We start from the raw sequence: 48,597 nt of genomic DNA on the forward strand, positions 1-48,597 counted from the left end.
TTGGACCCCATCATTTCACCTGAGCACCACCGGGGGGTCCCCGGCTGGGTTCGGTGGCACTGGGGGGGGGGGGGGGGGGGGTTTACCCCACCGGCAACCCCCCCCGCCGTGTTTCGTGGACCGGGCGACAACCGTTCTGAGCTGGGCGCCGATGGTCGGCGCCGAATCATCCGCACGAACGACCGGATCCTCCTCAGGTGGGAAAGAACCGACGACCCGGATACCGGCCCTTGACGCGGCCCCGGCCAGCCAGGCACCCTGACACCAGCAAGACACCGCGCTTGCGACGGCCACGATGTGGGTAATGACAGCGACGGCACCATCGGTCGCGGTCACCCGAGCGGCCCTGTGGGGAGTTGCGTTCTGAGCGGCCCGGCAGACCCCGGTGAACGGGGGCCGAGGAGCGTTCCGCAAACGACCTGCGGGGTGGGCTGGACAGCGGTTAGCCTCTCGGCTACACTGCTAGTTTGCGCTGCCTTCCGACTTGACCCCTGCTCGGAAATGTCCGTTTACGGATAATTCTGGTGGGGTCATTGGAGTGCACGCGTACCAGCCGTTCTGCAGCACCGGTCCTCGGAAGGACGCATCTTGGCAGCTTCCCGCCCTGCGAAGACCAGTCGTACGTCGAGCGCATTCGCTCCCCGCCGAGTTTCATTCGGCAGGATCACCGAACACCTCGAGGTCCCCAACCTCCTTGCCATCCAGAACGAGTCCTTCGACTGGCTCGTCGGCAACGAGGCTTGGCAGGGCCGGTCGGCGGACGACCCGCACGCACGCTCGGGTCTCGCGGAGATCCTTGAAGAGATCAGTCCCATTGAGGACTTCTCCGGCACCATGTCGCTCTCCTTCTCGGCGCCGCGCTTCGACGAGGTCAAGGCCTCGATCGAGGAGTGCAAGGAGAAGGACCTGACCTACTGCGCTCCGCTCTTCGTGACCGCGGAGTTCACCAACAACACCACCGGCGAGATCAAGAGCCAGACGGTGTTCATGGGTGACTTCCCGATGATGACGCCCAAGGGCACCTTCGTCATCAACGGCACCGAGCGCGTCGTGGTCAGCCAGCTCGTCCGGTCCCCGGGCGTGTACTTCGACAAGCAGCCGGACAAGACCTCCGACCGCGACCTCTCCAGCGTCAAGGTCATCCCGAGTCGGGGTGCCTGGCTGGAGTTCGACATTGACAAGCGCGACACGGTCGGCGTACGTATCGACCGTAAGCGCCGGCAGGCCGTCACGGTCCTGCTCAAGGCCATCGGATGGTCGGCCGAGCGGATCCGTGAGAAGTTCGGCTGGTCCGAGCTGATGATGACCACGCTCGAGAAGGACCACATCGCCGGCGCCGACGAGGCCCTGCTAGACATCTACCGCAAGCTGCGCCCTGGCGAGCCGCCGACGCGCGAGAACGCCCAGACCCTGCTCGACAACCTCTTCTTCAACCCGAAGAGGTACGACGTGGCCAAGGTCGGGCGCTACAAGTTCAACAAGAAGCTCGAAGTGAACGTGCCGATCACCACCGGCACGCTGACCGAGGACGACATCGTCGCCACCGTGGAGTACCTCTGCCGGCTGCACGCCGGTGAGGATGGCTACGAGGCCGACGACATCGACCACTTCGGCAACCGGCGCCTGCGCACCGTGGGTGAGCTGATCCAGAACCAGGTTCGGGTCGGTCTCTCCCGCATGGAGCGGGTCGTCCGCGAGCGGATGACCACGCAGGACGTCGAGGCGATCACGCCGCAGACCCTGATCAACATCCGCCCGGTGGTGGCGGCGATCAAGGAGTTCTTCGGTACGTCGCAGCTGTCCCAGTTCATGGACCAGACCAACCCGCTGGCGGGCCTGACCCACCGGCGTCGGCTGAGCGCGCTCGGCCCGGGTGGTCTGTCCCGGGAGCGGGCCGGCTTCGAGGTCCGCGACGTGCACCCGTCCCACTACGGCCGGATGTGCCCGATCGAGACGCCGGAAGGCCCGAACATCGGCCTGATCGGCGCCCTGTCCACCTTCGCCCGGGTCAACCCGTTCGGCTTCATCGAGACGCCGTACCGGAAGGTCGTCGAGGGTCGGGTCACCGACCAGATCGACTACCTGACCGCGGACGAGGAGGACCGGTTCGTCAAGGCCCAGGCCAACGCGCGCCTGAAGGCTGACGGCACGTTCGCCGAGGACCGGGTGCTTTGCCGTCGTAAGGGCGGCGAGACCGAGGACGTCGTCCCCGGCGCCGTCGACTACATGGACGTCTCGCCCCGGCAGATGACCTCGGTCGCGACCGCCATGATCCCGTTCCTCGAGCACGACGACGCCAACCGGGCACTGATGGGCGCGAACATGCAGCGCCAGGCGGTGCCGCTGGTCAAGGCCGAGGCGCCGCTCGTGGGTACGGGCATGGAGTACCGGGCCGCGGTCGACGCCGGCGACGTGGTGGTCGCCGAGGTCGGCGGCGTGATCGAGGATCTCTGCGCCGACTACGTCACCATCCACCAGGATGACGGCCACCGCCGGACGTACCTGCTGCACAAGTTCCGCCGCTCCAACGCCGGCTCCTGCGTCAACCAGAAGCCGGTCGTCTTCGAGGGCGACCGCGTCGAGGCCGGTCAGGTCATCGCCGACGGTCCCTGCACCGACGAGGGCGAGATGGCACTCGGGCGCAACCTGCTGGTGGCGTTCATGTGCTGGGAGGGCCACAACTACGAGGACGCGATCATCCTGTCGCAGCGCCTCGTGCAGCAGGACGTGCTCACCTCGATCCACATCGAGGAGCACGAGGTCGACGCCCGGGACACCAAGCTCGGCCCGGAGGAGATCACCCGCGACATCCCGAACGTCAGCGAGGAAATGCTCGCCGACCTCGACGAGCGCGGCATCATCCGGATCGGCGCCGAGGTCGTCCCCGGCGACATCCTGGTCGGCAAGGTCACGCCCAAGGGTGAGACCGAGCTGACCCCGGAGGAGCGGCTGCTCCGCGCGATCTTCGGTGAGAAGGCGCGTGAGGTTCGGGACACCTCGCTGAAGGTGCCGCACGGCGAGACCGGCACGGTCATCGGTGTGCGCACGTTCTCCCGCGAGGACGGCGACGAGTTGCCGCCGGGCGTCAACGAGCTGGTCCGGGTCTACGTCGCCCAGAAGCGCAAGATCCAGGACGGTGACAAGCTCGCCGGCCGGCACGGCAACAAGGGCGTCATCTCCAAGATCCTCCCGGTCGAGGACATGCCGTTCCTCGAGGACGGCACCCCGGTCGACATCGTGCTCAACCCGCTCGGTGTGCCGAGCCGGATGAACATCGGCCAGGTCCTGGAGACCCACCTCGGGTGGGTGGCCAAGACCGGGTGGAAGGTCGAGGGCGACGACGCCGAGTGGAAGCGCCAGCTGCGCTCCATCGACGCGCACGAGTCCGAGGGTGACACCAACGTGGCCACCCCGGTCTTCGACGGTGCCCGCGAGGAGGAGATCTCCGGTCTGCTCGAGTCGACCCTGCCCAACCGGGACGGCAAGCAGCTGATCGGGCGCACCGGTAAGGCGCAGCTGTTCGACGGTCGTTCCGGTGAGCCTCTGCCGGACCCGATCGCGGTCGGCTACGTCTACATCCTGAAGCTCAACCACCTGGTCGACGACAAGATCCACGCTCGGTCGACCGGTCCGTACTCGATGATCACGCAGCAGCCGCTGGGTGGTAAGGCGCAGTTCGGTGGTCAGCGCTTCGGTGAGATGGAGTGCTGGGCGATGCAGGCGTACGGCGCCGCGTACGCCCTGCAGGAGCTGCTCACGATCAAGTCCGACGACGTGCTCGGCCGGGTGAAGGTCTACGAGGCCATCGTCAAGGGCGAGAACATCCCGGAGCCGGGCATCCCGGAGTCGTTCAAGGTGCTGCTCAAGGAGCTGCAGTCGCTGTGCCTCAACGTTGAGGTGCTGTCCAGCGACGGTGTGGCCCTGGAGATGCGCGAGACCGACGACGAGGTGTTCCGGGCCGCGGAGGAGCTGGGCATCGACCTGTCCCGGCGCGAGCCGAGCTCGGTCGAAGAGGTGTAAGTGGTGCGGGTCGGGGGCCTTCGGGCCCCCGACCTCCGCCCGTGATCTAGCTGTAAAGACGACGACATAGGGGACATAGTGCTCGACGTCAACTTCTTCGACGAGCTGCGCATTGGTCTCGCCACCGCCGACGACATCCGTCAGTGGTCGCACGGCGAGGTCAAGAAGCCTGAGACCATCAACTACCGCACCCTGAAGCCGGAGAAGGACGGGCTCTTCTGCGAGAAGATCTTCGGTCCGCAGCGGGACTGGGAGTGCTACTGCGGTAAGTACAAGCGCGTCCGGTTCAAGGGCATCATCTGCGAGCGCTGCGGCGTCGAGGTGACCCGCTCCAAGGTTCGTCGTGAGCGGATGGGGCACATCGAGCTCGCCGCTCCGGTGACCCACATCTGGTACTTCAAGGGCGTCCCGAGCCGGCTGGGCTACCTGCTGGACCTCGCCCCCAAGGACCTCGAAAAGATCATCTACTTCGCCTCGTACGTCGTGACGAGCGTGGACGCGGAGTCGCGTCACCGTGACCTCTCGACGATCGAGAACGAGATCCTGGCCGAGAAGCGGCAGTCCGAGAACAGCCGCGACTCGGAGATCGAGAAGCGGGCCGCCAAGCTCGAGGCCGACCTGGCCGAGCTGGAGGCCGAGGGTGCCAAGGCGGACGTCCGGCGCAAGGTCAAGGAGGGCGGAGAGCGCGAGATGCGCCAGATCCGCGACCGGGCCCAGCGCGAGATCGACCGCCTGGACGAGGTGCTGGACACCTTCCGCAAGCTGGAGCCGAAGCAGCTGGTCACCGACGAGCTGCTCTACCGCGAGCTGCGCGACCGGTTCGGTGAGTACTTCACCGGCTCGATGGGCGCGGAGGCCATCAAGGCGCTGGTCCAGAACATGGACCTCGACGCCGAGGCCGAGAGCCTGCGCGAGACCATCCGGTCCGGCAAGGGCCAGCGGAAGATCCGGGCGCTCAAGCGGCTCAAGGTCGTCGCGGCGTTCCTGAACACCCGCAACTCGCCGCTCGGCATGGTGCTGGACTGCGTCCCGGTCATCCCGCCGGACCTGCGCCCGATGGTGCAGCTCGACGGTGGTCGGTTCGCGACCTCGGACCTCAACGACCTGTACCGCCGCGTGATCAACCGGAACAACCGCCTCAAGCGGCTGATCGACCTCGGCGCGCCCGAGATCATCGTCAACAACGAGAAGCGGATGCTCCAGGAGGCCGTCGACGCGCTGTTCGACAACGGTCGTCGTGGCCGGCCGGTCACCGGTCCGGGTAACCGCCCGCTCAAGTCGCTGTCCGACATGCTCAAGGGCAAGCAGGGCCGGTTCCGCCAGAACCTGCTGGGCAAGCGCGTCGACTACTCCGGCCGTTCGGTCATCGTGGTCGGCCCGAAGCTCAAGCTGCACCAGTGCGGCCTGCCCAAGCAGATGGCCCTGGAGTTGTTCAAGCCGTTCGTCATGAAGCGGCTGGTCGACCTCAACCACGCGCAGAACATCAAGTCCGCCAAGCGGATGGTCGAGCGTCAGCGCCCGGTCGTGTGGGACGTGCTGGAAGAGGTCATCGGCGAGCACCCGGTGCTGCTCAACCGGGCGCCGACCCTGCACCGTCTGGGCATCCAGGCGTTCGAGCCGCAGCTGGTCGAGGGCAAGGCCATCCAGATCCACCCGCTGGTCTGCACCGCGTTCAACGCGGACTTCGACGGTGACCAGATGGCGGTGCACGTGCCGCTGTCCGCCGAGGCCCAGGCCGAGGCGCGGATCCTGATGCTGTCGTCGAACAACATCCTCAAGCCGGCCGACGGCAAGCCGGTCACCATGCCCACCCAGGACATGGTCATCGGCCTGTACCACCTCACCCACCTCACCGCCGGTGAGAAGGGCGAGGGCCGGGCGTTCAGCTCGGATGCCGAGGCGCGGATGGCGTTCGACAACGGCGAGCTGCACCTGCAGGCTCCGGTGAAGATCCGCCTGCGGAACGTGATCGGTGTCGACAACGGCGCCGGCGCTGAGGCGTGGACCGCTCCGGAGGGCTGGGTCGAGGGTGAGCCGCTGACCGTGGAGACCACCCTCGGTCGGGTGCTGTTCAACGAGACGCTGCCGCAGGGCTACCGCTTCGTGAACTACGAGATCCGCAAGGGTCAGCTCTCCGCGATCGTCAACGACCTCGCCGAGCGCTTCCCCAAGGTGGCTCTCGCGGCCACCCTGGACGGGCTCAAGGAGGCCGGCTTCCACTGGGCCACCTGGTCCGGCGTGACGATCGGCATGGAGGACGTCATCGCCCCGCCGCGCAAGGCGGAGATCCTGGCGAAGTACGAGAAGGAAGCCGACCGGATCGACAAGCAGTACCAGCGTGGTCTGATGACCGCCGAGGAGCGTCGCGGCGAACTCATCGAGATCTGGACCAAGGCGACCAACGAGGTCGCCAAGGAGATGGACACCGCGCTGCCGCAGGAGAACCCACTGTGGAAGATGATCAATTCGGGTGCTCGCGGTAACCTGCTCCAGCTCCGGCAGATCGCGGCGATCCGTGGTCTGGTGGCCAACCCGAAGGGTGAGATCATCCCGCGGCCGATCAAGGCCAGCTACCGGGAGGGTCTGTCCGTGCTGGAGTACTTCATCTCCACGCACGGTGCCCGTAAGGGTCTCGCCGACACCGCGCTGCGGACCGCCGACTCGGGTTACCTGACCCGTCGTCTGGTGGACGTCTCCCAGGACGTCATCATCCGCGAGGAGGACTGCGGCACCGACCGGGCGATCCCGATGCAGATCGGCGAGAAGCTCGACGGCAAGCTCGTCGTCCACACCCACGCCGAGACCAGCGTGCACGCCCGGACCCTGGCCGACGACATCAAGGGGCCGGACGGCACCGTGGTGGCCGAGCGCGGCCAGGACATCAACTCCATCGGGGTCGACAAGATCGTCGCCGCTGGCGTGGAGACGGTCCGGGTGCGCAGCGTGCTCACCTGCGAGTCGAAGCTGGGCGTCTGCGCGGCCTGCTACGGCCGTTCGCTGCCGACCGGCAAGTCGGTCGACATCGGTGAGGCCGTCGGCATCATCGCCGCCCAGTCCATCGGTGAGCCGGGTACGCAGCTGACGATGCGTACCTTCCACACCGGTGGTGTCGCGGGTGAGGACATCACCCAGGGTCTGCCGCGTGTGCAGGAAATCTTCGAGGCCCGGGTCCCGAAGGGTAAGGCGCCCATCGCCGACACCCCCGGCCGGATCCGCATCGAGGACGGCGAGCGCTCGCGGAAGATCATCGTGGTGCCGGACGACGGCAGCGACGAGATCGTGTACGACAAGATCTCGAAGCGCGTCAAGCTCCGGACCCACGACGGCGGCCACGTCGCGGTCGGCGAGAAGCTGACCGAGGGCACCATCGACCCGCACGAGCTTCTGCGGATCATGGGTCCGCGGGCGGTCCAGGTCCACCTGACCAGTGAGGTCCAGGAGGTCTACCGCTCGCAGGGTGTGCTCATCCACGACAAGCACATCGAGATCATCATCCGCCAGATGCTCAAGCGGGTGACGGTCATCGACTCCGGCTCGACCGAGTTCCTGCCGGGCGTGCTCGTCGACCGGGCGCTGTTCGAGTCGGAGAACCGCCGACTCGTGTCGGAGGGTGGCGAGCCCGCCGCCGGCCGTCCGGTGCTGATGGGTATCACCAAGGCCTCGCTGGCCACCGACTCCTGGCTCTCCGCGGCCTCCTTCCAGGAGACCACGCGGGTGCTGACCGACGCTGCGATCAACTCGCGCAGCGACTCGCTGGTCGGCCTCAAGGAGAACGTGATCATCGGTAAGCTCATCCCGGCCGGTACGGGCATCAGCAAGTACCGCAACGTCCGGGTCGAGCCGACCGAGGAGGCCAAGGCCAAGGTCTACTCGATGACCGGTTACCCGGAGACGGACTACGGGTTCGGGCCGGCCAGTGGGCAGGCTGTGCCGCTGGACGACTTCGACTTCGGGTCGTACCGCTAAGCACGAGACAACGACGAGGCCCCCGGCATCCGCCGGGGGCCTCGTCGTTCCCGGACCGCCCTGCCAGCGGACGGGGTTGGGCATGATGGAGGCATGACGACCGCATCCGGGCAGGTGTCCGTCGCCTCTTCGGGCCTACGCCACCCGCTCGACCCGGATCCGGCTCGTGCCACCAAGGCGCGGGCGGTCTTCGCGCTGGGGTTGCTCGGCATGCTGACCGGGCTGTTCATCGGCGGGGTGGTGCCCGCGACGGTGGCGCTCCAGCTGGCCCGGCAGGCCCGCCGGGAGGCGTACGCCTCGGGGGGTTTCCTGACCGGAAGCGTCTGGCTGCGGCGGGGGGAGCGGATGGCCTGGACCGGCCTGGCGCTGGTCGCGGTCAGCGTGGTCGTCGTCGTGGTGATCGGCGTGGTCCGGCTGGCGGGCACGCCGTTCGGCCACGACTACCCCTCGAACATGGACTGAGGCATGCGGCGACCGCGCCCGGCGCGGACGGCGCCGCCCTCGGCGGTAGCCTGGCCGGTGTCCGCCGCGCGCGCTGGCGGCCCTGTCGACAGGAGGATTTCGTGACGGAACCGGCGCGGCCCCCGGCGGACGAACCAGCCGGGCATCCTGACGTGCCGGCTCCGGGCGCGACTCCCGGGTCGCCGGCTCCCGGCGTGGCCTCCTCCGCGCCGGCTCCGGACGCGGCTCCCTCGGGATCAGCTGTCGATGCCACCTCCGGCCCGAATCCGACCGCGACGTCTTTCGCGGGCGTCGGGTCACCTGCCTCCTCGGACACCGATCCCACCGTGCCGGCGTCGAGCACGTCGTCCGCACCGGTTTCGGATTTCGGGCCGATGCCCTCGGCGCGGAGTGAGTGGGCGCAACCGGAGGCGGGCGGACACCCGGCCCCAACGACCGGTGCCCCGGTTGCGGGTCCGCCGTCGTCGTCGGGCTGGGGTCCGCCGCCCTCGCCCGCCTGGGGTCCGCCCACGGCGGAGTGGGGCGGGGGCTTCCCGCCCGGATACCAGCAGCCCCACCCTGCCTCCGGTACGCCGGTGCCGTACGGCTGGGCCCAACCGCCGTCGGGGCCCGCCGCCGCACACGGGTGGGGGCAGCCGCCGTCCGGACCGGGCGCGCCGGCCGGTTGGGGCCACCCAGCGTCGGGACCGCCCGGCTGGGGGCAGCCCTCGTCCGGGCCGGGCGCCTGGGGGCAGCCGGCGCCAGCGCACTTCCCCGCCTGGGGTACGGCCGCCGCCCGGCCGGTGCCGCCGCCCACCGATGATCAGCGGAGGCCGCCGAAGCGGGTTGAGGCGGTGCCCGGTACCCCGTTCGGGGTGGTGCACCTGGACGTGCCGCCGGTGACCGCCGGCCTGGCGACCGGATCGCTGGTGGCCGGCATCGCGTCGATCCTGGTCTCGCTGCTGGTGATCTGCGTCGGTGTGGCCTTCGGTGCCCGTGGGGGAGTGTGGGTCTCGGGCGCCTTCACGGTGCTGGGGGTGCTGGCGGGGTTGGCGGCGGTCGTCACCGGCCTGCTGGGCCAGCGACAGATCCGCCGGGTGGCCGCGCCGTCGGCGGTGCGGTTCACCGGTCGGGGGCTCGCGGTGGCCGGCGTCAGCTGCGGCGCGGCGGGTGCCCTGTTGAGCCTGTTGGGTCTGGGGCTGGGGTTGCTGATCAGTCTGACGTGACAGGGGCGCCCGAGACGGATTCGTGGATCGGGTCGTGCCGGGGGCCTGCCCGGGGCCGACGGGTGCTTCAGCGGGGAAGCCGGTACACTTGTGTTCGTAGGTGCCCATCGCGGGTGCTGAGGCGGGACGCGATCCGGCCGGCGACGGGTGAGACGTTCGCCGACCCATTCCGTTTTGACCTGGGCGGCTGTGGTAGGTACTCTTTCCCCTTGTGCCCGGGCGTGCCCGGGCAACTCGTGCGTGCGCTGGTTCCGGAGTCCGGACGGCGGCACGACAAGCCAAAGATCCGGAGCGGGGCGATCCGCGTGCCGGTGACAAAAACCCGGTACGCCCGCGAAAGCGTCCGCACCGGGACCGTGAGCTGGGCGACACGCCCGACCGCGGGTGCCGGGGCCTCCGCAAGGTGGCCCTGGTCGGAATGTAGGAGAGCCGGTCATCAGGCTGGCTAACGAGCAGACGGCGCGGCCGCGGACAGCGGCCGAAGGGAGCGGAGAAACCCGGTGCCCACCATTCAGCAGTTGGTCCGAAAGGGCCGTCAGGCCAAGACGACCAAGACCAAGACCCCTGCGCTCAAGGGGTCTCCCCAGCGGCGCGGCGTGTGCACCCGCGTGTACACCACCACCCCCAAGAAGCCGAACTCGGCGCTGCGCAAGGTCGCTCGTGTCAAGCTCAGCAGCCAGATCGAGGTAACCGCGTACATCCCGGGTGTCGGCCACAACCTGCAGGAGCACTCGATCGTGCTCGTGCGTGGCGGTCGTGTGAAGGACCTCCCCGGCGTGCGTTACAAGATCGTCCGCGGCTCGCTGGACACCCAGGGTGTCCGCAACCGCAAGCAGGCGCGCAGCCGTTACGGCGCGAAGAAGGAGAAGAGCTGACATGCCGCGTAAGGGACCCGCTCCGCGGCGGCCACTGGTCGCTGACCCGGTGTACAACTCGCCGCTGGTCACCCAGCTGGTGAACAAGATCCTCCTTCGCGGCAAGCGTCAGCTCGCCGAGTCGATCGTGTACGCGGCCCTCGAGGGCTGCCGCGAGAAGTCCGGCACCGACCCGGTCGTCACCCTCAAGCGGGCGATGGACAACGTCAAGCCGACCCTCGAGGTGCGCAGCCGTCGTGTCGGTGGCGCCACCTACCAGGTGCCGGTCGAGGTGCGCCCCACCCGGGCGACCACGCTGGGCCTGCGCTGGCTGGTGACCTACTCCCGCGCCCGTCGCGAGAAGACCATGGTCGAGCGGCTGATGAACGAGCTGCTGGACGCGAGCAACGGCCTCGGTGCCGCCGTCAAGCGGCGCGAGGACACGCACAAGATGGCCGAGTCCAACAAGGCCTTCGCGCACTACCGCTGGTAACACCTGAGGTTCCGGCGCCCACTCGGGCGCCGGAACCGCCACCAGTTGAGTCGAGACGACGATAAGTAGGGATTGAAGTGGCCGCCGCAGACGCGCTCGCCAACGTACGCAACATCGGCATCATGGCGCACATCGATGCCGGTAAGACCACGACCACCGAGCGAATCCTGTTCTACACCGGCATCACGTACAAGATCGGTGAGGTCCACGAGGGCGCTGCCGTCATGGACTGGATGGAGCAGGAGCAGGAGCGTGGTATCACCATCACCTCCGCTGCCACCAAGTGTGAGTGGAAGGGCCACACGATCCAGATCATCGACACGCCTGGCCACGTCGACTTCACGGTCGAGGTCGAGCGGTCGCTGCGTGTCCTGGATGGTGCGGTCGCGGTCTACGACGGTGTCGCCGGCGTCGAGCCGCAGACGGAGAACGTCTGGCGGCAGGCCGACAAGTACAACGTCCCGCGGATGTGCTTCGTCAACAAGCTCGACCGGACCGGTGCCGACTTCTTCCGCTGCGTGCAGATGATGATCGACCGGCTCAACGCCACCCCGCTGGTGCTCCAGATCCCGATCGGGCTCGAGGGCGACCACATCGGTGTCGTCGACCTGATCGGCATGCGCGCCCTCACCTGGCGCGGGGAGACCCAGAAGGGTGAGGACTACGCGATCGAGGAGATCCCGGCCGAGCTGGCCGACTCCGCGGCCGAGTGGCGCGAGAAGCTGATGGAGACCCTCGCCGACGTCGACGACTCGGTGATGGAGAAGTACCTGGAAGGCGAGGAGGTCTCCGTCGAGGAGATCAAGGCCGCCATCCGGCGTGCCACCATCGCCGGCAAGGCCAACCCGGTGCTGTGCGGCTCGGCGTTCAAGAACAAGGGCGTCCAGCCCATGCTCGACGCCGTGGTCGACTTCCTGCCGTCGCCGCTGGACGTTCCGGCGATCGAGGGTACGGCCACCGACGGTGAGACCCCGCTGCTGCGCAAGCCGTCCAACTCGGAGCCCTTCTCCGGTCTGGCCTTCAAGATCCAGACGGACAAGCACCTGGGCAAGCTCACCTACGTGCGCGTCTACTCCGGCACGCTCGACTCCGGCTCCCAGGTGGTCAACTCCACCAAGGACCGCAAGGAGCGCATCGGCAAGATCTACCAGATGCACGCCAACAAGCGTGAAGAGCGTCCGTCGGCGCAGGCCGGCGACATCATCGCCGTGCAGGGTCTCAAGCAGACCACCACCGGCGACACGCTCTCCGACCCGGCGAACCCGGTCATCCTGGAGTCGATGACCTTCCCGGAGCCGGTCATCTCGGTGGCGATCGAGCCGAAGACCAAGTCCGACCAGGAGAAGCTGGGCACGGCCATCCAGCGCCTGGCCGAGGAGGACCCGACCTTCCGCGTCCAGCTGGACGAGGAGACCGGTCAGACGGTCATCTCCGGCATGGGTGAGCTGCACCTGGACATCCTGGTCGACCGGATGCGCCGCGAGTTCAACGTCGAGGCCAACGTCGGCAAGCCGCAGGTGGCGTACCGCGAGACCATCCGCCGCAAGGTGGACAAGGTCGAGTACACCCACAAGAAGCAGACCGGTGGTTCCGGCCAGTACGCCCGCGTGATCGTGAGCGTCGAGCCGCTGCCGCTGGACAACGACTCGCCGACCTACGAGTTCGCCAACGCCGTCAGCGGCGGTCGCATCCCGCGGGAGTTCATCCCGTCGGTCGACGCCGGTGCGCAGGACGCCATGCAGTACGGCATCCTCGCGGGCTTCCCGCTCGTCGGTGTGAAGCTGACGCTGCTGGATGGTCAGTACCACGAGGTCGACTCGTCGGAAATGGCATTCAAGATCGCCGGCTCGATGGTGATGAAGGACGCGGCCCGCAAGGCCGATCCCGCGTTGCTCGAGCCGATGATGGCCGTTGAGGTCACCACTCCTGAGGAGAACATGGGTGACGTCATCGGTGACCTCAACTCCCGCCGCGGCATCATCCAGGCGATGGAGGAGCGCAGCGGCGCCCGCATCGTGAGGGCTCTGGTGCCGTTGTCGGAGATGTTCGGCTACGTCGGCGACCTGCGGTCGAAGACCCAGGGCCGGGCTAGCTACAGCATGCAGTTCGACTCCTACGCGGAGGTTCCGCAGAGCGTCGCGAAGGAGATCATCGCGAAGGCAACGGGCGAGTAACTGCCCCGAGCAGGTGATTCGTGGTCGGTCGCGGGTGACTCAACCCGCCCGCGGCCACCACGATCGGATCGCGTGAGACCGGGCCTGTAGGCTTCATCGCCGCAGAACCCACAAAGGCTCTCCGGCCGTCAGGCCGGAAAGGCTGTCGACAGAGTCCTAAGCGCCGACCGGCGCGCCGGGCGTACGAACCAAGAAGTCCACAGGAGGACACCAGTGGCGAAGGCTAAGTTCGAGCGGACTAAGCCGCACGTCAACATCGGCACCATTGGTCACATCGACCACGGTAAGACGACGCTGACGGCGGCCATCACCAAGGTCCTGCACGACCAGTACCCGGACCTGAACCCGTACACGCCGTTCGACGAGATCGACAAGGCGCCGGAGGAGAAGGCCCGCGGCATCACGATCTCGATCGCGCACGTCGAGTACCAGACCGAGTCGCGGCACTACGCGCACGTGGACTGCCCCGGCCACGCGGACTACATCAAGAACATGATCACCGGTGCCGCGCAGATGGACGGCGCGATCCTGGTGGTCGCGGCGACCGACGGCCCGATGCCGCAGACCCGTGAGCACGTGCTGCTCGCGCGTCAGGTTGGCGTGCCGTACATCGTCGTGGCGCTCAACAAGAGCGACATGGTCGACGACGAGGAGCTCCTGGAGCTCGTCGAGCTCGAGGTCCGCGAGCTGCTCTCCTCGCAGGAGTACCCGGGTGACGACCTGCCGGTCGTCCGGGTTTCGGCGCTGAAGGCCCTCGAGGGTGACCCCGAGTGGACCGGCAAGCTCCTGGACCTGATGACCGCGGTCGACACCGCGATCCCGCAGCCGGAGCGCGAGACCGAGAAGCCGTTCCTCATGCCCATCGAGGACGTCTTCACGATCACCGGTCGTGGCACCGTCGTCACCGGTCGCGCCGAGCGCGGCATCCTCAAGCCGAACGAGGAGGTGGAGATCGTCGGTATCCGCGAGAAGTCGCAGAAGACGGTCTGCACCGGTATCGAGATGTTCCGCAAGCTGCTCGACGAGGCCCGCGCGGGCGAGAACGTCGGTCTGCTGCTGCGTGGCATCAAGCGCGAGGACGTCGAGCGCGGCATGGTGGTCGTCAAGCCGGGCACCACGACCCCGCACACGGAGTTCGAGGCGACGGTCTACATCCTCTCCAAGGAGGAGGGCGGCCGGCACACCCCGTTCTTCCAGAACTACCGCCCGCAGTTCTACTTCCGGACCACGGACGTCACCGGTGTCGTCACCCTCCCCGAGGGCACCGAGATGGTCATGCCGGGTGACAACACCACCATGTCGGTGAAGCTGATCCAGCCCATCGCCATGGAGGAGAACCTCAAGTTCGCGATCCGCGAGGGTGGCCGCACCGTCGGCGCCGGGTTCGTCACCAAGATCCAGAAGTGACCTGGGTAACCCCGATTAGACCCGCCGCCGGTCGTGCGGCATACTAGTCAGGTTGCGTAACGACAGTTCGTCGCCTGTGTTCGGCTTTCGCTGAACCTCCGGGTGGCGAGACAGTCGAGCGTAGGGTGGTTGGCGGCCCAGTCGCCAACCACCCTCGCACGGCGTTCAGGTCGCGGTAGTGCGATCGACGCCTTGACCCACCGCGCGGTCAGCACCACTCCGGAACCTCGGGGCGGAGCCTGGCCCGAGGGCGCGACACGCCCGACCGCGGGGGTCGGCGAAGTGGGCCTGTGCCAGCCGGTACAGGCGCCCGCAACACAGCGGCATCGAGAGAAGGAACAGAAGCCACCATGGCGGGACAGAAGATCCGCATCCGGCTCAAGGCCTATGACCACGAGGTCGTCGACTCCTCGGCTCGGAAGATCGTCGAGACGGTGACGCGTACCGGGGCGCAGGTCGCGGGCCCGGTGCCGCTGCCCACGGAGATCAACCGTTTCTGCGTTATCCGCTCGCCGCACAAGTACAAGGACTCGCGCGAGCACTTCGAGATGCGCACGCACAAGCGGCTGATCGACATCATCGACCCGACCCCGAAGACGGTCGACTCGCTCATGCGCCTCGACCTGCCGGCTGGCGTCGACATCGAGATCAAGCTGTAGGGACCGGACAAATGGACAGGCAAGTCAAGGGGATCCTGGGCGCCAAGCTCGGCATGACCCAGGTCTGGGACAACAACAAGGTTGTTCCCGTGACCGTGGTCGAGGCCGGCCCGTGCGTCATCAGCCAGGTTCGTAGCGCCGAGAAGGACGGTTACTCCGCGGTCCAGCTGGCGTACGGCACGATCGACCCGCGCAAGGTGAAGAAGCCGGTCAGCGGGCACTACGCGAAGGCGGACGTGGCGCCGCGCCGGCACATCGTCGAGCTGCGCACCACGGACGCGTCGGAGTACTCGCTCGGCCAGGAGGTCACGGTCGAGGAGTTCCCGGCGGGCGTCACGATCGACGTCACCGGCAAGACCAAGGGCAAGGGCTACGCCGGCCCGATGAAGCGGCACGGCTTCCACGGTCTGCGCGCCAGCCACGGTGTCGAGCGCAAGCACCGCTCGCCCGGCTCCATCGGCGCCTGCGCCACCCCGGGTCGTGTCTTCAAGGGCACCCGGATGGCCGGCCGCATGGGTGGCGTTCGCTACACCGTGCAGAACCTCACCGTCCAGGCGGTCGACACCGAGAACAACCTGCTGCTCGTCCGGGGTGCCATTCCTGGTCCCAAGGGCGCGCTCGTTCTGGTCCGTACCGCGGCCAAGAGCAAGGTGAAGAAGGGCGGTGCGGCCAAGTGACCACCGTTGACGTGCGCACCGTCGAAGGCACCACCAGCGGCTCGGTCGAGCTGCCGGCGGACATCTTCGACGTGCAGGCCAACGTCGCGCTGATGCACCAGGTCGTGGTGGCCCAGCTCGCGGCGGCCCGACAGGGCACGCACAAGGCCAAGACCCGCGGCGAGGTCGCCGGTGGCGGCAAGAAGCCGTACAAGCAGAAGGGCACCGGTCGCGCCCGGCAGGGCTCGATCCGCGCGCCGCAGTTCGCCGGCGGTGGCGTGGTGCACGGTCCCGTGCCGCGCGACTACAGCCAGCGGACCCCGAAGAAGATGAAGGCCGCCGCGCTCCGCGGTGCCCTCTCCGACCGGGCCCGCGCCGGGCAGGTGCACGTCGTCGAGGCGTTCGTCTCGGGCGAGAAGCCGTCGACCAAGGCCGCTCTGGCCACGCTTGCCAAGCTCACCGAGGCCCGTCGGGTCCTGGTCGTGCTGAGCAGCACCGACGAGCTGAACTGGGTGTCGCTGCGCAACGAGTCGCGGGTGCACCTGATCGAGTCCGGCCAGCTGAACACGTACGACGTGCTGGTGGCCGACGACGTGGTCTTCACCAAGGACGCCCTGGACGAGTTCCTGGGCGTGCCCGCCGAGACCACCGAGGAGGGTGGCAAGTGAGCACGATCGCCGACCCGCGCGACATCATCGTGGCGCCGGTCGTCTCGGAGAAGAGCTACAGCGAGCTGAACCGGAACTGGTACACCTTCCTGGTGCACCCGGACGCGAACAAGACCGAGATCAAGATCGCTATCCAGCAGATCTTCGACGTCCGCGTCCTGACGGTCAACACGCTCAACCGCCAGGGTAAGCGCAAGCGCACCAAGACCGGCTTCGGTCAGCGCAAGGCGACCAAGCGGGCGATCGTGAAGCTGGCTGACGGTGACCGTATCGAGGCCTTCGGCGGCCCGGTCAGCTGAGGGGTGTAGACAATGGCTATCCGTAAGTACAAGCCGACGACGCCGGGCCGTCGTGGCTCCAGCGTCGCCGACTTCGCCGAGATCACCCGGTCCACGCCGGAGAAGTCGCTGCTGGCTCCGCTGCCGAAGAAGGGCGGGCGTAACGCCCACGGCCGGATCACCACGCGGCACCACGGTGGCGGTCACAAGCGCCAGTACCGTCTGATCGACTTCAAGCGGGTCGACAAGGACGGCGTGCCGGCGAAGGTCGCCCACATCGAGTACGACCCGAACCGCACCGCGCGCATCGCGCTGCTGCACTACGCCGACGGCGAGAAGCGGTACATCATCGCGCCGAAGGACATGAAGCAGGGCGACCGTGTCGAGTCCGGTCCGGGCGCCGACATCAAGCCGGGTAACAACCTGCCGCTGCGCAACATCCCGGTCGGTACGACGATCCACAACGTGGAGCTGCGTCCGGGCGGCGGGGCCAAGCTGGCCCGTTCCGCCGGCGTCGGCATCCAGCTGCTCGGCCGCGAGGGCGTGTACGCGACCCTGCGTATGCCGTCCGGCGAGATCCGGCGGGTGGACGTGCGCTGCCGCGCCAGCATCGGCGAGATCGGCAACGCCGACCAGTCGAACATCAACTGGGGTAAGGCCGGCCGTATGCGGTGGAAGGGCAAGCGCCCGACCGTCCGTGGTGTCGCCATGAACCCGGTCGACCACCCGCACGGTGGTGGTGAGGGTAAGACCTCCGGTGGTCGCCACCCGGTCAACCCGCAGGGTAAGCCCGAGGGCCGCACCCGCCGTAAGGGCCAGGCGAGCGACAAGCTGATCGTCCGCCGCCGCTACGCCACGCGTAAGCGCGGCTGAGGGAGATAAGACATGCCTCGCAGCCTGAAGAAGGGCCCGTTCGTCGACGACCACCTGCTCAAGAAGGTGGAAGTTCAGAACGACAAGGGCTCCAAGAACGTGATCAAGACCTGGTCGCGGCGCTCGACGATCATCCCCGAGATGCTCGGGCACACGATCGCCGTGCACGACGGACGCAAGCACGTCCCGGTGTTCGTGACCGAGGCGATGGTCGGGCACAAGCTCGGCGAGTTCGCGCTGACCCGCACCTTCAAGGGTCACGAGAAGGACGACCGGAAGAGCCGTCGGCGCTGACGCCGCCAGGCATACGGATAGAGGGAACAAGGGGTTACAGCGATGCCAGGAAAGGGCGACGCTCCGGTGCTTCCGGGCGCGCGGGCGGTTGCGCGGCACGTGCGCATCTCGCCGATGAAGGCGCGCCGGGTGGTCAACCTCGTCCGCGGCCTGCCCGCGAAGGAGGCGCTCACGGTGCTGCAGTTCGCGCCGCAGGCTGCGAGCGAGCAGGTGTACAAGGTGCTCGCTAGCGCGATCGCCAACGCGGAGAACAACGAGCGGCTGGACCCCGACGCGCTGCTCGTCAGCGAGGCGTTCGTGGACGAGGGCCCGACGATGAAGCGGTTCCAGCCGCGGGCGCAGGGTCGGGCGTACCGGATCCGCAAGCGCACCTGCCACATCACCGTGGCGGTCGAGGCGGTCGCGCCGGCAGCGCCGAGGAAGGCCGCGGCGAAGAAGGCCGCCCCGGCCACGCAGGCCGCACCGGCCGAAGCGCAGAGCAAGACGGAGGACGCCGAGTAATGGGTCAGAAGGTTCACCCCACTGGGTTCCGGCTCGGCATCTCGACCGACTGGAAGTCCCGCTGGTTCGCGGACAAGCTCTACAAGGACTACATCGGCGAGGATGTCAAGATCCGCCGCATGATGTCCAAGGGCCTCGAGCGTGCCGGGATCTCCAAGGTCGACATCGAGCGCACCCGCGACCGCGTCCGCGTCGACATCCACACCGCCCGGCCGGGCATCGTCATCGGCCGTAAGGGTGCGGAGGCCGACCGGATCCGCGGCGAGCTGGAGAAGCTCACCGGCAAGCAGGTCCAGCTGAACATCATCGAGGTGAAGAACCCCGAGTCGGACGCTCAGCTCGTCGCGCAGGGCGTGGCCGAGCAGCTGTCCAGCCGGGTCAGCTTCCGTCGGGCGATGCGCAAGGCCATGCAGTCGGCCATGAAGAACCCGGTCTGCAAGGGCATCCGGGTTCAGGTTTCGGGCCGCCTCGGCGGCGCCGAGATGAGCCGGACCGAGTTCTACCGTGAGGGCCGGGTTCCGCTGCACACGCTGCGGGCCAACATCGAGTACGGCTTCTTCGAGGCCCGTACCACGTTCGGTCGGATCGGCGTGAAGGTCTGGATCTACAAGGGCGACGCCGTCCCGGGCCGGGAGGCTCCGGCCGAGGCCGGTCCGTCCCGCCCGCGTCGTGGTGAGCGCGGCGACCGTCCCGAGCGTCCGCGCCGTGGCCGGTCGGGTTCGTCCGGCACCACGGCTGGTGGCACCGAGGCCGGTCGGGCTGCTGCGACCACCATCGCGCAGCAGGCCGAGACGCCGAGCGGCGAGCCGGTCGACAGCGCTGCTGTCGCCGCCACTGCTGCTCCGGCAGAAACGCAGCAGGAGGGCTGACAGATGCTGATGCCGCGCAAGCCCCCGAAGGGCTTCCGCAAGCCGCACCACCCGGACCGCCACGGCGCGTCCAAGGGTGGTAACCGGGTGGTGTTCGGCGAGTTCGGGATCCAGGCTCTCGAGCCGGCGTACGTGACCAACCGCCAGATCGAGTCGGCGCGTATCGCGATGACCCGTCACATCAAGCGTGGCGGCAAGGTCTGGATCACGATCTTCCCGGACCAGGCCCTCACCAAGAAGCCTGCCGAGACCCGGATGGGTTCCGGTAAGGGTTCGCCGGAGTGGTGGGTCGCCAACGTCAAGCCGGGACGGGTTCTCTTCGAGATGTCGTTCCCCAACGAGCAGATCGCGCGTGAGGCCATGCGTCGCGCGATCCACAAGCTCCCGATGAAGTGCCGCATTGTTACGCGCGAAGTGGGTGAATCCTGATGGCAGCGGGCGTTAAGGCGACCGAGCTGCGTGAGCTCTCCGAGGAGGAGCTGGTCACGAAGCTGCGGGAGGCCAAGGCGGAGCTGTTCAACCTCCGCGTGCAGGCCGCAACCGGGCAGCTGGACAACAACCGGCGGCTGCAGGTCATCCGTCGGGAGATCGCCCGGATCTACACGATCATGCGCGAGCGCGAGCTGGGGCTCTCGGCCGCGCCGACTGAGGTGACTGCATCATGACCGAGAACACCACCGCTGACGCCACCCGCGCGCGCCGCAAGGTCCGCGAGGGCCTGGTGGTCAGCGACAAGATGGACAAGACCGTCGTGGTCGAGGTCGAGGACCGGGTTCGGCACGCGTTGTACGGCAAGATCATGCGTCGTACGAGCAAGCTGAAGGTGCACGACGAGCAGAACGCCGCTGGCACCGGCGACCGGGTCCTGATCATGGAGACCCGGCCGCTGAGCGCCACCAAGCGTTGGCGGATCGTGGAGATCCTGGAAAAGGCCAAGTAGCGAAGGCTCGAGCTCGCCCGGCGTTGCGTCGGGCGTTGGTTCCGCCAGGCTCCGGCCGCCACGGCGGCCGGAGAACCGGCAGACATAGGAGATAGACGTGATTCAGCAGGAGTCGCGACTGCGCGTCGCCGACAACACGGGTGCTCGGGAGATCCTGTGCATCCGGGTTCTCGGTGGCTCCGGTCGGCGCTACGCGAGCATCGGCGACGTCATCGTGGCCACGGTCAAGGACGCGATCCCGGGTGCCGGTGTGAAGAAGGGCGACGTCGTCAAGGCGGTCGTCGTTCGCACGGCCAAGGAGAAGCGGCGGCCGGACGGCTCGTACATCCGCTTCGACGAGAACGCCGCCGTCATCATCAAGGACGGCGGGGACCCGCGTGGAACCCGTATCTTCGGCCCGGTGGGCCGGGAGTTGCGGGACAAGCGGTTCATGAAGATCATTTCCCTCGCGCCGGAGGTGTTGTGACCGTGAAGGTCAAGAAGGGCGACACGGTCGTCGTCATCGCCGGCAAGGACAAGGGTGCCAAGGGCAAGGTCATCGCGGCCTACCCGCGGCAGGACAAGGTCCTGGTCGAGGGCGTGAACCGGGTCAAGAAGCACACCCGCATCAGCACCACCCAGCGTGGCGCCAAGACCGGCGGCATCGTCACCCAGGAGGCCCCGATCCACGTCTCGAACGTGCAGGTCCTGGACTCCGACGGCAAGCCGACCCGCGTCGGTTACCGGATCGACGACAACGGCCAGAAGGTCCGCATCGCGCGTAGCACCGGTAAGGACCTGTGATGACCACGGCTACCGAAAAGACCATGCCGCGCCTCAAGGAGCGGTACCGCAACGAGATCGTGGCCCAGCTGCGTGAGCAGAACAGCTACGGCAACCCCATGCAGGTGCCGCGGCTGGTCAAGATCGTCGTCAACATGGGTGTCGGCGAGGCCGCTCGCGACGCCAAGCTGATCGACGGCGCGGTCCGCGACCTCGCCACGATCACCGGCCAGAAGCCGCAGGTGCGGCGGGCGACCAAGTCCATCGCGCAGTTCAAGCTCCGCGAGGGCATGCCGATCGGCGCGAAGGTGACCCTCCGCGGCGACCGCATGTGGGAGTTCCTGGACCGGCTGCTCTCCATCGCGCTGCCGCGTATCCGCGACTTCCGCGGTCTGGACGGGCGCAAGCTGGACGGGCACGGCAACTACACGTTCGGTCTGACCGAGCAGTCGGTGTTCCACGAGATCGACCAGGACCGGATCGATCGCCAGCGGGGCATGGACATCACGGTGGTCACCACCGCCACGACCGACGACGAGGGCCGGGCGCTGCTCAAGCTCCTGGGCTTCCCGTTCAAGGAGAACTGAGATGGCCAAGAAGGCGCTGATCCTCAAGGCGGCCGCGAAGCCGAAGTTCTCGGTTCGCGCGTACACCCGCTGCCAGCGGTGCGGGCGTCCGAAGGCGGTCTACCGCAAGTTCGGGCTCTGCCGGGTCTGCATCCGGGAGATGGCCCACCGCGGTGAACTGCCGGGTGTGTCCAAGGCTTCCTGGTAAGGGCGACCGCGTCCCGGCTCCGGCCGGGAACTCCTGCACCGATTAGGTATTGCTCTTCGCCGTAGGCCCGGGGCTGATGCCCCGGGAACCCCGGCGAGAAAGGCTGACGAAATCCATGACGATGACCGACCCGATCGCAGACATGCTCACGCGTCTGCGTAACGCCAACCAGGCGTACCACGATCAGGTGAAGATGCCCTACTCCAAGATCAAGGCGAACATCGCCGAGGTCCTGAAGGCCGAGGGTTACATCGCCACCTGGTCGGTCGAGGAGCCCGAGGAGGGCGCCGTCGGCAAGCGACTGGTCGTCGAGCTCAAGTACGGCCAGAACCGCGAGCGGAGCCTGGCCGGCATCAAGCGCGTGTCCAAGCCCGGTCTCCGGGTGTACGCCAAGTCGGACGGGCTCCCGCGGGTGCTCGGTGGGCTGGGCGTGGCGATCATTTCGACGTCCCAGGGACTGCTGACCGACCGGCAGGCCCGCAAGCGGAGTGTTGGCGGGGAAGTCCTCGCCTTCGTCTGGTAACGGGAGACTGGTAGAAATGTCGCGAATTGGACGTAAGTCGATCCCGGTGCCATCCGGCGTCGACATCACGATCGACGGGCAGACCGTCAAGGTCAAGGGCCCCAAGGGCGAGCTCCAGCACACCATCGCGGAGCCGATCACGATCGAGCGCGCGGAGGACGGGCAGCTGAACGTCAGCCGCCCGAACGACGAGCGCAAGGCCAAGGAACTGCACGGCCTGAGCCGTACCCTGGTCGCCAACATGATCGTCGGCGTGACCGAGGGTTACCGTAAGAGCCTGGAGATCGCGGGCACCGGTTACCGGGTCACCGCCAAGGGTTCGGACCTCGAGTTCGCGCTCGGGTTCTCGCACCCGGTGGTCGTCCCCGCCCCGGCGGGCATCACCTTCACGGTGGAGCGGCCGACCCTGTTCCACGTGGCCGGCATCGACAAGCAGCAGGTCGGTGAGGTCGCCGCCAACATCCGGAAGATCCGTCCGCCGGAGCCCTACAAGGGCAAGGGCGTGAAGTACCAGGGCGAGGTCATCCGCCGCAAGGCTGGAAAGGCAGGTAAGAAGTGAGCGCCACGCTGCTCAAGCGCCGCCGCGGCGTCGCCGCCAAGCGCGCCGTTGGGCGTGCGCGTCGGCACTTCCGCGTCCGCAAGAACGTCAGCGGTACGGCCGAGCGTCCGCGCCTGGTCGTCACCCGTTCGCTGCGGCACATGGTCGCCCAGATCGTCGACGACACCAAGGGCCACACCCTGGCGTCGGCGTCGACCCTGGACGCCTCGCTGCGCGGTACGGAGGGTGACAAGAGCGCCCTCGCCGGCAAGGTGGGCGCCCTGCTCGCCGAGCGGGCCAAGGCCGCCGGCGTCTCCAAGGTCGTCTTCGACCGCGGTGGCAACCGGTACGCGGGGCGGGTCGCCGCGCTTGCCGATGCCGCCCGCGAAGCCGGGCTCGAGTTCTAACAACCCCGTCACGAGAGATAAGGAAGGCTGCTGATGCCAGGTCAACAGCGCCGTGGCGGCGGGTCCGGTGGCAACGAGGGTGGTCGCCGCGACAACCGCCGTGAGGGCGGCCGCGGAAACGCGCCCGTCGAGAAGACCCCGCACCTTGAGCGGGTCGTCGCGATCAACCGCGTCGCCAAGGTCGTGAAGGGTGGTCGTCGCTTCAGCTTCACCGCCCTGGTGATCGTGGGCGACGGCGACGGCACGGTCGGCGTGGGCTACGGAAAGGCCAAGGAGGTGCCCGCGGCGATCGCCAAGGGTGTCGAGGAGGCCAAGAAGCACTTCTTCAAGGTCCCGCGGATCGGTCAGTCGATCCCGCACCCGGTGACGGGTGAGGACGCCGCTGGCGTCGTGCTGCTCAAGCCGGCCTCGGCCGGTACGGGTGTCATCGCCGGTGGTCCGGTGCGTGCCGTGCTGGAGTGCGCCGGTATCCACGACGTGCTCTCCAAGAGCCTCGGTTCGTCCAACCCGATCAACATCGTGCACGCCACCGTGGCGGCCCTGAAGGGGCTCGAGTCCCCTGAGCAGGTCGCGGCGCGTCGTGGTCTGCCGGTTGAGGACGTCGCGCCGGCCGCCATGCTGGCGTCGCGTGCGGGGGTGGCGCGCTGATGGCACGCCTGAAGGTCACCCAGCTCCGGTCCGGTATCGGGACCAAGCACAACCAGCGTGAGTCGCTGCGTTCGCTCGGTCTCAAGCGGATCAACGACGTGGTGGTCAAGGAGGACCGGCCCGAGATCCGCGGCATGATCTTCACTGTGAGCCACCTCGTGAAGGTCGAGGAGGTCGAGTAATGACGATCAAGGTGCATCACCTGCGCCCGGCGCCCGGTTCCAAGACCGCGAAGACCCGTGTGGGTCGCGGTGAGGGTTCCAAGGGCAAGACCGCCGGTCGCGGTACCAAGGGCTCCAAGGCCCGCAAGAACATCTCGGCGGCGTTCGAGGGTGGGCAGATGCCCATCCACATGCGCCTGCCGAAGATGAAGGGCTTCAAGAACAGGTTCAAGGTGGTCTTCCAGGTGGTCAACCTGGACCGGCTCGCCGAGCTGTTCCCGAACGGCGGCCAGGTCGGCCCGATCGAGCTGGTCGAGGCCGGCGCGGTCCGCAAGGGCCAGCCGGTCAAGGTCCTCGGCACCGGGGATCTCGGCGGGGTGGCGCTCCAGGTGTCGGCGCACGCGTTCAGCGCGTCGGCCAAGGAGAAGATCGCCGCCGCCGGTGGCTCTGTCACCGAGCTGTAAGGCGTACGACCTCGGCGCCCGTCCAGTTGCGAGCAACTGGCGGGCGCCTAGGTCTGCCTGGGGCCTAAGCGCCCGGTAATATCGGAATCGGTTTATGTAGCCGGGCACACCTGCCCGGAGCGGGACGGGGCTGTTAGAGTCCCATCCCAGCCATGGATTCCGGGCACTCGCCCGGGATGCACCCCGACCCGCCAGGGATCACCGGCGGCCCGCCTCGCGCAGGAGGAAGAAGTTGCTGTCCGCCTTTCTCAGTGCGTTCCGTACGCCTGACCTGCGCAAGAAGCTGCTGTTCACAGTAGGCATCATCGCGGTCTACCGGCTGGGTGCCACGCTGCCCAGCCCCGGCGTCTCGTACGGCAACGTGCAGAAGTGCCTCGACTCCATCTCGGGCGACACGACGGGCCCGCTGAATCTGCTCAACCTCTTCTCCGGCGGAGCGCTGCTCCAGCTCTCGGTCTTCGCGCTGGGCATCATGCCGTACATCACGGCGTCGATCATCCTGCAGCTGCTGACCGTCGTGATCCCGCGGCTTGAGCAGCTCCGCAAGGAGGGCCAGGCCGGCCAGGCGAAGATCACGCAGTACACCCGCTACCTGACCCTGGGTCTGGGTGTCCTGCAGGCGTCGGCGTTCGTCGCCCTGGCCCGCTCCGGGCAGCTGTTCCAGAACCGCTGCGACCAGTTCCCGATCATCCCCGAGGGCACCGGCATCCCGGACTGGCTGACGCTGGCCATCCTGGTGATCACCATGACCGCCGGCACCGGCATGGTCATGTGGCTCGGCGAGCTGATCACGGACCGCGGCGTCGGCAACGGCATGTCCGTCCTGATCTTCACCTCGATCGCGGCCCGCCTGCCCAGCGAGGGCTGGCAGATCAAGACCAGCAAGGGCTGGGACATGTTCGCCCTGGTCATCGCGCTGGTCCTGGTGGTCATCACCGCGGTCACCTTCATCGAGCAGGCGCAGCGCCGGATTCCGGTGCAGTACGCCAAGCGGATGATCGGCCGGCGCATGTACGGCGGCACCTCGACCTACATCCCGCTCAAGGTCAACCAGGCGGGTGTGATCCCGGTCATCTTCGGCTCGTCGCTGCTCTACCTGCCGCAGCTGGCTCTCCAGTTCTTCGACCAGAACGACCCGGGCAAGGTCCAGGCCTGGATCCAGAACAACCTGGTCGCCCCGGACAGCCCGATCTACATCACGGTCTACTTCCTGTTGATCATCTTCTTCACGTACTTCTACGTGTCGATCACGTTCAACCCGACCGAGGTCGCGGACAACATGAAGAAGTACGGCGGGTTCGTGCCGGGCATCCGTCCGGGCAAGCCGACCGCCGACTACCTGGACTTCATCCTCAGCCGGATCACCCTCCCGGGCGCGCTCTACCTGGGCGTCATCTCGATCCTGCCGAACTTCTTCTTCATCTGGCTGGACAACCAGCAGTACCAGAACTTCCCGTTCGGTGGCACCGCTGTGCTCATCATGGTCGGCGTCGGTCTGGAGACCGTGAAGCAGATCGAGAGCCAACTCATGCAGCGGAACTACGAAGGGTTCCTGCGGTAGATGAGACTCGTTCTGGTTGGCCCGCCGGGCGCGGGCAAAGGCACGCAGGCCGAGTTCATCGCCGCGCACCTGTCGGTGCCCAAGATCTCGACCGGGGACATCTTCCGGTCGAACGTCACCCAGGGCACGCCACTGGGCGTCGAGGCGAAGCGCTACATGGACGCGGGCGAGCTGGTTCCGGACGAGGTCACCATCAACATGGTCCGGGATCGGCTCGCCGAGCCCGACGCCAGCGAGGGCTTCCTCCTCGACGGCTTCCCGCGGACCACTCCGCAGGCGGCCGCTCTGGACAAGCTCCTCGCCGACCTGGGCACGGCTCTGGACCTGGTCCTGGAGCTGGTGGTCGACGACGACGAGGTGATCCGGCGGCTCTCCGGCCGGCGTACCTGCCGGGGCTGCGGCAAGATCTGGCACGTCGAGTTCGACGCCACCACCCGTCCGGGCATCTGTGACCGGTGCGGCGCCGAGCTGTTCCAGCGCGACGACGACAAGCCGGAGACCATCGCCACCCGCCTGCGGGAGTACAGCGAGAAGACCGCCCCCCTGGTCGACTACTACGGCGCCCAGGGCAAGCTCGTCGGGATCGACGCCACCGGCCCGGTGGAGGACGTCACGACCCGGGCCATCGACGCGCTGCGGTCGTACGGCGGCTGAGGCCAGGCCGCACCGCGGCGGATAGAGTGCGAACAGCGGGGTACGCGCGACGTGCCCCGCTGTTTCGGCAACGAAAGGTAACCGCTCCATGCGTCGTCCCCAGCTGGACATCCAGCTGAAGACCCCCGACCAGATCGAGAAGATGCGCGCGGCCGGGCTGGTGGTCGCCGAGGCGCTACGCCGGATGCGCGAGGCTGTTGTGCCCGGTGTGAGCACCGCCGATCTGGACGCCATCGCCGAGTCGACGATCCGCGAGGCGGGCGCCGTCCCGTCGTTCAAGGGGTACCACGGCTTCCCGGCGTCGATCTGCTCCTCGGTGAACGAGCAGATCGTGCACGCCATCCCATCGCCGAACCAGGTGCTCGCCGAGGGCGATCTCATCTCGATCGACTGCGGCGCCGTGTTGAACGGGTGGCACGGCGACTCGGCGATCACCGTCGGGGTCGGCGAGGTGGATCCGGCGCTGCTGAAGATGGCTGAGGTGGCCGAGGACGCCATGTGGGCCGGCATCGCCGCCGCGGCCCGTGGTGCGGCCAGCGGCAAGGGCCGGCTCACCGACATCTCGCACGCCGTGGAGACCGCGGTCCGCAAGGGTGGCCGGTACGGCATCGTCGACGGCTACGGCGGGCACGGCATCGGCACCGAGATGCACCAGGACCCGCACGTGCTCAACCACGGCCGGCCGGGCAAGGGTCCGCGTCTGGTCCCGGGCATGGCGCTGGCGATCGAGCCGATGATCACGATGGCCTCGCCCCGTACGGTCGAACTGGCCGACGGCTGGACGGTCGTCACCCGGGACGGGTCGATCGCGGCGCACGTCGAGCACTCGATGGCGCTCCTGCCCGACGGCGTCTGGGTGCTCACCGCCTTCGACGGGGGCCGGGCCCGACTCGGCGACCTCGTGACGGCCCGCCAGCCCGCCGCCTCCACCACCCCCTGACGGCCCCGCCGAGCCGGCCGGTCGGTCGATCGACTCGGGTTCCGGAAGGTCGCCCTGTCCCACGGCCATGGACACCCCGATTGCCCTGATGTCGGGCCGATCGAGGGCAGGGCTTTCGGGCGGGACGGATTGGCGGGGCGGTGGCATGCTTGCCGGCATGGACGGGCGCGACGGGATGCGAGCGGCGGACGCGGACCGGGAAGCGGTGGCCGAACGGTTGCGGGCCGCCCTCAACGAAGGTCGGTTGGACCTGCACGAGTACGACGAGCGGTTGCAGCGGGCCTACGCTGCGCGGACGTACGCGGAGTTGGATCCGTTGCTGTCGGACCTGCCGCCGATGTCGCCTCCGGCGCAGCCGGCCCTGCGGTCGCCTGGCCCGGTGGCCCAACCGTCCATCGGCCGACTCGCCTCGTTGGCGTTCGGCGGCGACACCAGTCGTTGGCTGGGTGAGGTGTGGTTCCCGTACCTGAAGGTGGTTGCCATCGTGGTGACCATCTGGGGCGTGACCTCGCTGCTGAGTCAGGATCTGCTCTACTTCTGGCCGGCCTGGGTGGCCGGGCCGTGGGGTGTGGTGCTGGTGCTTCGGACGGTGGGTGGGCTGGCCGCGGGTGAGCCCCGGCGGCAGGCGGTCGAGCGGGAGCGTCGTCGCCAGCGCAAGCGCGCCAAGCGGGAGCGCAAACGCCAACTCGGCTCCACCGAACCAGACAAAACCCCACCCCCCACCTGACCCACCCCCCACCCCCACCCACCCCCCACCCCCACCCCACCCAGATCCCCGTCGATCATGAAGTTGTTGCCCTCGGGGCCGGCGTGTCGTGGCGATAACTTCATGATCAACCGGAGATTGCGGGTCGGGGTGGGTGGGTGGTTTGGCGGTGGGCGGCAGGCCGGCGTACACTTTCTGATCGGCGCACAGCGTCCACTCCGGCATGCCCACCCTGCGCTTCGGTGGGTCCCGGAGCCGCGGCTGGCGCGGTCTTCTGATTCTGGTCAGATTTCCGTGTAAGACGTTGTGGGTCGCCCGGAGCAATCGACGTCAGGACAGCGGAGGACATGCCGAAAAAAGACGGAGCCATTGAGATCGAGGGTCGGGTCATCGAGCCCCTGCCGAACGCCATGTTCCGCGTGGAGCTCGCGAACGGCCACAAGGTGTTGGCTCACATCAGCGGCAAGATGCGGCAGCACTACATCCGCATCCTGCCGGAGGACCGGGTCGTCGTCGAACTCTCGCCGTACGACCTGACCCGCGGGCGCATCGTCTACCGCTACAAGTAGTCCTGACGGCGGCCGGGAAGTCCCGTGTCCGTCTTCGACGTCCGGTCTCGCGCATGGCGCGTTGCCGGGCCAGATGGGAAGTAAGGCAACCGTGAAGGTCAAGCCGAGCGTCAAGAGGATCTGCAACAAGTGCCGGGTTATCCGCCGGCACGGCCGGGTCATGGTCATCTGCACCGACCCGCGCCACAAGCAGCGCCAGGGCTGACTCAGCCCGTCCGGCCGAACACGGCCGGGTGGTGTTGGTCCGGGCAGTTCCTCAGCGACACACACATCACACATGCTCGTCCCAGCCGCGAGCGGTACGCGAGGCGTACTCCTTTCGTGGCTGACCCCCGGTCGGAGGCCGGGGCCCGCTTGGGCAGCGACCGCTCCCGGTCGCCGGCGCTGATGGCGTCGGAGAGACGGGACGGCCGGTAGCGGGGTGGGACGGGTCCACACCTCCGCCACACATCACGAGGAGTACGCCCGCACATGGCACGTCTAGTCGGCGTGGATCTCCCCCGCGAGAAGCGGATGGAGATCGCGCTCACCTACATCTTCGGGGTCGGTCGAACCCGCGCCCTGGAGACGCTCGCCGCTACCGGCATCTCGCCGGACAAGCGCGCTCGGGACCTCACGGACGAGGAGCTCGTGCAGCTCCGCGACCACATCGAGGGCAACTACAAGGTTGAAGGTGACCTGCGCCGCGAGGTCGCCGCTGACATCCGCCGCAAGGTTGAGATCGGCTGCTACGCCGGCATCCGGCACCGCCGGGGCCTGCCCGTGCGTGGCCAGCGGACCAAGACCAACGCGCGGACCCGCAAGGGCCCGAAGCGGACCGTCGCCGGCAAGAAGAAGCCCGGCAAGAAGTAATAGGAGCGCACAGACTTATGCCACCGAAGGCTCGTGCCGGAGCCGCTGTAAAGAAGGTCCGGCGCAAGGAACGCAAGAACGTCGCCCACGGGCAGGCGCACATCAAGAGCACCTTCAACAACACCATCGTGTCCATCACGGACCCGACCGGTGCGGTCATCTCCTGGGCCTCCGCGGGCCAGGTGGGCTTCAAGGGCTCCCGCAAGTCGACTCCGTTCGCCGCGCAGCTGGCCGCCGAGGCCGCCGCGCGTCGCGCCATGGAGCACGGCATGCGCAAGGTCGACGTGTTCGTCAAGGGCCCCGGCTCCGGCCGGGAGACCGCCATCCGTTCGCTGCAGGCCGTGGGCCTCGAGGTCGGTCAGATCGCCGACGTCACCCCGCAGCCGCACAACGGGTGCCGTCCGCCTAAGCGTCGTCGGGTCTGAGAGGTAGAGAGAGATGGCTCGTTACACCGGTGCTGACTGCCGCCGTTGCCGGCGGGAGAAGATGAAGCTGTTCCTCAAGGGCAGCAAGTGCGATGGTCCGAAGTGCCCGTTCGAGTCCCGGCCGTTCCCGCCCGGGCAGCACGGCCGCGGCCGCACCAAGGAGACGGAGTACCTGCTCCAGCTCCGCGAGAAGCAGAAGGCCCGCCGCGTGTACGGCGTGCTGGAGAAGCAGTTCCGTGGCTACTACGAGGAAGCCGTCGGCAAGCAGGCCAAGACCGGTGAGGTCCTCCTGCAGATCCTCGAGTCGCGGCTGGACAACGTCGTTTACCGGGCCGGCTACGCCCACTCGCGGGACATGGCCCGCCAGCTGGTCAAGCACGGTCACTTCACGGTGAACGGCAAGAAGGTCGACATCCCGTCGTACCGCGTCAAGGAGCACGACATCATCGAGGTCCGGGGCAAGAGCAAGGAGCTCACCCCCTTCGTGGTGGCGCAGGCTCAGGCCGGTTCGAAGACGGTTCCGGCGTGGCTTGAGGCCATTCCGAGCCAGATGAAGGTGCTCGTGCACTCCCTCCCGGCCCGGCAGGTCATCGACACGCAGGTCCAGGAGCAGCTGATCGTCGAGCTCTACTCCAAGTAGTCCGAGCTCGTTCGGTGGCCCGCCCTTCGGGGCGGGCCACCGGAACAGTTTGTGTCGTGGGCGTCAAATAGCGGGCGCCCCGGAAGAGAAGAGAAAAGATGCTCATCAGCCAGCGACCCTCCCTCTCCGAGGAGTCGATCAACGAGACCCGGTCGCGATTCGCCATCGAGCCGCTCGAGCCGGGCTTCGGCTACACCCTGGGCAACTCGCTGCGGCGCACGCTGCTGTCGTCGATCCCGGGTGCGGCGGTCACCTCGATCAAGATCGACGGCGTGCTGCACGAGTTCACCACGATCCCCGGTGTCAAGGAGGACGTGGTCGAGCTCGTCATGAACATCAAGGAGCTGTGCGTCAGCTCCGAGCACGACGAGCCGGTCAGCATGTACCTGCGTAAGCAGGGCCCGGGCGACGTGACGGCGGGCGACATCCAGCCCCCGGCCGGCGTCTCGGTGCACAACCCGGACCTCAAGCTCGCGACCCTGAACGGTAAGGGCCGGCTCGACATGGAGCTGACCGTCGAGCGGGGCCGGGGCTACGTGACGGCCGCCCAGAACAAGCAGTCCGGTGCCGAGATCGGCCGGATCCCGGTCGACTCGATCTACTCGCCGGTGCTGAAGGTTACCTACCGCGTCGAGGCGACCCGCGTCGAGCAGCGCACCGACTTCGACCGGCTCATCATCGACGTCGAGACCAAGCCGTCGATGGGCCCGCGCACCGCGCTGGCCTCCGCCGGTTCGACGCTTGTGGAGCTGTTCGGTCTGGCTCGTGAGCTGGACGAGACGGCTGAGGGCATCGACATCGGGCCGTCCCCGCAGGACGCCCAGCTGGCGGCGGACCTCGCTCTGCCGATCGAGGAGCTGGACCTGACCGTCCGCTCCTACAACTGCCTCAAGCGCGAGGGCATCAACTCCGTTGGTGAGCTCATCGGGCGTACCGAGGCCGACCTCCTCGACATCCGCAACTTCGGTCAGAAGTCGATCGACGAGGTCAAGATGAAGCTCGCCGGGATGGGTCTCGGGCTGAAGGACTCGGCTCCGAACTTCGACCCGGCGCACGTCGTGGACACCTTCGGCGAGGCCGACTACGACACCGACGACTACCGCGAGACCGAGCAGCTCTAGTCCGCGCTGCCGCCACAACTGAGGAGCACCAAAAATGCCCACGCCCACCAAGGGCCCCCGCCTCGGCGGCAGCCCCTCGCACGAGCGGCTGATGCTCGCCAACCTGGCGACCGCGCTGTTCCAGCACGGCAAGATCCAGACCACCGAGACGAAGGCCCGGCGGCTGCGCCCGCTGGCCGAGCAGCTCATCACCAAGGCCAAGCGCGGTGACCTCGCCTCGCGGCGTCGGGTGCTGGGTGTCGTCAAGGACAAGGACGTCGTCTACGCCCTGTTCGACCAGATCGCGCCCCGGTACTCCAACCGCCCCGGCGGTTACACCCGGATCGTGAAGACCGGTCCGCGCAAGGGTGACAACGCGCCGATGGCGATCATCGAGCTGGTGGAGGAGCTTCAGGTCGCCGAGCCGAAGGTGAACAAGAAGACCGCCGCCCGCAAGGCCGCGCAGCAGGACAAGGTCGAGGCGCTCGCCCCGGCCGAGGACGCTCCGAAGTCGGCCGATGCCGACCAGGACTCCGAGGCGCCGGTGTCGGCCTCCGGCGACACCGCCGAGGCGCGCGAGGACAGCGACCTCGCCACCGAGGAGAACAAGGCCTGACCTCGGGCATCAGTGCGGGCCCGGCACCCCTTTCGGGGTGTCGGGCCCGACCCGTAACAGGAGGTACGAGGTGGACGAGCGGATCCGGCTGCGGCTGGACGTCTCGTACGACGGCGCGGGTTTCTCCGGGTGGGCGCCCCAGCCGACGCGGCGGACCGTCGCCGGTGTGCTCGTCGAGACCCTGGACCTGGTCCTGGGTGCGGGTACGGCGACCGGCCTGACCGTCGCGGGTCGGACCGACGCGGGGGTGCACGCCTCCGGGCAGGTCTGTCACCTGGACCTACCGGTCGAGGTGTGGCGGGAGCACGAGGGGCGGCTGCTGCGCCGGCTGGCCCGGCTGCTCCCCACCGACGTTCGGGTACGGGCGATGACCGAGGTGCCCACCGACTTCGACGCCCGCTTCTCGGCCACCTACCGGCGCTACGAGTACCGGGTGACCGACGCCCCGTACGGCGCGGAGCCGCTCCGCCGGCACGAGGTGTTGGCCTGGCCGCGGACGCTGGACCTGGTGGCCCTGAACGCCGCGGCCGAGGGTCTGGTGGGGGAGCACGACTTCGCCGCGTACTGCCGACGCAAGGAGAACGCGACGACGCTGCGCGAGGTGACCCGGTTGGACTGGCGGCGGGACCCGGACGGCATCCTGGTCGCCACCGTGCAGGCGGACGCGTTCTGTCAGGCGATGGTGCGCAGCCTGGTGGGGGCGATGCTCGCGGCCGGCGACGGCCGCCGGCCGGTGCGGTGGCCGGGAAGCCTGCTGACCCGGCAGGAGCGGTCCAGCGAGGTGACGGTGGCGCCGGCGCACGGGCTGACCCTGGTCGCGGTCGGCTACCCGGACGATCCGGCGGACTACGCGCGCCGCGCCGACCTGACGCGCCGGCTGCGCGTGCCGGTCGAGGGCTGACGGGCGGACCCGGTACGGACGACGACGGGTGTGCCACCGGTTCGGCGGCACACCCGTCGGACGCGGTCGCGGGTCAGTCGCCGCCTTCGCTGGGGCTCTGGCTGCCGCTGCCCTCGGTGGACGCCCCGGTCGGCTGCCCGGCAGTGCCGATGTCGGCCCGCCGTTGGAGGACGCCCTTGCTGAGGTGCGCCTCGAGCATGTCGAAAAGGACTTCCCGGATCTTGGTGTCGCCGGACTTGACCGCGGTTCCGTCGGCACGGACCACCAGCGCGTACGCCAGGTAGTGGCCGCGAACCTGCCAGCCCACCCGGGCCGGGGCGCTGGTCAGCGCATCGGTGTCGTCGCCGGCGGTGAGCCCTCGGAACCGGCCCTGCCGTTCGTCGAGGATCTGCCGGATCCGGTCCCGGGCCCGCTCGGCGTTGGCCCTGTCGGTCAGGTTGAACAGGCCGGTGGTGACCAGGTGCTCGCCGCCGGGGCTCCGCAGGGTGGCCCGGACGACCTGGTTGCAGCCGAGCCGGACCAGCAGGTCCGCTACCTCGTCCGTGGCGGCGACGGCACAACTGCCGCTGGACTGGGTCTTGAGCACCTGGTAGGCGGGCTGGCCTTCGGCGAGCTTCAGCTCCTTGTCGGGGAAGACTTCCTTCGCGGTGAGCGGCGCCTGGTCGGTGTCCCGCGAGTCGAGATCCTGCTGCTGCTGGACGCTGGCGGACGGCGCGGCGTTCGGCTGGTACGTCGGGGTGGACTGTGGTGTCGCATCGCGATCCAGCAGCAGTGCGGCGGCGCCCAGGCCGCAGAGCGCGAGCAGGACGAGGACGGCCGCGCCGCCGATCACCACCTGCCAGAGCCGCCCACCGCCGCGCCGTGCGGACGGCTCCACGGGTTGGGCCGAGGTGTAGATCTGGCTGCGGGGAGCCGCCACCGGCGCGGTGACGCGGGGGGCCGGCGGTGGCTGGTTCGACGGCAGCACCAACTGGTTGGGCCGGGGCAGCGACGGCGCGGGGAAACGCGACGGTGACGGGCCGGCCGGTGGAGGGGGACCGGCGCCGGGCACGTCCAGGTCGGACCCGTCGGGGTCCTCGAATGCGTCCTCTTCGGACTGGTACCGATACACCATGTCGCCCAGAGTAGGAGTTATTGTCCCTTTAGGGGGTAATATCAGGGAAATGTGGGTGTGGGCAGTGTCGTGAGCCGCCCGAGCCGATGCGAGAATTGCCGACGTGACCGGCGACCACTACTTCACCGCGCAGCCCGCCAGCGACGCACCGGCGCGCGAGGTCGAATTCTCCGTCGCCGACCGCGACTACCGACTCGCCTCGGCCGGCGGTGTCTTCTCCGCCAGCCGGCTCGATCCCGGCACCGCGGTACTCCTGCGCAAGGCCGACCTGCCCACCGCCGACACCACAGGTGACCTGCTCGACCTCGGCAGCGGGTTCGGACCCATCGCGTGCGTCCTGGCCGACCTCGCGCCGACGAGCACCGTCTGGGCCGTCGACGTCAACTCCCGCGCCCGCGACCTCACCGCCGCCAACGCGGCGAGGATCGGCGCCGGTGACCGGGTCCGGGTGAGTGCGCCGGACGACGTACCGGCGGAGGTGACCTTCGCCCAGCTCTGGTCCAACCCGCCCATCCGCGTCGGCAAGGACGAGCTGCACGAGCTGCTGCGGCGCTGGCTGCCCCGGCTCGCCCCGGACGGCGTCGGCTGGTTGGTCGTCGCCCGGCACCTGGGTGGCGACTCGCTGCACCGCTGGCTCGTCGAACAGGGCTGGCAGGTCGAGCGGCACGCCAGCCAGAAGGGCTTCCGGGTGCTGCGGGTCACCCGGTAATTGGATGTCCCTACCGGTCCTGGTTGGGGCAGGATCCCGGCGTGGGATACGTGGACGTGGCAGCGGTCGGGCACACCCTGCCCGACGGTCGGGAACTCTTCGCCGACGTGTCGTTCCGGGTCGGTGAGGGCGCCAAGGTCGCCCTGGTCGGGCCGAACGGCGCCGGCAAGACGACACTGCTGAGGATGGTCGCCGGTGACCTTCCGGTACGCGCGGGCAGCATCGCGCGGGCCGGCGGGCTGGGCGTGATGCGGCAGTTCATCGGCATGATCGGCGACGAGACGACGCTCGCCGACCTGGCCCTGTCGCTGGCCCCGCCGGCGCTGCGCGACGCCGGCCGCCGGCTCGGCGAGACCGAGGCGGCCATGCGGGCGGCCGAGACCCACGGCAAGTTCAGCAACGCCGCGGGCAAGGCACAGCTGGCGTACGCGGACGCGCTCGGCGTCTGGGGCGAGACCGGCGGGTACGACGCCGAGGTGCTCTTCGACACCGTCGCCACCATCGTGCTCGACCAGCCGTGGGACGCCGTACGGGACCGGCCGGTACGTACGCTCTCGGGCGGGCAGCAGAAGCGGTTCGCCCTGGAGTTGCTGCTGCGCGGCCCGGACGAGGTGCTGCTGCTCGACGAGCCGGACAACTTCCTCGACGTGCCCGGCAAGCGCTGGCTGGAGGCGCGGCTGCGGGAGTCGACGAAGTCGGTGCTCTACGTCTCGCACGACCGTGAGCTGCTGGCGCAGAGCGCCGACCGGGTGGTCGCCGTCGAGGGCGGCAGCGCCTGGGTGCACCCGGGTGGCTTCGCCAGTTGGCACGAGGCCCGGGTGGCCCGGCACGCCCGCCTCGACGAGCTGCGTCGACGCTGGGACGAGGAACACCAGAAGCTGCGCGAGCTGATGCTGATGTACAAGCAGAAGGCCGCGTACAACGACGGGTTGGCCTCGCGGTACCAGGCCGCGCAGACCCGGCTGCGCAAGTTCGAGGAGGCCGGGCCGCCGCCCGTACCCCCCAAGGACCAGGACATCCGAATGCGGCTGACCGGCGGGCGGACCGGCAAGCGCGCGGTCGTCTGCGACCAGCTCGAGCTGGACGGCCTGACCTTCCCCTTCGACCTGGAGATCTGGTACGGCGACCGGGTGGCGGTCCTCGGCGCCAACGGCACCGGCAAGTCGCACTTCCTGCGGCTGCTGGCGCGCGGCGGCACCGATCCCGACCCGGCGAACGGGCCGGTCGACGGCGCGGGCGCGCTGACGCCCGTGGTGCACGACGGCGTGGCCCGGCTCGGCGCGCGGGTCCGTCCCGGGCACTTCTCCCAGACGCACGACCGACCGGAGCTGATGGGGAAGACGCTTGTCGAGATCCTGTGGCGGGGCGACGAGCACCGCCAGGGGATGGACCGGCACGCGGCGATGGGGGTGCTCAGTCGGTACGAGCTGGCCGGGCAGGGTGACCAGCGCTTCGGCACCCTCTCCGGAGGGCAGCAGGCCCGTTTCCTGGTGCTCCTGCTGGAGCTGTCCGGGGCGACCCTGTTGCTGCTCGACGAACCGACCGACAACCTCGACCTGGCCAGCGCGGAAGCCCTCGAAGCGGGTCTGAACGCGTTCGAGGGGACGGTGGTGGCCGTCACGCACGACCGGTGGTTCACCCGCTCCTTCGACCGGTTCGTGCTGTTCCGGGGCGACAACGAGGTCGTGGAGACCCCGGAGCCGGTCTGGGACGTCGGCTGATCGGTCCCCGGGCGGGCGTGCGCCCGGCCGGCATAGGGTGGAACTCGTGACTGAAATGACCTATCGCCGGCTGGGCGACTCCGGGCTCGTGGTGTCCGTCGTCGGAATCGGCTGCAACAACTTCGGCCGGAAGCTGGACCTCGACGGCACGCGGGCGGTGGTGGACGCCGCACTGGACGCCGGGGTCAACCTGTTCGACACCGCCGACATCTACGGCGAGCCGCAGGGTGGCTCGGAGGAACTGCTCGGGCAGGCGCTCAAGGGTCGCCGCGACGACGTGGTGGTGGCCACCAAGTTCGGTATGGACATGAACGGCCTCAACGGCCCCGACTTCGGGGCCCGTGGCGCGCGCCGGTACATCGCCCGCGCGGTCGAGGCGTCGCTGCGCCGGCTCGGCACCGACCACATCGACCTGTACCAGATGCACGAGCCCGACCCGGGTACGCCGATCGACGAGACCCTCGCCGCGCTGGACGACCTGGTCCGTGACGGCAAGGTGCGCTACCTGGGCAACTCCAACTTCGCGGGCTGGCAGATCGCCGACGCGGACTGGGTCGCCTCGTCCAACGGCCGGGCCCGCTTCATCAGCGCGCAGAACCACTACAGCCTGCTGGAGCGCTCCGTCGAGACCGAGGTGATCCCGGCGTGCGAGCGGTTCGGCCTCGGCATGCTGCCGTTCTTCCCGCTCGCCAACGGCCTGCTCACCGGCAAGTACAAGCGCAGCGAGCAGCCTCCGGCCGGCAGCCGGCTCTCCGGCGGCGGCCGGTACGCCGATCGGCTCGCGGCGGCCGACTGGGACACCATCGAGGCCATCGAGGCGTACGCGAACGAGCGGGGTCTGAACATGCTCCAGGTGGCGATCGGTGGCCTGGCCGCCCAGCCCGCGGTGACCTCGGTGATCGCCGGCGCCACCAGCGCCGAGCAGGTGCACGCCAACGCCGCCGCCGGCACCTGGGAGCCCACCGACGAGGATCTGACGGCCCTGCGCGACATTCTCTGAGCCCGGCACCGTGCCGGTTCCGGTGCTCGACGGCGCGCCGCGCTTGATCCACTCGCGTTCCTTGAAGTAGGGGTGACTTGTTGCGCGGGACAACCCGATTTCAGGGATGCCGGGTCGATCACGAGCCGGTCAGACGGCGACGGGCCGGGCCGCTCACAGCGGCCCGGCCCGGTTGGTGAAACGCCTGTCGGTCAGGTGATGGTGCGGCGGCGGCCGAACAGCATGGCCACCCCCATCGCTAGGGCGACGACGACCAGGCCGGCCGCCGCGTACGGCCACCAGCCCGGGCCGCCCGCGTCGTCAGCCGTCTTGGTCACCGCGACCGGCTCCGGCGGAGACTGCGCGGCACGGGCCTGCACCGTTGCGGTGGCCTCACCCGGCAGCGGGGCGGGAGAGTTCACCTTGACCTTCCAGGTGCCGGCGGTGAGCACCGGACCGCTGCTGTAGAAGCCCTGCCCCTCGGGCTGCGGCTCCAACTGCACCGGCCCGACCTTCTGCCCGTCCGGGCCGGTGGCGGTGAGGACCAGTCGCACCATTCGGTCCAGCCGACGCCCGTCGGGGTAGGTGGCCTGGATGGTGACCCCCTCAGCGCCGTCGCCGGCCACCACGAGTTTGAGCTTGTCGGCCTGCGCTGCCTGGGCGGCCTTCGCGCCCTGAGCGGCGGCCGGGGCCGCGGCGACAAGCGTCAGGGCCAGTCCGACGAGGACGGCGGCGACCGCCGTGCGGATACGCGTCACGGACGTCTCCTCCCTAATGAGGGAGGCCCCTCCCCGACGCTGGAGCGTCGGGGAGGGGCCTCGATCGGATCAGAGCTGGCGACCGGGTGCCAGCCGGGTGGCGTCGCCACCGAGCCGTCCCGTGCCCTTGACCGGCTCGCCGTCATTGGCCTTGACGCCGGCCTTGCTGGCCGTACCGCCGAGCCGCACGATCATCGCGTCGGCGTCCCGGGTGAGGGTGTCCCGGATCTCGGCCTCGGCCACCAGGGTGGCGTCGGTGGCGAGGTCCCGGAACTGGGTCAGCTGCTTGATCGCCTTGTTGTCGTTGCCGGCCGCCTCGGCCTGGCGGGCCGCGTCGAGCTTGGCGGTCAACTGCTTGTGCGCCTTGGCCGACAACCGCCCCGTCGCCTTGAACCGGTCCAGCAGGAACTGCATGTCCCGGAACGAGGTGGTGACGAAGAACCGGACGTTCGAGGTCGTCTTGTTGCCGGCCTTGTCGGTCGCGGTGACGGTCAGCTCGTGCAGGCCGAGCGACAGCTCGTACATGGCCTGCAGGGTGCCGCTGGCGTACGTGTTGCCGTCGAGCTGACCGACCACGGACGCGATGCCCGAGGTCGGGTCCACGGCCTGCCAGGAAACGCGGACGTCCTGGCTGTCGCCGTAGAGCTGGCCGTCGGCGATACCGGAGACCAGCAGCGTCGGCTTGGTGCCGTCGATCTTCAGGATCGCCGACTTGAGCGTCTCGACGTTGCCCGCCTTGTCGGTGGAGCGGTACAGCAGCTCGTGCTGCCCGTCACCGGTCACCTCGACCGGCGTCGTGTACGGCGTCCACGCGCCGCCGTCCAGCGACCACTCGACCGTCTTGACCCCGGAACCGGCGTCGGTCGAGGCGAGCACCACCGGGATCGTCCCGTTGTGCCAGCCCGCGTCGTTCGCCGGGGCGAACGTCGCCGTGGTCACCGGCGCGGTGGCGTCGATCTTGACCGCGACGGTCTTCGTCGACTCCACGTTGCCGGCCTTGTCGGTCGAGCGGAAGCGCAGCCCGTGCTCGCCGTCGCCGCTGATCGCCACCGGTGCGGTGTACGCCGTCCACGCGGTGGCCCCGTCCAGCTGGTACTCCGTGCTGGCGAGCCCGCTGCCACCGGCCTCGTCGGCGGCGGTCAGGGTGACCGTCACCGGGCCGGTGTACCACCCGTCGGTGGGGGTGCCGGACACCGCCGCGGTGGTGACCGGCGCCTTGTCGTCGGCCACCTTCGTGCTCAACCGGAAGTAGTCGAACGCGGCCGTCTTCGACGCCGTCTGGTTGGCGCCGAGGGTGAAGAGACCCACCTTCGGGGTGGCGCCCACCGCGCTGTTGGTCAGTGCCTCCAGCGTGGTCCAGGTCGTCCCGTCGGCCGAGTACGACGCGGTGAAGGTGTCGCCCACCCGGGCCAGGCGCAGGTACCACACCGCCGAGGTGAGGCTCGTCGCCTCCGGCTGCGGGCTCTGCACCGTTCCGGCGATCTCGCTGCGGAACTCGATCCGCCGCGTGACCGCCTGGCCGGCCTGGTTGTCGGCGATGAAGTCGAACTTCAGGTAGTTGTCGTCGTCGGCCTGCACGAGCAGACCGGCCTGCTGGTACTGCTCGTTCAGCAGACTGCCGTCGACCTTGGTCTCCAGGGTCCAGTCGCCCGAGGGCGCGGTCTGGAGGATGAAGTTCTTCGGCCCGGTGTTGTCGGTGCCGTAGATGTCACCGTTCGGCACGTCGATCCGCAGCGCGCCGTCGGTCACCCGGTAGCCGTTCGGGTCCTCCCGAACGATGGCGTCCCACCGGCACTTGTCCAGCGTGCTGCCGGTGAACTCGTCCGACGGCTCGACCGGGCCGGCCGGAGCGTCCGGCGTGACGACGAACGAGTCGAACGCGGCGTCCACCACGGGCGCCTCGGTGCCTCCGTTGAGCGCGAAGACCCCGATCCGCGGGTTGGTGATGCCGGCGAGCGCGGCCGAGCGGCCGACCGCGGTGAAGGTCTGCCCGTCGGCCGAGACGGCCGCGGTCAGGTTCGTCCCGTCGCTGGTGATCCGCAGGTACACGGTGTCACCCGCTGGCGCGTTGGTGGCGTCGGCAGCGTCGTTGCGCGGCGTGGCCGCCGTTTCCCGGATGAACTCCACCCGACGGCTGCCGTTGTAGAGCAGGTCCACCTTGGCGTAGTTGTCGTCGTCGCCGTATACGAGCAGGCCAGCCTGCTGGTAGTTGGCCGTCACCGGGAGGGTGACCTTGGTGGTCATCTCCCAGGCGCCGGTCGGCGCCGGCTGGAGCACCAGGTTGGTGGCGTCGTTGCGGGCGCCGTAGAGGTCACCCACCGCGGTGGGCAGCTTCAGCGCGCCGCCGCTGAGGGAGTAGAGCTGGTTCTCCCGGACCACGGTGGTCCACCGGCTCTTGTCCAGCGTGTTGCCGTTGAAGTCGTCCGAACGCGCCCCGAGGCAGGACGTGTCCGGAGCGTTGACCCGCACCGGCACCGTGGCGTACGACTTGGCGCTCTTGCTGTCGGTCACCGTGAGGGTGGCCGTGAAGGAGCCGACGCTGGTGTACGTGTGGCTGGCGTCCAGGGTGGACGCCGTACCGCCGTCACCGAAGTCCCAGGCGTACGTCAGCGGGGTGTCACCCTCGGCGTCGGTGGCCGTGCCGTCGAACGCGACGGTGAGCGGCGCGGTGCCCGTGGTCGGGGTCGCGGTGGCGGTGACCACCGGCGGCCCGTTCTCGGTGACGCCGCGACCGACGAAGTCCATCCAGTTGACGTTGAACAGCGAACCCGTTCCGCCGTTCGGGTCGCGGGCCACGAAGTACAGCCCGCCGCTCGCGGCACCGGTCACCGGCGCGCTCACGTCCGTGTACGTCTGCCACCCGCCGGTCGCCGGAACGGTGGCCGTGGCTACGACCGGTCCGTCGACCGCACCGGCGTGCACCTCGATCCGACCGCCAGCGGCGGCCGAGGCGGCCCGGAACCGGATCTCGGTGATGTTGGTGAGGTTCGCCGGAACGACCGACCACCAGTCGCCGTCCTCGATGAACGCGATGCTCTGACCGCCACCGGCGGTGTCGGTCGCGGCCTCACGCTGCACGCCGGCGTCGCCGCCGCCCGTGCTCACCAGGGTACGCCCGGTGGCGGTGAAGTACTCGGCCTGCTTCTGCTTGGGCTGCAGGATCTCGATCTGCCGGCCGGTGAGCGCGCCGGAACCGCCCGCGCCACCCTTGTCGGTGTAGGTGGCCTCGAAGACCGCGAACACGTTCGCCTCGGCACCGTGCCCGGAGGCGAGCGACGTCTGGACCGTGCCGGTGCAGCCGGTGTGCTGCTCCAGCGGGTGGGCGTGCTCGTCGTGACCCAGCAGCACCTGGAGGTTCACCTTGGTGCAGTCGATCTGGCCGTCCTCGGGGTCGGTCACCGTGACCGTGTAGCGGACCTGGTCACCCCAGTTGAAGAAGCCACCGTCCGGCGGGAAATCGATCTTCACCGTCGGCGCGGTGTTGCCCACGGTGACCGGTACGTTGGCGACCGCGGTGCGGCCCTTCGGGTTGGTCACGGTGAGCTGCGCCGTGTAGTTGCCCGCCGTGGCGTACGTGTGCGTCGGGTTGGCCTCGGTGGAGGTCTGCCCGTCACCGAACGCCCAGGCGTAGGTGAGCGTGCCACCGTCCGGGTCCCGGGAGCCGGCGCTGGAGAACTCCACCGTCAACGGAGCCGGGCCCGAGGTCGGGTTGGCGGCCGCCGCCGCGATCGGCGCACGGTCACCGGCGGTGTAGTCGATCCGGTAGACCCCGGAGTTGTCGTTGTTGCCGCCGAAGCCGCTGCCCCACTCGATCAGGTACAGCGCGCCGTCCGGACCGAACTCGAAGTCCATCGGCCGGATCATCGACATGCCGGGGAGCAACTGGTTGATGTCCACCAACGACTTGCCGTCGGCGGTCATCTGCATCGTGTACATCTTGTTCTGGTTCCACTCGCCCAGCAGCGCCTTGCCGTCGAAGTAGGCCGGCCACTTGCGGGTCGAGTTGAGGTTGGCGTCGTACCGGTAGGCCGGGCCGCCCATCGGCGCGCCACCGCCGCCGATCTCCGGGTACCGCGCGTCACCGGCGTAGCCGTAGTCGACGGTGGCCGGGACGACCGGCGGGAGGTTGGTCAGGCCGGTGTTGTTGGGCGAGTTGTTGACCGGCGCGGCGCAGTCGAACTTCGGACCGCTCGGGCCGGACGGGAACGTGTAGTCGTTGTACGCCTCGTTCGTGCCCGTGCAGTACGGCCAGCCGTAGTTGCCGGGGGTCACGACGTTCCACTCGACCAGACCCCGCGGGCCCCGGTCGGGGTTGTTCGAGTTGGCGTCCGGCCCGTAGTCACCGACGTACAGCGTGTCGGTCTTCGGGTCGGTGCCGATCCGGAACGGGTTGCGGAAGCCCATCGCGTAGATCTCGGGGCGGGTCTTCTCGGTGCCCGCCGGGAAGAGGTTGCCGGACGGAACCGTGTACGTCCCGTTGTCCTCCGGGTGGATCCGGAGCACCTTGCCGCGCAGGTCGTTCGTGTTGGCCGAGGTGCGCTGCGAGTCGTAGTCCTGGCGACCCGGACGCTCGTCGAGCGGCGCGTACGCGTTCGACTCGAACGGGTTGGTGTTGTCACCGGTGGCCAGGTACAGGTTGCCGGCGCTGTCGAAGGTCATGCTGCCGCCCGCGTGGCAGCAGGTGTTGCGCTGGGTGTCGACCCGCAGCACCTGCTTCTCGCTCGCCAGGTCGATGGTGTCGCCGGTCACGGTGAACCGGGACAGCAGGTTCCGCGTGACGTTGTCGTTCGGGGCGTAGTACAGGTACACCCACTTGTTGGTGGCGAAGTCCGGGTCGAGCCGGATGCCGATCAGGCCGTCCTCGTTGCCGGTGAAGACGTCCAGGTCGACGGCGGTGATCGTGTTGCCGGTGTCCGGCTTGATGATCTGCACCCGGCCGTCGCGCTCGATGTAGAAGACCCGCCCGTCGGGGGCGATGTCCAGCTCCATCGGGTTGCTGGTGTTGCTGTCCAGCGTGACCTTCTCGAAGTTGGAGGTCTTCGACGCGCCGCAGTCGGCGTCGACCACGCCGGCCGCCGTCTGGATGCCGCCGAGCAGGTGCTTGAGGAACTCGGGCTCGGCGTACGACTCACGGGTGTGCCCGCCGCCGGTGTACCAGGAGCGGCCACCGTCGAAGTCCTGGCACCACGCCGTCGGGTGGTCGGCGCCCATCGCGCCGGCGCCCGGGGTGTAGCTCTTCTCGTCCAGGCTGGCCAGGACGTGCACGTCCGACCGGGGGTTGGTCTGGAAGTTGTACCACTCGTCGAACCGGGACCAGCGTTCCGGCAGTCCGGCGGTCGACGGGTGGGCCGGGTCCTCCACCTTGACGGTGGCCTGCTGGTTCTGCGGGTGGTTGGCGAAGTACGCGCCGACCAGGTCGCCGTACCAGGCCCAGCTGTACTCGGTGTCCGAGGCGGCGTGGACGCCGACGTAACCGCCGCCGGCCTTCACGTACCGCTCGAAGGCCGCCTGCTGGTCGGCGTTGAGAACGTCGCCGGTGGTGGAGAGCCAGATCACGGCCTTGTACTTGGCGAGGTTGGCGTCGCTGAACGCGGCACCGTCCTCGGTGGTGTCCACCGTGAAGCCGTTGGTGGCGCCGAGCTGCTGGATGGCGGCGATGCCGGTGGGGATGGCGTCGTGCCGGAAGCCGGCGGTCTTCGAGAAGATCAGGACGGAGTAGGGGTCGGCCGCTGCGGCCTTCGGCGCCTTCGGCGCCGCCTGGGAGAGCGGAGCCGCGACGGGCACGTCTCGCGCGGGGATCTGCGCTCCGGTCGGAGCCGCCTGCGCCGGGGACCCGATGAGGGCCGTCGACGTCAGCGCGAGGGACAACAGGGTAGCGGTGAGTGGTACACGGGCACGACGAGAACGGGACACGCCGCCTCCAATGTCGCGGTGGACAGGGATCGCGGGGCCGGCTCGCCGAAGACCGTCCCAGATGGAGCCGGTGGGGACGCCGTGCCAGGGCGTCCACGCCGGCATTTTGTCGAATCGCTGAACAAATTAGTTCTGCTGCATCGATGTCCGGCAAGATGCCGGCGGGTAACGGTTCTGCAACGGCGGGCGACATTCCGAACAGGACAGGAGAAAGCACCCCGATCGATGCGTCGCCTCGGGACCGATGACCCGCCCTTGGCAGAGGAGGCCGATCTGTCGTACGGTGACACGCAAGTAACCCACGGGAGCCCGGTGTACCGGGCTGAGAGGGGGGCTGACAGCCCCCGACCGTCGAACCTGATCCGGATAATGCCGGCGCAGGGAGGAGCGTTGCCGTGCCGTCCCTTGGGCGACTGCATCTGATCACCGACACCCGACCCGGGCGCGATCCCCTCACCGTGGTCCGGGCTGCCCTCGCGGCGGCCCACGCCGACCTCGTCGTGCAGGTCCGGGTCCAGGACTCCGCCACCGACCGCGAGGCGTACGACCTGGCCGCCCGGGTGCTCGCGCTGTGCGCGCCGTACGGGGCGACGTGCCTGGTCAACGACCGACTGCACGTGGCGCTGGCGGTCGGCGCCGCCGGTGGACACGTCGGCGCCGACGACCTGCCGGTCGCCGCGGCCCGGCACGTGCTCGGCCCCACCGGCGTGCTGGGCGTCACCGCCCGCGAGCCGCGCGGCGCGGTCGAGGCGGTCGTCGCCGGGGCCACCTACCTCGGCGTCGGCCCGTGCCACACCACCAGCACCAAGGCCGGCCTGCCCGAACCCATCGGGTCCGTCGGGGTGCGCGACGTCGTCGACGCCGTCGACGTGCCGGTCATCGCGATCGGGGGAGTGACCGCCGACCGGGTGCCGGCGCTGCGCGCCGCCGGGGCGTACGGGGTGGCCGTGGTCGGGGCGGTCTCCTCGGCCGCCGATCCCGGGCGGGCGACCACCGACCTGCTGCGGGCGCTGGCGTGACCCGCCCCGATGTGGCGGTGGTGGGCGCGGGCCCGATCGGGCTGGCGATCGCGTGGCGCTGTGCCACCCGTGGCCTGCGCGTCGAGGTGCACGACCCGACGCCCGGGTCGGGGGCGTCGGCCGTCGCCGCCGGGATGCTCTCCCCGGTCGCCGAGGCGTACTTCGGGGAACGCCGACTGACCGAGCTGCTGGTGGCCTCCGCCGCGCGTTGGCCCGCGTTCGCCGCCGAGCTGAGCGAGGCCAGCGACGCCACGATCGGCTACCGGACCGAGGGCACCCTGATGGTCGGGCTGACCGGCGACGACCTGGCCGAGGCCCGCCGGCTGTGGGCGTACCAACAGGGTCTGGATCTGCCGGTGACGCCGCTGCGCCCCAGTGAGCTGCGCGACCGCGAGCCGGCGCTCGCGCCCCGGGTGCGCGGCGGCGCGCTCGCGCCCACCGACCACCAGGTCGATCCCCGGCGGCTGGTGCCGGCGCTGCGCACGGCCGCGCGGCGGGCCGGCGCGGCGTTCGTGCCGCGGCCGGTCCGGCGGCTGTCCGATGTGGAGGCCGGGATCACCGTGGTCGCGGCCGGTTGCGGCGCGGCCGCCCTCACCGGCCTGCCGGTGCGGCCGGTGAAGGGCCAGATCCTCCGGCTGCGCGCGCCCGGCGGCGTCGCGCCGGGCTTCCGGCACGTGATCCGGGGGTACGCCGACGGCGAGCACGTCTACCTGGTGCCCCGCGCCGACGGCGAGGTGGTGCTCGGCGCGACGGTCGAGGAGCGGTCGGACACCACCGTCACCGCCGGCGCGGTGCAGCGGCTGCTGCGCGCCGGTGTCGACCTGCTGCCCGAGCTGACCGAGTACGACCTGGTGGAGGCCGTCGCCGGGCTGCGCCCCGGCACCCCGGACAACGCGCCGATCCTCGGGCCGCTGCCCGGCCGGCCGGACGTGCTGGCCGCCACCGGGCACCACCGGCACGGCATCGTCCTGACCCCGGTCACCGCCGAGGCGATCACCGACCTGGTGCTCACCGGAACGCCCGACCCGCTGCTCACCGGCTTCGGCGCCGACCGGTTCGCCGGCCCGGGAAGCAGTTTTGAGGAGGAGTGATGGAGCTGACGGTGAACGGAGCCGGGCGCAGCGTCCCCGGCGGCGCGTCGGTGGCCGACCTGGTCCACGACGTCGCGCCGCACCAGCGTGGAGTCGCGGTCGCGGTCAACGGCGAGGTGGTGCCCCGGGCCGGTTGGCCGGCCACGGAGCTGCGCGACGGCGACCGCGTCGAGGTACTCACCGCCGCGCAGGGCGGGTGAGCGGCGTGCCGTTCGAACTGGGTGGGGAGACGTTCGGCTCGCGGTTGATCCTCGGCACCGGCGGGGCCGCCAACCTGCACGTGCTGGAGCAGGCTATCCAGGCATCCGGCACGGAGCTCGTCACGCTGGCGCTGCGCCGGGTGGACACCGCCCCGGGCACCGGAGGCGGGCTGCTGGACCTGCTGGACCGGTGCGGCGTACGGCTGCTGCCGAACACCGCCGGCTGCCACACCGCGACCGAGGCGGTCAAGGTGGCCCGGCTGGCGCGCGACGCGTTCGACACCGACTGGGTGAAGTTGGAGGTCATCGGCGACGAGCGGACGCTGCTGCCCGACGGGGTGGAGCTGCTCCGCGCCGCCGAGGAACTCGTCGCCGACGGTTTCACGGTGCTGCCGTACACCAGTGACGACCCGGTGTTCGCCCGCCGCCTCGCCGACGTGGGCTGCGCCGCGGTGATGCCCGCCGGAGCGCCGATCGGCTCGGGACTCGGCATCGGCAACCCGCACCACATCCGGCTGATCCGGCAGAGCGTGGACGTGCCGGTGATCCTCGACGCCGGCATCGGCACCGCCTCCGACGCGGCGCTCGCCATGGAGTTGGGCTGCGACGCCGTCCTGCTGGCCAGCGCGGTCACCCGGGCCGCCGACCCGGTGGCGATGGCCACGGCGATGCGGTACGCCGTCGAGGCCGGCCGCCTCGCCGCGGGCGCGGGGCGGATCGCCCGGCGCTTCCACGCCCTCGCGTCCACCCCCGACGAGGGAAGACCGAACCTGTGACGGGCTCGCCGCCGTCGGGGGTCGTCCTGTTGACCGATCGGCTGGTCGCCAGGAGCGGTCTCGAACGGGTCGTGGCGGGGGCGGTCGCCGGGGGAGTGCGCTGGGTCGTGCTGCGGGAGAAGGACCTGCCCCGCGCCGAGCGCGCCGCCCTCGCCGTCGAGCTACGCGCGATCCTCGCCGACGCCGGCGGGACCCTCATCGTGGCCGGTCCCGACCCGCTGGGTGGCGACGCCGTCCACCTGCCGGCCGCCGGCCCGTACCCGCCGCCACGGCACCGTCTGGTCGGCCGTTCCTGCCACAACGAGACCGAACTGAACCGCCTCACCACCGAGCACTACGCCACCCTCTCCCCGATCTGGCCCACCAGAACCAAACCCGGCTACGGCCCACCCCTGGAAGCAACGGCCCTGCAAAACCTGATCGAGATCAGCCCAATACCCGTCCTGGCGCTCGGCGGAGTCGAGACCCCGGAACAGGTATTCGCCTGCGTCGAGGCAGGAGCCAGTGGAGTGGCAGTCCTAGGCGCCCTCATGCGAGCCGAAAACCCCAAAGAGACAGCCCACCAACTGAGCAATGCCTTCGAAGAGGCGGTCACCCAGAAGGTCCTAGAAGGCCGGCACCGGCGCACGGAGGTCTCCAGGTCAGGGCTGCGGCCGACCGTGCCCACCCCCGGGGGAAAACGGAACCCCCCGGGGGGGGCCCCGGGGGCCCCGCCCCCCACCCCCCCCCCACCCGAAACCCCGCCCCCGCGGGGGGC

At 69.3% G+C, this 48,597-nt stretch carries 52 protein-coding genes and 1 riboswitch; of the genes, 49 read left to right on the plus strand and 3 right to left on the minus strand.

Going from position 1 to position 48,597, the window contains the following annotated elements; translation table 11 throughout:
- The first annotated feature begins 588 nt into the window (after positions 1-588).
- From ACIA3K_RS27990 to truA, 41 genes are all read left to right on the plus strand, one after another.
- Positions 589-4,020, plus strand: coding sequence for a DNA-directed RNA polymerase subunit beta (locus ACIA3K_RS27990; protein ID WP_396804628.1), 3,432 nt, complete (start codon positions 589-591; stop codon positions 4,018-4,020).
- 78 nt (positions 4,021-4,098) lie between these two features.
- The gene (locus ACIA3K_RS27995; RefSeq protein WP_355050767.1) at positions 4,099-7,986 is read left to right on the plus strand and encodes a DNA-directed RNA polymerase subunit beta'; all 3,888 of its coding nucleotides are present in this window, start codon (positions 4,099-4,101) and stop codon (positions 7,984-7,986) included.
- Positions 7,987-8,079: 93 nt separating this feature from the next.
- Entirely contained in the window at positions 8,080-8,448 is a 369-nt protein-coding gene (locus tag ACIA3K_RS28000) for a hypothetical protein (protein WP_355050766.1), read from the plus strand.
- A gap of 833 nt (positions 8,449-9,281) precedes the next feature.
- Positions 9,282-9,653 carry a hypothetical protein gene (locus ACIA3K_RS28005; RefSeq protein ID WP_396804629.1) on the plus strand — a complete coding sequence of 124 codons (372 nt, stop codon included), beginning with the start codon at positions 9,282-9,284 and terminating at the stop codon, positions 9,651-9,653.
- Between the two features lie 500 nt (positions 9,654-10,153).
- Positions 10,154-10,528: a 30S ribosomal protein S12 gene (rpsL, locus tag ACIA3K_RS28010; protein ID WP_007465318.1), complete on the plus strand. Its 375-nt coding sequence runs from the start codon at positions 10,154-10,156 to the stop codon at positions 10,526-10,528.
- Between the two features lies 1 nt (position 10,529).
- Positions 10,530-11,000: a 30S ribosomal protein S7 gene (gene rpsG, locus ACIA3K_RS28015; protein ID WP_007465317.1), complete on the plus strand. Its 471-nt coding sequence runs from the start codon at positions 10,530-10,532 to the stop codon at positions 10,998-11,000.
- Between the two features lie 77 nt (positions 11,001-11,077).
- The gene (fusA, locus tag ACIA3K_RS28020; RefSeq protein ID WP_396804630.1) at positions 11,078-13,174 is read left to right on the plus strand and encodes an elongation factor G; all 2,097 of its coding nucleotides are present in this window, start codon (positions 11,078-11,080) and stop codon (positions 13,172-13,174) included.
- 213 nt (positions 13,175-13,387) lie between these two features.
- Positions 13,388-14,581: an elongation factor Tu gene (tuf, locus tag ACIA3K_RS28025; protein ID WP_355050763.1), complete on the plus strand. Its 1,194-nt coding sequence runs from the start codon at positions 13,388-13,390 to the stop codon at positions 14,579-14,581.
- A 350-nt stretch (positions 14,582-14,931) separates the two neighbouring features.
- Positions 14,932-15,240, plus strand: a complete 309-nt coding sequence (gene rpsJ, locus ACIA3K_RS28030; RefSeq protein WP_007073037.1) for a 30S ribosomal protein S10 — start codon at positions 14,932-14,934, stop codon at positions 15,238-15,240.
- A gap of 11 nt (positions 15,241-15,251) precedes the next feature.
- Complete coding sequence (gene rplC / locus ACIA3K_RS28035; protein ID WP_355050762.1) at positions 15,252-15,917, plus strand: 50S ribosomal protein L3; 666 nt, start codon at positions 15,252-15,254, stop codon at positions 15,915-15,917.
- Positions 15,914-16,564: a 50S ribosomal protein L4 gene (gene rplD, locus ACIA3K_RS28040; RefSeq protein ID WP_396804631.1), complete on the plus strand. Its 651-nt coding sequence runs from the start codon at positions 15,914-15,916 to the stop codon at positions 16,562-16,564. Before rplC ends, rplD begins: the two co-directional genes overlap by 4 nt.
- Positions 16,561-16,863: a 50S ribosomal protein L23 gene (gene rplW, locus ACIA3K_RS28045; protein ID WP_088998352.1), complete on the plus strand. Its 303-nt coding sequence runs from the start codon at positions 16,561-16,563 to the stop codon at positions 16,861-16,863. Before rplD ends, rplW begins: the two co-directional genes overlap by 4 nt.
- Before the next feature lie 12 nt (positions 16,864-16,875).
- The gene (gene rplB / locus ACIA3K_RS28050) at positions 16,876-17,715 is read left to right on the plus strand and encodes a 50S ribosomal protein L2 (protein ID WP_355050760.1); all 840 of its coding nucleotides are present in this window, start codon (positions 16,876-16,878) and stop codon (positions 17,713-17,715) included.
- Between the two features lie 12 nt (positions 17,716-17,727).
- A complete protein-coding gene (gene rpsS, locus ACIA3K_RS28055; protein WP_007465299.1) occupies positions 17,728-18,009 on the plus strand; it encodes a 30S ribosomal protein S19 in 282 nt (93 codons plus the stop codon).
- 42 nt (positions 18,010-18,051) lie between these two features.
- Entirely contained in the window at positions 18,052-18,510 is a 459-nt protein-coding gene (rplV, locus tag ACIA3K_RS28060; protein ID WP_089018943.1) for a 50S ribosomal protein L22, read from the plus strand.
- Positions 18,510-19,379 carry a 30S ribosomal protein S3 gene (gene rpsC / locus ACIA3K_RS28065; RefSeq protein WP_091402401.1) on the plus strand — a complete coding sequence of 290 codons (870 nt, stop codon included), beginning with the start codon at positions 18,510-18,512 and terminating at the stop codon, positions 19,377-19,379. Before rplV ends, rpsC begins: the two co-directional genes overlap by 1 nt.
- A gap of 3 nt (positions 19,380-19,382) precedes the next feature.
- Complete coding sequence (rplP, locus tag ACIA3K_RS28070; protein ID WP_073834927.1) at positions 19,383-19,808, plus strand: 50S ribosomal protein L16; 426 nt, start codon at positions 19,383-19,385, stop codon at positions 19,806-19,808.
- Positions 19,808-20,044 (plus strand): 50S ribosomal protein L29, encoded by a 237-nt coding sequence (rpmC, locus tag ACIA3K_RS28075; RefSeq protein ID WP_007465283.1) that lies wholly within the window; start codon positions 19,808-19,810, stop codon positions 20,042-20,044. Before rplP ends, rpmC begins: the two co-directional genes overlap by 1 nt.
- Entirely contained in the window at positions 20,041-20,319 is a 279-nt protein-coding gene (rpsQ, locus tag ACIA3K_RS28080) for a 30S ribosomal protein S17 (RefSeq protein ID WP_355050759.1), read from the plus strand. The genes rpmC and rpsQ overlap by 4 nt, the downstream gene beginning before the upstream one ends.
- 97 nt (positions 20,320-20,416) lie before the next feature.
- On the plus strand, positions 20,417-20,785 hold the full coding sequence (rplN, locus tag ACIA3K_RS28085) for a 50S ribosomal protein L14 (protein ID WP_007073026.1): 369 nt from the start codon (positions 20,417-20,419) through the stop codon (positions 20,783-20,785).
- A complete protein-coding gene (gene rplX / locus ACIA3K_RS28090) occupies positions 20,782-21,102 on the plus strand; it encodes a 50S ribosomal protein L24 (protein WP_007465276.1) in 321 nt (106 codons plus the stop codon). Before rplN ends, rplX begins: the two co-directional genes overlap by 4 nt.
- On the plus strand, positions 21,102-21,668 hold the full coding sequence (gene rplE / locus ACIA3K_RS28095; RefSeq protein ID WP_355050758.1) for a 50S ribosomal protein L5: 567 nt from the start codon (positions 21,102-21,104) through the stop codon (positions 21,666-21,668). Before rplX ends, rplE begins: the two co-directional genes overlap by 1 nt.
- A gap of 1 nt (position 21,669) precedes the next feature.
- Positions 21,670-21,855, plus strand: a complete 186-nt coding sequence (locus ACIA3K_RS28100) for a type Z 30S ribosomal protein S14 (RefSeq protein WP_007073023.1) — start codon at positions 21,670-21,672, stop codon at positions 21,853-21,855.
- Positions 21,856-21,970: 115 nt separating this feature from the next.
- Positions 21,971-22,378: a 30S ribosomal protein S8 gene (gene rpsH / locus ACIA3K_RS28105; RefSeq protein WP_007465270.1), complete on the plus strand. Its 408-nt coding sequence runs from the start codon at positions 21,971-21,973 to the stop codon at positions 22,376-22,378.
- A gap of 16 nt (positions 22,379-22,394) precedes the next feature.
- Positions 22,395-22,937, plus strand: coding sequence for a 50S ribosomal protein L6 (gene rplF, locus ACIA3K_RS28110; RefSeq protein ID WP_355050757.1), 543 nt, complete (start codon positions 22,395-22,397; stop codon positions 22,935-22,937).
- Complete coding sequence (rplR, locus tag ACIA3K_RS28115) at positions 22,934-23,323, plus strand: 50S ribosomal protein L18 (protein WP_110563093.1); 390 nt, start codon at positions 22,934-22,936, stop codon at positions 23,321-23,323. Before rplF ends, rplR begins: the two co-directional genes overlap by 4 nt.
- 33 nt (positions 23,324-23,356) lie before the next feature.
- Positions 23,357-23,971, plus strand: coding sequence for a 30S ribosomal protein S5 (rpsE, locus tag ACIA3K_RS28120; RefSeq protein WP_007465263.1), 615 nt, complete (start codon positions 23,357-23,359; stop codon positions 23,969-23,971).
- Positions 23,971-24,153 (plus strand): 50S ribosomal protein L30, encoded by a 183-nt coding sequence (gene rpmD, locus ACIA3K_RS28125; RefSeq protein WP_007465262.1) that lies wholly within the window; start codon positions 23,971-23,973, stop codon positions 24,151-24,153. Before rpsE ends, rpmD begins: the two co-directional genes overlap by 1 nt.
- Positions 24,153-24,596, plus strand: coding sequence for a 50S ribosomal protein L15 (gene rplO, locus ACIA3K_RS28130; protein WP_355050756.1), 444 nt, complete (start codon positions 24,153-24,155; stop codon positions 24,594-24,596). The genes rpmD and rplO overlap by 1 nt, the downstream gene beginning before the upstream one ends.
- A gap of 232 nt (positions 24,597-24,828) precedes the next feature.
- Positions 24,829-26,157, plus strand: a complete 1,329-nt coding sequence (gene secY, locus ACIA3K_RS28135; RefSeq protein WP_396804632.1) for a preprotein translocase subunit SecY — start codon at positions 24,829-24,831, stop codon at positions 26,155-26,157.
- A complete protein-coding gene (locus tag ACIA3K_RS28140) occupies positions 26,158-26,811 on the plus strand; it encodes an adenylate kinase (RefSeq protein WP_088950228.1) in 654 nt (217 codons plus the stop codon).
- 88 nt (positions 26,812-26,899) lie between these two features.
- Entirely contained in the window at positions 26,900-27,751 is an 852-nt protein-coding gene (gene map, locus ACIA3K_RS28145; RefSeq protein ID WP_396804633.1) for a type I methionyl aminopeptidase, read from the plus strand.
- Between the two features lie 157 nt (positions 27,752-27,908).
- Positions 27,909-28,478, plus strand: coding sequence for a DUF1707 domain-containing protein (locus tag ACIA3K_RS28150; protein ID WP_396804634.1), 570 nt, complete (start codon positions 27,909-27,911; stop codon positions 28,476-28,478).
- 326 nt (positions 28,479-28,804) lie between these two features.
- Positions 28,805-29,026 carry a translation initiation factor IF-1 gene (gene infA, locus ACIA3K_RS28155; RefSeq protein WP_007073013.1) on the plus strand — a complete coding sequence of 74 codons (222 nt, stop codon included), beginning with the start codon at positions 28,805-28,807 and terminating at the stop codon, positions 29,024-29,026.
- A gap of 91 nt (positions 29,027-29,117) precedes the next feature.
- Positions 29,118-29,231, plus strand: a complete 114-nt coding sequence (gene rpmJ, locus ACIA3K_RS28160) for a 50S ribosomal protein L36 (RefSeq protein WP_012184307.1) — start codon at positions 29,118-29,120, stop codon at positions 29,229-29,231.
- Between the two features lie 266 nt (positions 29,232-29,497).
- Positions 29,498-29,878, plus strand: a complete 381-nt coding sequence (rpsM, locus tag ACIA3K_RS28165) for a 30S ribosomal protein S13 (protein ID WP_007465236.1) — start codon at positions 29,498-29,500, stop codon at positions 29,876-29,878.
- A 17-nt stretch (positions 29,879-29,895) separates the two neighbouring features.
- The gene (gene rpsK / locus ACIA3K_RS28170; protein WP_030329919.1) at positions 29,896-30,303 is read left to right on the plus strand and encodes a 30S ribosomal protein S11; all 408 of its coding nucleotides are present in this window, start codon (positions 29,896-29,898) and stop codon (positions 30,301-30,303) included.
- A 13-nt stretch (positions 30,304-30,316) separates the two neighbouring features.
- Positions 30,317-30,943, plus strand: coding sequence for a 30S ribosomal protein S4 (rpsD, locus tag ACIA3K_RS28175; RefSeq protein WP_007465229.1), 627 nt, complete (start codon positions 30,317-30,319; stop codon positions 30,941-30,943).
- Between the two features lie 98 nt (positions 30,944-31,041).
- Positions 31,042-32,064, plus strand: coding sequence for a DNA-directed RNA polymerase subunit alpha (locus tag ACIA3K_RS28180; RefSeq protein WP_007465227.1), 1,023 nt, complete (start codon positions 31,042-31,044; stop codon positions 32,062-32,064).
- 34 nt (positions 32,065-32,098) lie between these two features.
- Complete coding sequence (gene rplQ / locus ACIA3K_RS28185; protein ID WP_355050752.1) at positions 32,099-32,659, plus strand: 50S ribosomal protein L17; 561 nt, start codon at positions 32,099-32,101, stop codon at positions 32,657-32,659.
- A gap of 70 nt (positions 32,660-32,729) precedes the next feature.
- On the plus strand, positions 32,730-33,560 hold the full coding sequence (truA, locus tag ACIA3K_RS28190) for a tRNA pseudouridine(38-40) synthase TruA (RefSeq protein ID WP_396804635.1): 831 nt from the start codon (positions 32,730-32,732) through the stop codon (positions 33,558-33,560).
- Positions 33,561-33,633: 73 nt separating this feature from the next.
- Here the strand turns inward: truA and ACIA3K_RS28195 are convergent, their stop codons facing one another.
- Positions 33,634-34,674 carry a hypothetical protein gene (locus ACIA3K_RS28195; protein WP_396804636.1) on the minus strand — a complete coding sequence of 347 codons (1,041 nt, stop codon included), beginning with the start codon at positions 34,672-34,674 and terminating at the stop codon, positions 33,634-33,636.
- A gap of 103 nt (positions 34,675-34,777) precedes the next feature.
- Here ACIA3K_RS28195 and ACIA3K_RS28200 point away from each other — a divergent pair, with 103 nt between their 5' ends.
- The 3 genes from ACIA3K_RS28200 to ACIA3K_RS28210 are packed head-to-tail and all read left to right on the plus strand — an operon-like array spanning position 34,778 to position 38,104.
- Complete coding sequence (locus ACIA3K_RS28200) at positions 34,778-35,383, plus strand: class I SAM-dependent methyltransferase (RefSeq protein ID WP_396804637.1); 606 nt, start codon at positions 34,778-34,780, stop codon at positions 35,381-35,383.
- Positions 35,384-35,424: 41 nt separating this feature from the next.
- Positions 35,425-37,104: an ABC-F family ATP-binding cassette domain-containing protein gene (locus ACIA3K_RS28205; protein WP_396804638.1), complete on the plus strand. Its 1,680-nt coding sequence runs from the start codon at positions 35,425-35,427 to the stop codon at positions 37,102-37,104.
- 55 nt (positions 37,105-37,159) lie between these two features.
- Positions 37,160-38,104, plus strand: coding sequence for an aldo/keto reductase (locus ACIA3K_RS28210; protein ID WP_396804650.1), 945 nt, complete (start codon positions 37,160-37,162; stop codon positions 38,102-38,104).
- Positions 38,105-38,295: 191 nt separating this feature from the next.
- Here ACIA3K_RS28210 and ACIA3K_RS28215 read toward each other — a convergent pair whose 3' ends face one another.
- Entirely contained in the window at positions 38,296-38,841 is a 546-nt protein-coding gene (locus tag ACIA3K_RS28215; protein ID WP_396804639.1) for a hypothetical protein, read from the minus strand.
- 69 nt (positions 38,842-38,910) lie between these two features.
- The gene (locus ACIA3K_RS28220) at positions 38,911-44,754 is read right to left on the minus strand and encodes a ThuA domain-containing protein (protein ID WP_396804640.1); all 5,844 of its coding nucleotides are present in this window, start codon (positions 44,752-44,754) and stop codon (positions 38,911-38,913) included.
- 291 nt (positions 44,755-45,045) lie between these two features.
- Positions 45,046-45,155, plus strand: a riboswitch (TPP riboswitch).
- Here ACIA3K_RS28220 and thiE point away from each other — a divergent pair.
- The 5 genes from thiE to ACIA3K_RS28245 form a co-directional block, all read left to right on the plus strand.
- Positions 45,150-45,773: a thiamine phosphate synthase gene (gene thiE / locus ACIA3K_RS28225; protein ID WP_396804641.1), complete on the plus strand. Its 624-nt coding sequence runs from the start codon at positions 45,150-45,152 to the stop codon at positions 45,771-45,773. Its footprint overlaps the riboswitch before it by 6 nt.
- The gene (gene thiO, locus ACIA3K_RS28230) at positions 45,770-46,864 is read left to right on the plus strand and encodes a glycine oxidase ThiO (protein ID WP_396804642.1); all 1,095 of its coding nucleotides are present in this window, start codon (positions 45,770-45,772) and stop codon (positions 46,862-46,864) included. Before thiE ends, thiO begins: the two co-directional genes overlap by 4 nt.
- On the plus strand, positions 46,864-47,064 hold the full coding sequence (thiS, locus tag ACIA3K_RS28235) for a sulfur carrier protein ThiS (RefSeq protein ID WP_355050743.1): 201 nt from the start codon (positions 46,864-46,866) through the stop codon (positions 47,062-47,064). The genes thiO and thiS overlap by 1 nt, the downstream gene beginning before the upstream one ends.
- Positions 47,061-47,840: a thiazole synthase gene (locus ACIA3K_RS28240; protein WP_396804643.1), complete on the plus strand. Its 780-nt coding sequence runs from the start codon at positions 47,061-47,063 to the stop codon at positions 47,838-47,840. Before thiS ends, ACIA3K_RS28240 begins: the two co-directional genes overlap by 4 nt.
- Positions 47,837-48,597: thiamine phosphate synthase (locus tag ACIA3K_RS28245; RefSeq protein ID WP_396804644.1), on the plus strand; the 761-nt coding region annotated here is incomplete at its 3' end. The genes ACIA3K_RS28240 and ACIA3K_RS28245, both read left to right, overlap by 4 nt.

Source organism: Micromonospora sp. NPDC051543 (assembly GCF_044454415.1).
Lineage (GTDB): Bacteria > Actinomycetota > Actinomycetes > Mycobacteriales > Micromonosporaceae > Micromonospora.

Bases quoted from the DNA above. Each gene is read 5' to 3' on its own strand.
- rplP (WP_073834927.1), top strand. From the start codon at position 19,383: ATGCTGATGCCGCGCAAGCCCCCGAAGGGCTTCCGCAAGCCGCACCAC.
- rplC (WP_355050762.1), top strand. From the start codon at position 15,252: ATGGACAGGCAAGTCAAGGGGATCCTGGGCGCCAAGCTCGGCATGACC.
- rpsE (WP_007465263.1), top strand. From the start codon at position 23,357: ATGCCAGGTCAACAGCGCCGTGGCGGCGGGTCCGGTGGCAACGAGGGT.
- rplQ (WP_355050752.1), top strand. From the start codon at position 32,099: ATGCCCACGCCCACCAAGGGCCCCCGCCTCGGCGGCAGCCCCTCGCAC.
- rpsJ (WP_007073037.1), top strand. From the start codon at position 14,932: ATGGCGGGACAGAAGATCCGCATCCGGCTCAAGGCCTATGACCACGAG.
- map (WP_396804633.1), top strand. From the start codon at position 26,900: ATGCGTCGTCCCCAGCTGGACATCCAGCTGAAGACCCCCGACCAGATC.
- infA (WP_007073013.1), top strand. From the start codon at position 28,805: ATGCCGAAAAAAGACGGAGCCATTGAGATCGAGGGTCGGGTCATCGAG.
- rpsK (WP_030329919.1), top strand. From the start codon at position 29,896: ATGCCACCGAAGGCTCGTGCCGGAGCCGCTGTAAAGAAGGTCCGGCGC.
- rplE (WP_355050758.1), top strand. From the start codon at position 21,102: ATGACCACGGCTACCGAAAAGACCATGCCGCGCCTCAAGGAGCGGTAC.
- rplB (WP_355050760.1), top strand. From the start codon at position 16,876: ATGGCTATCCGTAAGTACAAGCCGACGACGCCGGGCCGTCGTGGCTCC.
- rpsH (WP_007465270.1), top strand. From the start codon at position 21,971: ATGACGATGACCGACCCGATCGCAGACATGCTCACGCGTCTGCGTAAC.
- rplO (WP_355050756.1), top strand. From the start codon at position 24,153: ATGACGATCAAGGTGCATCACCTGCGCCCGGCGCCCGGTTCCAAGACC.
- ACIA3K_RS28180 (WP_007465227.1), top strand. From the start codon at position 31,042: ATGCTCATCAGCCAGCGACCCTCCCTCTCCGAGGAGTCGATCAACGAG.
- rpmC (WP_007465283.1), top strand. From the start codon at position 19,808: ATGGCAGCGGGCGTTAAGGCGACCGAGCTGCGTGAGCTCTCCGAGGAG.
- rpsM (WP_007465236.1), top strand. From the start codon at position 29,498: ATGGCACGTCTAGTCGGCGTGGATCTCCCCCGCGAGAAGCGGATGGAG.
- ACIA3K_RS28140 (WP_088950228.1), top strand. From the start codon at position 26,158: ATGAGACTCGTTCTGGTTGGCCCGCCGGGCGCGGGCAAAGGCACGCAG.
- rpsS (WP_007465299.1), top strand. From the start codon at position 17,728: ATGCCTCGCAGCCTGAAGAAGGGCCCGTTCGTCGACGACCACCTGCTC.
- rplV (WP_089018943.1), top strand. From the start codon at position 18,052: ATGCCAGGAAAGGGCGACGCTCCGGTGCTTCCGGGCGCGCGGGCGGTT.
- rpsD (WP_007465229.1), top strand. From the start codon at position 30,317: ATGGCTCGTTACACCGGTGCTGACTGCCGCCGTTGCCGGCGGGAGAAG.
- rpsC (WP_091402401.1), top strand. From the start codon at position 18,510: ATGGGTCAGAAGGTTCACCCCACTGGGTTCCGGCTCGGCATCTCGACC.
- ACIA3K_RS28195 (WP_396804636.1), bottom strand. From the start codon at position 34,674: ATGGTGTATCGGTACCAGTCCGAAGAGGACGCATTCGAGGACCCCGAC.
- ACIA3K_RS28150 (WP_396804634.1), top strand. From the start codon at position 27,909: ATGGACGGGCGCGACGGGATGCGAGCGGCGGACGCGGACCGGGAAGCG.
- thiS (WP_355050743.1), top strand. From the start codon at position 46,864: ATGGAGCTGACGGTGAACGGAGCCGGGCGCAGCGTCCCCGGCGGCGCG.
- rpmD (WP_007465262.1), top strand. From the start codon at position 23,971: ATGGCACGCCTGAAGGTCACCCAGCTCCGGTCCGGTATCGGGACCAAG.
- rpsQ (WP_355050759.1), top strand. From the start codon at position 20,041: ATGACCGAGAACACCACCGCTGACGCCACCCGCGCGCGCCGCAAGGTC.
- rpsG (WP_007465317.1), top strand. From the start codon at position 10,530: ATGCCGCGTAAGGGACCCGCTCCGCGGCGGCCACTGGTCGCTGACCCG.
- ACIA3K_RS28210 (WP_396804650.1), top strand. From the start codon at position 37,160: ATGACCTATCGCCGGCTGGGCGACTCCGGGCTCGTGGTGTCCGTCGTC.
- rplF (WP_355050757.1), top strand. From the start codon at position 22,395: ATGTCGCGAATTGGACGTAAGTCGATCCCGGTGCCATCCGGCGTCGAC.
- ACIA3K_RS28100 (WP_007073023.1), top strand. From the start codon at position 21,670: ATGGCCAAGAAGGCGCTGATCCTCAAGGCGGCCGCGAAGCCGAAGTTC.
- ACIA3K_RS28000 (WP_355050766.1), top strand. From the start codon at position 8,080: ATGACGACCGCATCCGGGCAGGTGTCCGTCGCCTCTTCGGGCCTACGC.